The sequence below is a fragment of the Rhizobium bangladeshense genome (assembly GCF_017357245.1).
Lineage (GTDB): Bacteria > Pseudomonadota > Alphaproteobacteria > Rhizobiales > Rhizobiaceae > Rhizobium > Rhizobium bangladeshense.
Map to the genome: position 1 here is coordinate 509,589 of NZ_CP071613.1, position 57,671 is coordinate 567,259.

Here is a 57,671-nt window from a genome sequence, read left to right on the forward strand (position 1 = left end):
AGCGACTTCACGAACCATCTGGGCGCCCATGTTTTCGAACTTGTCTTCGAGTTCGATTTCCTTGGCGACCGAAACGCCGTCCTTGGTGATGCGCGGCGCACCGAAGGACTTGTCGATCACGACGTTTCGGCCTTTCGGGCCGAGCGTCACCTTCACGGCATTCGCCAGGATATCGACGCCGCGCAGCATTTTGTCGCGGGCTTCGACGTTGAATTTGACTTCTTTAGCAGCCATGTCCTCACTCCTTCATCGGCAGCTAGCGCATGTCGCCAAAAGTCCGGCAGCATTTTGCGATAACGACATGCGTAAAACAAAGATTGCAACGCTTCAGCGTTGACTGGCGTCCTGATGCCTCAGGCGGCCTGCTTCTGCTCGCCCTGGGCTTCGATGATACCCATCACATCGCTTTCCTTCATGATCAGCAGGTCCTCGCCGTTGATCTTGATCTCCGTGCCGGACCACTTGCCGAACAGGATGCGGTCGCCGACCTTGACGTCGAGCGCCTGGATCTGGCCGGCATCGTTGCGTGCGCCGGGACCGACGGCGATGACCTCGCCCTCCTGCGGCTTTTCCTTGGCGGTGTCGGGAATGATGATGCCGCCCTTGGTCTTTTCCTCGGAATCGACGCGGCGGACGAGAATGCGGTCATGAAGCGGTCGGAACGACATGTCTTCCTCCATAGACAAACAATGACTTTGTCAGCCCTGGCCGGACCGGATTGACGAGGTCCGGATGGTGTGCAAAGTCGCGCGCCTTGCGCGAATGATCTGGTTCAAGAGTTTTTCGATTTCAAGAGGAACAGGAGAAAAATTAGCACTCTCGGCCGGCGACTGCTAGCACCCCTCCCGGGAACTGAAGGCCCGCTCCTGCGTTCGACATGATGACGATGGTCGTCCCCTCGTCTCGAAGGCGAGTTCAAACTGCACCAGGCTTGAATCAGGATGTCGGCGTTCCTAGCTCTCAGGCGATCGAGGCTCGATGAGCTCGATCACCGTCCCACGTCTTTAGGAGTGAGTGACATGGAAGAGAAGACCAATATAATCAAGGACCTCAGTATCGAGGAACGCGAGGAAATTTTCGTCGACATTGCTCGCACGCTGGAGGATACGGCGCGCGAGGCTCTTGTCGAAGGCAACACGCATTTTGCTGTACTGTCCAACAACATGGCCGAAGCGATCCGCGTCAACGCCGACGAACTCGCCCGGGACGATCCCGAAAATGCCGAACGCGTGTTGCTCCAGGCAACGGCGATGATCTCGCAGTTCGAGGCGGTACACCCCTATCGCATGGTCAGCATGGCCGTGCACTGATCGCGGTAGGCCGGTTCGACCCGATTGGATGCTCAAATCAGTCGCCAGCACGCGGAACTCTCGCGGCTGGCGGTGGTTATTGGGCCACAGCATCGAAAGGTGATCCATGACCACTTCCAAGACCAACATGCCACCCGAGAGCGGAACCGACGACGCGCGCTCCTTCGATACGCAGGGTGCCGAGGCCGATCGCCAGGCGGCATCGGAAGCCGCCCAACGTACTGCGCGTTCGGCGTTGGATCGCGATAGCGGCACCGAGACCCCAAGCCTGAAGCTCGCGAGGGAGTATCTGAGTCTCGGCGGCCGGCGCCGGTCCAAGATCGACGACAATATCACCACTGTTCGTCAATGGGATGAGGATCCCCCGGCGGCCGAACGCTTTTGGCAAGAGCGGGTGGAGACGCTTCCAAAAGACGAGCGCAAGCAGGTGGAGGATTTTCTGCCCACAATTAATACGCCTTGAAAGACGGAAGCTGCGCTGAACGCTGTCGGGAGCTGCAGCCTGGGATGCGATCGCTTGGCCAGAGCCAAACCCAGGCCGCAAGGTCAGGCCGGAACTGGAGAAGATCATGGCCATAGACAAACACGAGCAGATACGGCGGCGCGCCTATGAAATCTGGGAAGCCGAAGGCCGCCCGGAAGGTTCGGACTTGCGTCATTGGATGCAAGCCTGCGATGAGCTGGCTGGCGAGGACGAACATGAGACGCTGCAAGACCTGCTCGATCAGGACGACAGAGATGATGCGGCCTTGCTTCAGGGGGCAGGGGAGAGCGGTGATCTCGATCCGCCGCGAGGCGGGCTTGGCCAGGTTGCCGGAGAGACGATCCCTGACATCGAAATAACAACCGGGGAGAAGCCCTCCCGCCGAAAAATCAGGAAGACCGAAGGTCCGTAACGCGATGCAGCATCTCGACCATGCGATGCAAGTCGCCATAGAGGCGCATGAAGGGCAGGTTGACAAGACCGGCCGACCATTCTTCGAGCACTGCCAGCGCGTTGCACTTCTGGTGTCGGGCGACGAGGTGCGAACGGTCGCCTACCTTCACGACGTCGCCGAAAAAGGCAGTGGCTGGACGCTCGATAGGCTGAGAGAGGAAGGCTTCCCGCCGGCGATCATCTCCGCGGTGGATGCCTTGACGCGGCGGCCCGAGGAGCATGATGACGAATTCGTCAGACGCGCCGCATCGAACCCCCTGGCCCTGCCGGTCAAACAGGCCGACCTAGAAGACAATCTCCGACAAGCCGAACAGGCCGGCAAGAACACCGAAAAATATCAGCGCGGTCTGGATCTCCTGCACGACATCCTGAACGAACGCTAGATCTTTCGGGCGACGTCGGCGAAAATCGCGAGGAATGTCCCTGCCGCGCGTCCTGTTGCGTCACCTAATATTTTTCCGCATCGCCCGCAACCATTCTTCAACCATAGAACGTGGAATAGCCGAGGCCGACCTGAGGTGAGGGGCGTGTTAACCGGCACGACCTATAGTCGCGTCCATGTGGACCAACGGGGGAACGGTCGTGTCCGGCGAACTGCACACAATCTTTGCAATGCGTAGCACGTTGGCAGGCTTGCATGGCATCGGCGACGATCTTGAGCGACATGGCATCGTGCTGCGCGCACACGCCGATCGAGATGAGTTTCACGAATGCTCCGCCAAGCGACCGCTGCCGGAGCTTCTTCTGGTGGACGCCATGTCGCCGGCGGGCCGTGGTCTCGAAGACTGCCGGCGTTTCAAGGCAAATCCGGTAACGCGTGATATTCCGGTAATCGTCCTCGTCTCGCCGGAAGACGAAGAAAGCCGGATCGGAGGGTTTGCCGCCGGGGCGGTCGATTGCGTTTCCAATCTTGTCTCCGCCGCGGAGCTCGTCGCTCGCATTAAGCGACATATCGAGCTCGGCGCAATTCACACGCGCCTGCAGCGGCGAAACGAGCAACTGGACACGGCGCTTGCCAGTATGGGGCAGGGGGTCTGCCTGTTTGACGAGGGCGGCCGGCTGCTCCTTTCAAACAATCGCTATGCCGAAGTCTACGGACTCGATCCATCCGTTATCCATCCGGGACAGTCGCTGGAAGACATACTGAACCTGAGACAGGCGGTCGGCGCCGTTCCCGCCACCTCAACCTCGGAATATCTCGCCTGGGCCGAAGCGACCAATATGGGCGATACGCCTCAGGATTGGATCAAGGAACTCAAGTCGGGCCAGATCATCCGCGGCTATCATCAGCGCACGACGGACGGCGGCTGGGTATCGACCCATGAGGATATCACGCAGGCCTGGCAGGCTGAAAAGGCGCTTGCCAAGGCGCATGCCCAGGCAGAACGCGCCGAACAGGAGGCGCGGGCGGCGCATGCACGTCTTCTGGCGGCTTTGGAAGTCGTCCCGGAAGGCCTCGTATTGTTCGACGAGGAAGACCGTTTCGTCCTGTGGAACAAGAGATACGAACAGCTTTACGCCGAAAGCGGCGATATGCTCGTGAAAGGCATGCGCTTCGAAGACCGCCTGCGTGCCGGCCTCGAGCGCGGCCAATATCCGGAAGCGGTGGGGCGCGAAGAGGAATGGCTGGCCGAAAGGCTGGCCCATCATGCCAAGCCCAGCAGCAAACACGAGCAGCGCCTGCCCGGAAACCGGTGGATACGGATCGAAGAACGCCAGATCTCCGAAGGAGGGGGCAGCGTCGGCATACGTGTCGACATCACCGATCTCAAAATGCAGGAGGCGTCGTTCAGGCTGCTGTTCGAAGGCAACCCGATGCCGATGTGGGTTTACGATCGTGAAACGTTGAGATTTCTCCACGTAAATCAGGCCGCTATCGACCACTACGGTTACCGTCTCGAGCAATTCCTGACGATGCGACTATCGGACATCCAGGCGCCGCAGCAATCCAACCCGCCGCAGGTCGTCATGTTCGATGCCGAAGATCCCCCCTCGACTCGCTCCTTCCGGCACTTGAAGAGAGATGGCACGGCCATCGAGGTCACCGTTTATTCCACCTGCCTGAACTACAGGGGCAAGGCGGCATCGCTGATGGCTGTCGTCGACATCACCGAGGCCAAGCGCGCCGAAAAGGCATTGCTGCAGCACCGCGACACGCTCGAAGAGATGGTGCGCTCCCGCACGGTCGAACTGGCGCGACAGACGGAAGAACTCGAACGGATGCTCGAACAAGAAAAGCAGATCAACGAGTTGCAGCGGCAGTTCGTCTCGATGGCATCGCATGAATTCCGCACCCCGCTTGCGGTGATTGACGGCGCGGCGCAACGGCTCATTCGGCGCAAGGAGGCTGCCACGCCGGAGTTTCTTTGCGAAAAAGCCGACCAGATCCGCAGCTCGGTTTCGCGTATGCTCGAACTGATGGAAAGTATTCTTGCTGCCGGGCGATTGGATCATGGCCGGATCACCATCGTTCACAAGCCGTGCTCGATTGCTGAAATCATTGGAACCTGCAGCGCGCGTCAAGAAAGCATCCGGCGGTCTCATCGCTTTTTGCTCGATGTAGATCGCCTCCCTTCGACCATTTATGGCGACCATCCCGCTCTCGACCAGGTCTTCAGCAACCTCTTTTCGAATGCCGTGAAATACGCGCCAGACTCTCCGAACGTCCACGTCACAGGATGGCAGGAGGGAGAAAGCGTTTGCATCACCGTTCGCGATGAAGGCATCGGCATCGACGCCGATGATCTCCCGAAGATGTTCCAGCGTTATTTTCGCGCCAGAAGCTCTACGGGCATCGCCGGCACCGGCATCGGCCTCAACCTCGTCAAGCAGATCGTCGAGCTTCACGGCGGAACGATAGAGGTGGCGAGCAGCCGAGGGAACGGGACGACGTTTACGCTACGGCTTCCGATCGGCGCGGGGATACCAGACCAGGTGCGTGTCGCCGCCCGATAGCTGGCAGCGGCAGTCTCCCGAGGGCCTTCGCTGTTGGTCCATCGTTGAGGGCGCCCGTCACTGGGAAATGGGAGGTGAGAATGACCGATCGGCAACCGTTCGATTTTAAGGCCTAGATGCATGACGTTGAGACGAGGCCATGTTTTATCTGTGGCTTGATCGATAATATCCCGTTTGTTTTCATCATCGAAGACGATGAGACGATGCTTTGAAGCTACAGTTGCAGGGCGAATGCCGGCACCCGAACGCCCTCCTCGCGGAAGTGCCGCTCCACTTCATCAAGATCCGGGCAGGCCGGCGGCTTCTCCAGCGCCTGTGCCCAATTCTCGTGAAGAGGCAGTGCCATCGCCGCGGTGACTAGCACGGTGGTTCCGGGCCTGATGTCGCCGCGCAGCTGCGGCAGCAGGGTCTTGGCATGGATGAGGTTGGTGTTCGGGATCGGACTCATTGCGTGACCGGTTCTCCGATGGAGCGAGAGATCGACGATGGCGCTGACGTCTGTCTGGCCGTACCAGATGGCACGGCCTTGCGCATGCTCCGATCGGTCGGCGTTGAAGTCGGCGCGCTCGATCGCAAACCCGCCCTCGATGGTGCTCAGCGTACGTGGTGTCGCAATGCGGTGGATGCGGATGTGCCAGGGATTTGCGGGAAGCAGCCAGGTTTCGATGATGACGTCGTTCCACGGGCGCCAGCCGGAATAGAGCCGGTCGCCTGCGATCGGCGCCTCTTCCATGGTTTCGCGCATACGGAAATGCACCCCGTCATCAGAGAGCCCGAGCATGCCGTCGAAGCTTGCGGCCGAAAAATTCCGGTCGTCGGCTTCGATGTTGAAGGCGTAGCGGGTGGAATAGACGAATTTTGAATATTTCTCGTTTGCGCCGCGCATCTTGTCGTGCTGCTGGCCGGAAGAGAGCACGTCCACATTTCCCGGCGTGTGCATGGCGACCATGCCGGCCGGCTTCAACGCTATCGGCGCGGGGAATTCCGGCTGCGGTGCCTCTTCGGCGGTCCAGAACGGATGATCCTGGCGAAGGGCGAGCGGCAGGAAGAATTTCAGCGCCCAATAGGGCGAGCCTGGCGAGTTGTAGCTCTCGCTCATCAGCAGGTTCGGATAGCCGTAGCCGATCGAGAGCACGCCGTCGCGGTCGGCGATCGGCATAGCCGACCACCAGCGGATATGGCGCATATAATAGCCCTTGATCTCCGCCCAAGGCAGCGCTTCCACCCCGGCGAAGGCGAGCGCGCCCCAGAAGCCGCCGGCGGCGAAACGGTAGGTCTGGCTGCGGCCGAAGGCGAGAGCGGCGCCATCAGGGCCGAACCAGTGGCGGATATCCCTCGCGAAGATCCCGGCGCGGTCGCTGAACCGCTCCTTTCGCGCCTCGTCGCCGCGCGCCAGTACCGTGTAGATCAGGAGTCTCAGCCGGCTTCATGACGTACAGGTGCTGGAGATAATCAAAATTAATCGCTATGATCATGGATGATTAATCTTGGGAGTTTTCGATGGAGACCAAAGTTCTCACCGCTCATGTTCCGCTGCCGCTTGCGCAGAAGGTCGATCAACTCGCAATGCGGCTCGAGCGTTCGCGCGGCTGGATCATCAAGCAGGCCCTGACTGCATGGATTGATCAGGAAGAGGAGCGCCGGCGTTTGACACTTGAGGCGCTGGCCGACGTGGATGGCGGCAACATTGTCGATCATCAGTCTGTTCAAGCGTGGGCAGACAGTCTTGATAGTGACGAGCCGATTTCGTTGCCCCGGTGATGGAAGTCAAATGGACGCGCAAAGCGGTCTCGGACATTGCCCGCCTATATGACTTTCTCTCCCCTGTCGACCGGCGGGCTGCGGCCCGTACCGTGCAGGCGCTGACGGCCGCGCCTGCTCGTTTGATGGAGCAGCCGCGTCTCGGCGAGCGGCTCGAGGAGTTCGATCCCCGTGAGGTTCGCCGAATTCTCGTCGGCCGTTATGAGCTGCGCTACGAAATCCAGCAGTCGACAATCTATGTATTGCGGCTTTGGCATACGCGTGAGGATCGGTAGAGTTCCTCACAGCCGTCTGGTCGACTCCCCGCGCACGAATCTTGGTGTCAGGATGAAATCCTGTGGCGGCTCGGCGGCGGCCTCCGGGCTTGCGATCCTTGCCAGCAGTCGCTGCGCCGCCAGCTCCCCGAGCTTCTGCGCATCCTGCACGACCATGGTAATGCGCGGCGTGATGACGTTGCTCCAGGGCACGTCGTCGACCATTGCCAGCGATACGTCGTCGGGACAGCGGAAGCCCATCTCCTGCATGACCTGGAGGGTTGCCAGCCCCATCATGTTGTTGGCGCCGATGATGGCGGTCGGCCGGTCGCGGCGGGTGAGCAAGCGCATCGCCTGCGTATGGCCGCCGGTCCTGGTATAGCCGCCCTCGACGACAAGCGAAGGGTCGACCTCCACGTCGGCGCCGTCCATCGTATCGATGAAACCTTTCAGGCGTTCGTCGGCGGTGTGCAGGCCGCTTGGACCCGAGATGAAGGCGATACGCCGATGGCCGAGTTGCAGCAGGTGCTCGGTCAGGATGGTTGTGGTCAGCGGATTGTCGGAACCAATGAAATCGCGCTCGGCACCCTCGACCTTCTGGTCAAACATGACGATCGGCGTCTTGAAGTCGCGCAGGAAGGTGGCGTATTCGTCGCCGCGCCCGTTTGCCGCCAAGGCGATGCCGGCAATCTTCTGCGCCTGCAGCCGTTCCAGCAGCGCCCGTTCGAGATCGGCTCTGCCGGAGGAGTCGGCGATCAGCACGAAATAACCGTGGTCGAGCGCCTGGTGTTCGATCTCGCGGCGGATGTCGCCGAAGAACATGTTGCCGAGATTGGCCGAGACGAAGCCGATGATCGAACTGCGCCCGCGCGCCAGCGTCTGGGCCACCGGATCGATCCGGTAGCCGGTCGATTGTATCGCCTGCTGGATGCGGTCGAGCGTCTCGGCGCCGACCCGCTTCGGGCTATTGAGCGCGAGCGAGACGGTCGAGATCGAAACTCCCGCAAGCCGCGCGACATCGCGTATGGTGGTCATGTCTGTCGAACCGGTTCTAAAGTTTTCTTTTGTCACGTTTTATTGGTCCGTGCAACATGGGTCGCTAGATTGCCGAGTTATGGCGCACTTATCTTGGGGGTTTTGCAATTCGCGAATTTCGGCTTGACAGATATGGGATCAAGGAAGATGTTCAGTCACCGAACCGGTTCGATATGAGGTGGAACCGGAAAACAGGGAGGAGAAACCTGTGATGAGTTCGGAGCACCTGCCGGAAAATCCAGTATCGGGAGCGGGCAAGCACGCCTGGTTCAGCCATGATCGCCTCGGCATGTTCATTCATTGGGGTCTCTATGCCCTTGGAGCCCGACATGAGTGGTTGAAGAACCGCGAAGAGCTGACCGACGACCATTACCAGCGCTATTTCGACAATTTCGATCCCGATCTCTACGATCCCAAGGAGTGGGCGCGCCGGGCCCGTCTCGCCGGCATGAAGTATGTCGTGGTGACGACCAAGCATCACGAAGGCTTCTGCCTTTGGGACAGCAAGGTCACCGATTACAAGGCGCCGAACACGCCCTGCGGCAGGGACCTGCTGACGCCGCTGGTCGAGGCCTTCCGCGCAGAGGGGCTGAAGGTCGGCTTCTATTATTCGCTGCTCGACTGGCACCATCCGGATTTCCCGATCGACGTGCACCACCCCTTGCGCAACCATCCCGACGCCAAGGCGCTGAATGCCGGCCGCAACATTGCCAACTACGCCGCCTATATGCGCGAACAGGTGCGCGAGCTTCTGACCGGTTTCGGCCGCATCGACATCATCTGGTTCGATTTCAGCTATCCCCAGCGCGAGTATCGCGGCCTGCCCGGCAAGGGTCGCGCCGATTGGGAAAGCGAGCGCCTGCTTGAGCTGGTGCGTGAACTGCAGCCCGACATCATCGTCAACAACCGCCTCGATCTGCCCCCCGGCAAGCTGCCCGACGTCACGACGCCGGAGCAATATACGCCGCGAGTGGCGCCCGCGATCGCGAGCCAGGGTGTGCTTTGGGAAGCCTGCCATACCTTCAGCGGCTCCTGGGGCTATCACCGCGACGAAGACAGCTGGAAGAGCCCGGAGCAGATCATCCAGCTGCTGATCGATTCCGTGGCGCTCGGCGGCAACCTCCTGATGAATGTGGGCCCGACCGGCCGCGGCACCTTCGACGCACGCGCCACCGCTGCGCTCGAAGTCTACCGCAACTGGATGGCCCTCAACGCACGCTCCATCTACGGGGCCGGTCCATCCGAGCTTCCGGCACCGGCCGGCTGCCGCTACACCCAGCGCGGCAACCGCCTCTATCTGCATGTCTGCAACTGGCCCTACCGCCACATCCATATCGAGGGCATCGCCGACAGGATCGCCTATGCGCAGTTCCTGCACGATGCCAGCGAAGTGCGCTGGCTCAGCCAGACGAAGGAAGTGGATTCCAATATCGGCGTGATGGTGCCGGAAGGCATGATCACGCTCGAACTGCCGGTCCGGCGACCTGACGTTACCGTCCCGGTGATCGAGATCGTCCTCAAGGCGTGACTCGGTCGCATTCGCGTGTTCATTGCGTCATGGAGGGAGGAGAAACCCATGAAGGTTCTGAAGAAAACGCTTTTGCTTGCCGCAGTCGGCGGCAGCCTCTTTGCCACATCCGCATCGGCCGAACAGATCAACCTGACCTGGCAGATGTGGACCGGTTCCGATGCCGACACCAAGGGCTGGCAGCACCTGGCCGACATGGTGACCGCCAAATACCCCGATATCAAGGTGACGCTGACGACGACGGGCTGGGTCGATTACTGGACACGACTGCCGGTGCTGGCGGCGTCAGGGCAGCTCGCCGATATCGTCTCCATGCAGTCGCTACGCATGCCGAACTTCTATTCACTGCTCGAACCGCTGAACGACCGGATCGAGGCGGATAAATTCGACATCGGCGCCTTTACGCCATCGATCATCGGCGGCATGTCGGTTGACAAACAGCTTTACGGCCTGCCCTATGATGTCGGTCCCTGGGTCGTCTATTATAACCAGGATGCGCTCGAGGCCGCAGGCATTCCGCTGCCGAAACCGGGCTGGACGCTCGCAGAATTTACCGACGCCGCCAAGAAGCTGACGAAGGACGGCAAGTACGGATTCGGCATCACACCGCAGAACTATTCGGTCCTGGCGTCGGCCTGGGGCGACAAATATGTCAATGATGCCGGAGAGCTGGATCTTGCCAATCCCAGCGCCATGGGCGCTGCCGACAGGGTTATCGGCTTTGCCGCCAAGGATAAGATCGCGCCGCTGGTGCCGTCGAGCGCCGATGTCGGCACATTCATCCAGGGCCGGTTCAATTCGGGCAACGTCGCCATGTATGTCGACGGACCCTGGTCGATCATCGGCATGAAGGACAAGGCCAAGTTCAAGATCGGCCTCACCACCCTGCCGCGCGACGATGCCAAGGAGCTCGCTGCGGTCACGGCCGGTTCCGGTTTCGGCATCGCCACGACAAGCAAGAACAAGGACGCTGCCTGGAAGGCGATCCAGGTGCTGACCAGTCCCGAAGCACTGCAGTATCTCGCCGAACAGGGCCGTGCACTCCCGGCGCGCACGGCTTCGCAATCCTCCTGGTACAAGGTGGCGGCCAAGGACATTACCAATGGCGGCGAGGCGCTCGATTATTCGCTGGCGCATTCGGTGCCCTATGTGATCACCAACAACTGGGCGGCGGTGGAAAACCTGTTCAACCAGTATTTCCCGCCGGCCTTCGGCGGCAGCGCCGACGCCAAGCAGACGATGGAATCCATCCAGAGCCTCGCGCAGCAATAGAGTGCCTGCGCGTCCGCAGGGCGCGCTCGCTCTCGACGCGGCAGAAGTTGCCGCGCATGGAGGAAGAGATGTCGGAAAGCGCCGTTGCCGAAATCACCATGCAGCCCGATCAGCCGCGGCGCTTCCTGATGCCGGAGACGCAAACGGCGATGCTGTTCCTGCTGCCGAGCTTCCTCGGCTTTATGGTCTTCATGGCTCTGCCGATCCTGGCCTCGCTGGCGCTCTCCTTCACCAATTGGCAGCTGCTCTCGACGCCGTCCTTCGTCGGTTTCCAAAATTATATCAAACTCTTCACCGTCGACCCTGCCTTCTACACCATACTGGGCAACACGCTGTTCTTCGCCGTCGAGTACCTTGCGCTCAACATCGTCGTCTCGCTGACGCTCGCGGTCTGGATTTCGAGCCTCAAGCGCGGCAAGGCGATTTTCCGGGTGATCTTCTTCCTGCCGACCTTTACTCCGACGATTGCAGCCTCCGTGGTGTGGCTGCTGATCTTCACTCCCGACGGTCTCGCCGACAGCATCATCCACTCCCTCGGTCTCGGCCTGCCGAATTTCCTGCTGAGCTCGACCTGGGCCATGCAGGCGGTCGTGCTCGTCACACTCTGGGCGAATGTCGGCTATAATGTCGTAATGTTTAACGCCGCGCTCGACCTCGTGCCGAAGCATTATCTCGAAGCGGCGATGATCGACGGCGCTGGTCCCTGGCGGCGCTTCTGGCGCATCCGCCTGCCGCTCATCTCGCCGACCATTTTCTTCGCCACCGTCATGACCGCCATCACCTCGCTGCAGGTCTTCGACGAGATCTTCGCGATGACGCGGGGCGGCCCGGGCTCGGCGACGGCCACTCTGGGTTTCGCAATCTATCAGAAGGGCTTCACCAATTTTCAGATGGGCTATGCCTCCGCACTCGCCTGGGTGATGTTCGTCATGATCATGGCGCTTACCATCCTACAGTTCCACATGCAGCGCAAATGGGTCCATTATGACGACTGAACCGACTTCGCAGCATCCCTATTCCCTGGCGCAGAACCGCCATCGCCTGTTGCGACGCATCGGTGCCTTCTTCAATTACGCCGCACTTTCGCTGATCGCGCTGCTTTTCCTCTTTCCCTTCTTCTGGATGGTGTCGAATGCGGTGCGTTCCAACACGGAGGTGCTGGCCGTGCCGGTCCGCATCCTCCCCGAGGAATATCATTGGGAAACCTTCGTCGAAGCTCTGGTTGCCCTGCCGTTCGGAACATTCCTGTTGAATTCCTTCATCGTCGCCTGCGGCGTGACCGCGATCGTGATCGCGGTATCCTGCCTTTCCGCCTATGCCTTCGCCCGGCTGAAGTTTCCCGGCCGCGAGGGGCTGCTGCTTACCTTTCTCAGCACGCTGATGATCCCGCAGGTGATGCTGGTCATCCCGCTCTTTCTTCTGGTTAGCAAGCTCGGCTGGATCAACACCTATCACGGCATGATTCTCCCCGTCGCCTTCTCTTCCTTCGGGACCTTTCTGTTGCGGCAGTTCATCCTAGGCATCCCAAAGGATCTCGACGAGGCGGCGATGATGGACGGGGCCTCGCGCCTGCGCATCCTGATCAGAATCATCATTCCGCTTGCCATGCCCGCGATCGGCCTCCTTTCGCTCTTTACCTTCATCGCCCAGTGGAAGAGCTTCCTGTGGCCGCTGATCGCTACCAGCGGTCTTGATAAGGCCACGCTGCCGCTCGGGCTCACCTTGTTCCAGACCCAGCAGGGCACCGCCTGGAATTACATCATGGCAGGCGCCACCATCTCCATGGTCCCGGGCGTCATCCTGGCCATCGTGCTGCAGAGGGTGATCTATAAAGGCATCACTGTCAGCTCCGGCTTCGGCGGACGATAGCGGCGATTAAACAAAAGCTTGAGCTGTTCGTCCCGAGTTTCCGCGGCGCGGCTCAAGTCCAGTCGACCGGTGCTGAAGAAGGGGCGGCATTATGAAAAGATCATATCCACTGCCGATACTTCTAGCTCCCGCGCGAAAAGTAAAATTTAACCAAAGTTTGAAATAAAGCGGTTCTATCCGAAGCGCAGGGGAATTCATGAAAACGGCCACGCTTGCATCCATCGCCTTGGCGATGTCGGTCTCTGTTGCCAATGCCCAGACGATCGGCGTTTCGATGTCCGATCTAGACAAATTCAGGACGGCGCTTCTGAACGGTGTCGTCACCCATGGGCAGACGGTCTCCGGCCTCAAGTTGGTTATCGAGAACGCAAAGGGCGACAGCGAGCTTCAGAAAAAGCAGGTTCAGAAGCTCATCGTCGACAAGGTCGACGCCATCATCCTGGCCGTTTCCGATGGCGATCTCGGGCCGCAGATGACCAAGATGGCGGCGGATGCCGGCATTCCGCTTGTCTATATCAACAATGTTCCCTCGAACCTCCTGGATCTGCCGGAAAATCAGGTCGTGGTCGCCTCCAATGAAAAGGAATCCGGAACACTGGAGACGAAGCAGGTTTGTACGCTGCTCAAGGGCAAGGGCCGGATCGTCGTGCTGATGGGCGAGCCTTTCCACGCGGCCGCCCGTGCCCGCACGCAGGATATCTCGGATGTCATCGCCACGCCCGACTGCAAGGGCCTGGAAATCGTCGAGCGGCAGGCGGCCTATTGGTCACGCGATTATGCCGATCAGCAGATGCAGGAGTGGCTTGCGGCCGGCGTCAAGTTCGATGCTATTATCGCCAACAATGACGAGATGGCGCTCGGCGCGATCCGCGCGATGAAGAAAGCCGGCATGCCGATGAAGGATGTCGTCGTCGCCGGCGTCGACGCGACCGACGATGCGCTTGCCGCGATGGTGGCTGGCGATCTCGACGTTACCGTTCTCCAGAGCGCTGTCGGACAGGGCGCCGCCGCCGTCGAGGCCGCCGTGAAGCTCGTCAAGAAGGAGAAGGTGCCGCGGGAAAACAACGTTCCCTTCGAACTCGTGACACCTGAGAACATCTCCAAATACCTGCCGAAGAGCCAGTGAGCATAAGAGGCTTATGATGTTGCATTTCTGGAATAAATTCGGCATTCGCGCGCAGATCACCTTCGGTTTCGTGCCGTTGATCCTGCTGATGAGCCTGCTTACCGTCAGCGCGATCTCAGGTATGAACGGCCTTGCCGCCATTTTCGCCTCCTACCGCGTCACGGCCGGCCAGAGCCTTGCCATATCGGACTACAGCGATCAGTTGCACGAGATCCAGATGTCGGCGGAAGCTTTCCGCTCCACCCCCACGCAGGCTGTCGTCGACAATTTCCGCGCCGGCGTGAAGGCCTTCGAGGCGGACGATCCGCGTTTCGCCGATAACAAGGATCTTTACTCCGGCCTTGCGATAATCCGCCAGGATATCGCCGCCTACGGCAAGGCCTTCGAGCAGATAGTCTCCCTGCAGGCCCGGCGGGACACGTTGATCTCAAAAGTCACCGAGTTCGGACCCTGGACCAGCATCGCGCTCAACGATGTCATGCGCAGCGCCTGGCGCCAGAACGATGTGGCCCTGCTGCACATGACCGGAGCGACGCTGGAAGCTCTAAACCGCAGCCTCTATTTCTCCGAACGCTTCGTGCATTCCGACGATTTTGCCGCCTATGATATTGCGCAGGCAGCTCTGGCTGAGGCCGTCGCGCTCAACGATGGCGCTGCCAAAGCTGCCAAGAACGAGCTGCAGAAGAAGCGCCTGATGGGTGCTGGCCAGCTCATGCAGAACTATACCGCCCGCCTAGGCGACATGAAGGAGGTGCTGCAGGCATCCGGCAATATCCGCCAGACGCAGCTCAACGTGTTGGCACCGAAGATCGCTGATGCGTTCAAGAACTTGCAGGCGACCGTGACGGGAGCGCAGAAGAAGCTGGATGGTTCCGTCGAGTCCATGGTTTCCTCCGCGACCGGCACGACGCTCGCCATTAGCGGCTTGCTGATCGTCATCGGCCTCGTGCTCTCCTATTTCGTCGGCCGGCTGATTTCCTCGGCGGTGCGTGGGATGGCGCAATCCATGGAGCAACTTGCCCGCGGCGATGACGCTATCGTCATAACAGGCGTTGAGCATCGCCATGAACTGGGCGCCATGGCGCGGTCGCTGAAGGTGTTCCAGGAAACAGGTCGCGCCAAGCTGATAGCCGAAGCCGGTGCCGAGCGCGCCCGCCTGGCGGCAGAAGAAGAGCGGCTGCGCCAGGAAGCCGAGCGGCTTTCGGACGCGCAGGTGATGGAACACGCCTTCCGCCAGATTTCGCTCGGCCTCGACGCGCTCTCGAAGGGCGATCTCTCCGTCCGCGTCGGCGAAGTCGACCAACGCTATGTCAGGATCCGCGACCACTTCAACAACTCGGTCGCAAGTCTCGAAGAGGCGATCGACTCGGTTATCCGCGCGGTCACGACCATCCGGTCCGGCCTTGCGGAAATCTCCACCGCCTCCAATGATCTCGCCCGCCGCACCGAGCAGCAGGCCGCGTCGCTGGAGGAAACCGTCGCGTCTCTCGGCGACGTGACGCGGGGCGTCAACGGAACAGCGGAGGGCGCAAGCCGCGCCCAGGCTGCCGTGGCGACGGCCCGCACCAATGCTGAAAAGGGCGGTGAGATTGTCTCCCGCGCCATCGCCGCAATGACGGAAATCCAGAACTCGTCGTCGAAGATCGGTAACATCATCAGCGTCATCGACGAGATCGCCTTCCAGACCAATCTCCTGGCGCTGAATGCCGGCGTCGAGGCGGCGCGCGCAGGCGAGGCCGGCAAGGGTTTCGCCGTCGTTGCGCAGGAAGTCCGTGAGCTTGCCCAGCGCTCGGCCAATGCGGCCAGGGAGATCAAGGAACTGATCTCCACCTCTTCGGCGCAGGTCAAGACGGGCGTCGAGCTGGTCGGCGAATCCGGTCTCTCATTGGAGCAGATCGTCGAGCAGGTTTCGGCGATGAATGCGACCGTCGCCGAAATCGCCATCGCCGCCCGCGAACAGGCAACGAGTCTCCGCGAAGTCTCGGCCGCTGGCGACCAGATGGACAAGGTGACGCAGCAGAACGCCGCGATGGTCGAAGAAACCACGGCCGCCGCCCAGAGCCTGACGCACGAAACGGAAAGCCTTGCCGAACTGCTGCGCCGCTTCAAAACGGGCAGCCGACACGCCTCGGACCAGCATCGTTACGCGATGGCTTCCTGAGCCTCCGCCGGTGCAGATACTCAATCCTTTCCGCCGAGGTAAGCTTGGCGGGAAGGTCACACCGTCATCGAAACTCGAAGGCTTCGGTGTGGTATGGGCGCGTGAGACGCTTGCCTTTCGCAGATCCGCCAATGGGCCGTCGAACTTGTCACAGGGGTCGCAGACAAGCACGGTCCCGCCGGCTCGCAGTTCGGCGCGAAGTTTTCGGGTCCAGTCGCCAAGGCCCTTCACGGTGAAGTGAAGGCGGCTCTCGCCGGGCGCGCTCGAGATGGTGAAGGGTTGCACCTCGTTCCAGCCTTTGCCTTGTATTTCATCACGAGTATTTCATCACGAAAACGGCAACGAGGCCTGCGATGGCAAGGTTGCGCTCGCTTTTCGACATGACTCGATTTCCAGCTAGGCTACACAGATCCCCGCTACGGCGACCTTCTGGAAGAGATGCGGCGAAGCAATAGCCGAAGACGGATAGGCGGAGGTCTTCGCCCTGAATTCCGGATGGACAAAGGCCGCCCGGAAATGCGCGTTGGATTCCCAGATGGCGTAATTGAGATAGGTCGGTTTTTCGCCGATCGCGCGATGCAGCTGGGTGGAGATGAAGCCGGGCTGGCGTTTCATGAAGGCTGCGTCGTCCTGCCAGACCTCAAGGAACTTCGTCTCGTCTGCCAGGTCGAGCGTGAAAAGATTGATGAGCACGACCGGGGAGGCCTCGAGCTCGATTTGCCGGTCGATCGGGAAGGTGGGGTCCATCGGACGAATATGCGGCATGACTTGCTCCGTTTTATGTGGTTCCATGATGTCAATTCGACATGAAGAACACATATAATTATGACATCATAATGTCAATATAAATGCATGGTGACACATGACCGATGCCGAGCGAAGTGCAGCAGGATCCGCATTGACCAATCTCGTGCTCGACCTCTTCAGGCTAAACAACCGAATGCTGACCTCAGGAGACAGGCTGGTCGCCGGCCTGGGGCTGACCAGCGCGCGCTGGCAGGTTCTCGGCACTGTCGGCGCATCGGAGCGCCCGCAGCCGGTGGCCTGGCTAGCCCGCGACATGGGCGCCAACCGCCAGAACGTGCAGCGCATCGTCAATGATCTGGAGAAGGAAGGGATCGTTGCCTTTGCGGCGAACCCGCATCACCGCCGGGCTCAGCTCGTCGTGCTGACGGAGAAGGGGCGGGAGACCTTCGACGCCGCCATGCGCCTCCAGGCTCCCTGGGCGAGCGGTCTCGCTGACGGTCTTGAGGTGCGCGAAATCGAAACGGCGCACCGCGTCATGAAGGCGCTTCTCCACAAGTTGGAAGGAAGCGAAGAGGTCGGGGGAGCAGACCCCACATCTGCTGGGGCAGGCTGAGTCACTGACGCGTCGTCAGTGAATTTCGGAAGTCGGGCCATGTGGGACCCCGGCAATGCTCCTGCGGACGTGGCGGACGGCGGTCCAGACGGCGAAGAGCACCAGCGGGATGGCTCCGAGAACGGCGAGTTTCACCATATGCGGATCGACACCCAGTTCGGAAATGCTTTCCAGGCAGATCTTAACCAGGCCGACGGTGTAATAGGTGATGGCGATGACGGAGAAGCCTTCGACAGCCTGCTGAATATGCACCTGGATGCGCGCCCGCTCTTCCATCGAGATCAACAGTGATGCGTTTTGATCTTCGAGCTGAACCTGCACGGTGGTCCTGAGGAGATCACCGGCCAGGCTGACGCGTTCGGCGAGTTCGTCGAGGCGGCGCTCGGCGGCACGAACCGAGCGGACGGCCGGCTGAAAGCGGCGGTCGATGAAGGTGCCGATCCTCTGGCGCTGTTCGACGCGTTCTTCGCGAAGCTCGGACAGCCTGCTCGCGACGATCTCGGCATAGGCTTTCGTCGCTCCGAAGCGATGGCGGGCGAGTGCCGAGAAATTGAGAACGTCAGACGAGAGCCTGGTCACCTCGGAAAGCAGCGCCTTGTCGACCTTTACGGCGCTCTGCATATGGCTGATCAGGAGGTCGAGGCGATGGTCGAAGGTGGAAAGCTTCGAGACTGTCTCGCGTGCCATCGGCATGGCAAGCAGCGCCATCATCCGATAGGTCTCGATCTCCAGGAAACGCCTGACCATGCGGCCGGTGCGATAAGCATTGAGATTGCGGTTGAAGAACAGGAATTCCACGAAGCCGCTGCCGCTAAGACGGAAGTTCGAATGCACTTCCGCATCGCCGCCGCCCACCCGCGAGGCGACAAAGTCGAGCTTCGGTTTTTCCAGGTGATGCCCGTCCTTCTCATCGCGCACCAGCACGCGCACGGCCGCTATGATCTTGCCGCCGATCTGGCGGCAGCAGGCCTGAAAGGCTTCCGGCGGATGGCTGCCCGGTTCAGCCGACGCCGACACGACGAAGGTCAAGGTCAGGAATTCGGTGTGCGCTTCCCATTTCAGGCGGCCGGCGCCGACACGGCCGATGCCGTGGTTGCCCTCGCGGGTCGTGGTGACATCTTCCAGTCCCGGGAGCGAAACCGGCAGCGAAGGAGGGGCATTGTCGCTGACGATGGCGATGTGCCAGACATCCGTATCGCCATCGAAGTAAAGCGACGGGCGTGCATGAAGCTCGTTGTGAAGTTCCCTTCGCAGCGGATGCTCGGAGCCGAGTAGCATGGAGAGGCACCTCGATTGACTGGACCCCCGCTGGTCGGTCGGGTTTGTAAGTTGGGCCTGATACCGGCGAGCCGCCAGCCGATAACGCGTATAGCCTCTCCCAAAGCTCATGTCACGACGCCGCGGAACCGTCCTGTCCATCAGCGCGAATCTGCCGCACCGGTTTGCTCTGAATCGGAGCGAGCCCCAGACAAGCAGGCTTCCGAAGAGCTGGGCACCGGTGAAATGGATCAGCCACGACCCGTTGCGGGGCCGTGGCTGATGCGTGCGCACATTTTGCGGGAAGGCGTGACCAGATTACTTGGCGGCAAGCGCGCCGTTGATCTTGTCGACGTCCGCGGCCATGGCCTTGAAGGTGTCTTCGAGGGAAAGCTCGCCGACGATCAGCTGGCTCATCCGCTGCACAATCAGCTGATAGATGGCCCCGGATCCCTTGAGGCGTTCCAGATCGCGGGCGGCCTGAGGCGCACTGTCGCGAGCCGCGAGGAAGACGGCCATGGCTTCCTTGGCGTTCTTGCTCTCGAGCTTGTATTGCGGATCCTTGATGTCGGCGCCGGTCAGGATGACGTAATTTTCGGCGATTTCACGCTGGATCTTTTCAGTGCCGAGAAATTCGATGAAGGCGGCCACGGCTTCCGGGTGCTTGGTGCGCTTGAAACCGACGATCGCGGTGCCGCCGGGCATAGCATAGCAGCCGGCATCGCCGCAGGGCGCGCTGATCGCCGTCCAGTCGAAGCCGTCGCCGATCTTCTTCTGGAATGGATTGACCATCCAGTTGCCGGCGAGATAGGTCACGACATTGCCGTTGACGAATTCGTCACCCATGTTCTTGTACTGGGTTCCGCCGGCCGCACCCCACATTTCCTTGGGGAAAGAGCCGTCCTTCGTCCAGTTGTAGAGATCGGTGATGTAGCGCTTGGCGGCATCGTCGGGGAACGAGAACTTGCCGTCCTTGACGTAATTCGAGCCGTAGGAGAAGGCGGCACCCGAGAAGCGGTGGCCGGAGCGGTCCATCGTGAAGGGGATCTGGGCGCCGGTCGCCTTGGCGACGCGCGCGGAAGCTTCGACGATTTCCTTCAGTGTGGCGGTCGGCTTCGGAAGCGGTTCGTTCGCCTGTTCGAAGAGCGTCTTGTTGACGAAGGGCAGGTTGAAGGTCTGCGACGCGACATAGCCGTTGATCGAGTTCGGATCGTTGACGCCGGGGAAGCGAAGCGTATTCAGGCTGTCGCCGTGCAGCTTGGCGAAGCCGTCCGGATCCTTCATGTAGGGACGCATGTCGAGATAATAGGGTGCAAGCTGCCAATCGGTGATCTTGGCAATGTCGGGACCCTCGCCGACGGCAAGTTGTACCGGCAGCTGCTTGGCGACCGCATCATAGCCGGAAGAGACGAAGTTGACCTTGACGTCGGGATGCGCCGTTTCGAATTCCTTGCTCAGGGCTTCCATCCGCTCGACGTAAGCCTGATCGTCATCGGTGAACAAGAAGGTGATCGTCTGGGTTTCGGCCCTGGCCACGCTCGACCATGCGAAAGAAGCGGTGGCCAGCGCCAGTGCGAAAGCCCCTGATAGATAGGTTTTCATTTTCATCCTCCCATGAAAACATTTTCATCAATCGCGGCCTAAGCCATCGATAAGTGAATTTCATATACTTGACATTCGTCCCGTCAAGCTATTTTCTACGCGAAATAGCGATGTTTTTGAGCAATTTGCAAAAATCACGCACCAAATAACCTAATGAAAATATTTTCATAGGATTGCGGAGGAGGCGATCTGTGAAAACGGAAAGCATCAAGCGGCCGGACGACATGGCGCCGGCATATGACGTGGGTCAGGGCCAGACGATAACGGCATGGGCGGTATCAGCGCTCATCGCGAGCTATTTTCCCGGCGAGCCGGCGCCCGCCGAAGATCGTGTGAACTATCGTTTCATCAACGGTTTCGTCGATGTCGGCGACCTGCCATGCCGCAAGGCCTTCTGGTCCACCATGGTCGGCCGCGAGCTCATCCCCGACACGTCCTGGCCGACCGAAAGCCTCTATCTTCCCGGCTCGAACCGCCGCGTCGAATTCACCGGCTTCTGGCACGTGCCCACGCATGTCAGGCGATGGCTGAAGGGCACCTTCAGGACGGAAGCGCCGCGCACGCTCAATCTCGCGCTCAAGACCTGCGGCGGCGTGCGCATATGGGTCAATGGGCAGGAGGCGGTTCGCTTCGAGCCCTTCAAGCGTAACGTCGAGAGTGCAACCGAGATAGCTTTGCGGCTCGAAGCCGGCGACAACGAGATTCTCGTCCACAGCGAAGATCTTGCCGAGCGCGACACGACCTGGTTCTTCGAGCTCGAAATGCTGGACAAGGAGCCGCTCCGCGTGCTGCTGCCGGTAGCGCTCGATCAGGACGAGGTGCGGGAGCTGGAAGCTCTTTCGCGCGGCGTGCGCCCGGCGCGCGACGTCTTCGTCAGAGAGCCGCTGGAGATCATCTTCGACACGGCGCCCGAGCGCGACCTGCCGGTGGAGCTCAAGGTGGTCGGCCATGGCCACGAGCGGCCGGTCCTCGCCGATGCGAAACTGACCCTCCACGCAGGTCAGAGCCGGCTGACGGCGCAGGATGTCTGCGGCATTGCCGACGGTTATCACGGTATCCACATGACGATCGGGTCGGGGCCGGGCTCGGTCACCCGCGTCATTGACGCCGCCTTCATGAGCAGCATCTTGCCATTGCCGGCAGCGGCGTCGCTTTCCGCCCGCAAGCGCCAGGCGTTGGAATACAGCGCCCGCTTCGGCGCCAACCGCGCCGGGCGGCTCATCGCCATGATGGAAACCGGTCATGACGACCAGGAAAGCTTCGATCGCATCGTCGACATGACGCTCGCCTCCATCGATGCGCGGGAGGATTGCTCGGATTTCATCATGGTGCCGCTGCTGTGGCTGCTCGGCGCGTACGGCGACCGGATGCCCAAGGCCACGGTTGATCGCATTCGCCATTCCGTTCTCTCCTACCGATACTGGGTTGACGAGCCGGGCAACGACGCGATGTGGTTCTGGAGCGAGAACCATGTGCTCTGCTTCCATACGAGCCAGCTGCTGGCCGGACTTTTGCTGCCCGACGAGGTCTTCTCGACCTCGGGGCGGGCGGGACGGCAGCAGGCGGAACTCGCCGCAGTGCGCCTCGGCCATTGGTTTGACAGCGTCGAAGCCCATGGTCTGGCGGAGTGGAACTCGGCTGCCTATTACCCGATCGATTTCATCGGCCTGCTGGCTCTTGAGCGCTGGGCCGATACGGCAATCGCAGCACGTGCTCGCGCGCAGATCGATCTCATTTTCCGCATGATCGCCCTGCACACGCTCGCCGGCGTGCCGGCGGGATCACAGGGCCGCGCTTATGACAAGGAACTGCGCGCCGGCCCGCTGACTGAACTTGCTCCCTTCGCCCAGGTCGCTTTCGGCACCGGCTGGCTGAACAATGGTGTCGCGGCGCTGACGATGTTCTGCGCCGGCGGCTACGAGCCGCCTGCCGATCTTGCCGAACTCGCCGCCCTTCCGCGAGGAAGGAACGTCGAGGCGCGTTACTGCCAGGGGCTCGAGAGCGGAAAACTCGTGCTCTACAAGAACGAGGCGGCGCAGCTTTCGACGGTCATCGATCACAAGACCGGCCGGAAGGGGCACCAGCAGCACGTTCTGGATATCCGGCTCGCCGGCCATCCGATGGCGAGGCTCTGGATAAATCATCCCGGCGAGGACGATCCCTGGGGCAATCAAAGGCCGTCCTACTGGGCCGGCAACGGCATCCTGCCGCGTGTCGCCCAGCATCGCGACATCGCGCTTTTGATCGAAGACGCAGGCGATGCACGGCATGCCTGGACGCACGCCTATATCGGCCGCGACGGTCTTGACGATCTCATCGTCGAAGACAAATGGCTGATCGCCCGGTCGGGCAGGGGATTTGCCGCTCTCTGGGCCTCGAACGGCCTGGAACTGATCACGGACGGCCCGACCGCCGGACGCGAGGCGCGCTCGTATGGATCGCTCTGCGGCTGGGCGGCCATCGTAGCATCCGGCAATGACGATGCTTACAAGGCCTTCATCGAGCGTCTGTGCCAGACCAGCGTTTCCTTCGATCCCAGGCTCCGCAGTCTTTCCCTGACGCCGCCGGGCGGTCAGGCGATCGATCTCTCCTACGCCGACGGTCTTTCGATTGCCGGTAAGCCCCGGCCGTTCACCCATGATCAGCCGCACCCGATCCTCACTCACGACAGCGCCGCGTCCCGGGCCGGCGCTGACGGCCCGTTCTATTCCTGACACATAGGTCTCACGCATGAACACTGAATCTGTCGATAACGCCGCGCTCCTGACGACGATCGATCGTGTGGCAACGGCTTTCAGCCGGCTCAGGGGCATAAAGGAGGGGCTCGTGACGGGCGGTTCCACGTCCGGCATCCAGTTCGACGAATGGGACTGGGAGGTCGGCGTCGGTCTTTACGGGTTCCTCAGGCGCGCGATAGCCACCAATGACCAGAAGGCGCTGCAGGAGCTTGTTGCCTGGTACAGCGCGCAGATCGAACGCGGCCTGCCGCCGCGCCAGATCAACAGCACGGCGCCGATGCTGCCGCTCGCGATTCTCGTCCAGCACGTCGACCGCCCGGATTTCCGCGCCCTCGTCGAAGACTGGGCTGAGTGGTTGGTCAAGGAACTGCCGAAGACCGAGGAAGGCGGTTTCCAGCACGTCGTCAAGGAGCGCCTCAACGACGGGGAGTTGTGGGACGACACGCTGTTCATGGCCTGCCTGTTCCTGGGCCGCGCCGGCGTGCTCTGCGAGCGCAACGAGTGGATCGATGAGGCTGTCTACCAATTCGTGATCCACACGCGCTATCTCTCCGATCCGGTCAGCGGGCTCTGGTATCACGGTTGGACCTTCAACGGCCGGCACAACTTCGCCAATGCCTTCTGGGCGCGGGGCAATGCCTGGATCACGGTCGCAATCCCCGAGCTCTTCGATCTCGTGCCCTCGCTCGGTGAGAAGGATCGGCGCTTCCTGTCCAACGTCCTCGTCAGCCAGGTGCGCTCCCTGAAGGCATATCAGCGGCCGGACGGCATGTTCACGACACTTCTGGACGATCCGTCCTCGCCGCTCGAAACCTCGGCCACGGCAGGCATCGCCTATGGCATATTGCGCGCCATCGATGCCGGCATTCTCGACGAGAGCGACAGGGCACATGCGGAGCGGGCGCTTGCGGCAGTGCTGGCGCAGATCGATGAAGAAGGCGTCGTCCATGGCGTCTCGGACGGTACGCCGATGGGACACGATCTCGATTTCTACCGGCGCATCCCGAATGTGCCGACGCCTTACGGCCAGGCACTGACCATGCTGCTTTTGACCGAAGTCGTCCTCGAGCACGGTCAACGTCAATGAACGCAACCTCGCTTGTCGCCATTGCAGCTTACGACGGCGACAATACTGACCGTGTGCAAACTGCGATCGACAGCCTTTCAGCTTCCGGTGGCGGACGGCTGGAGCTCCTCGCAGGCATCCACAACTGCCGGGGGCTCCGGCTCCGTTCCGGTGTCGAGCTGCATCTTGCCGCCGGCGCCATCCTGCGTCCCGTTCCCGACTATGCTGCCTATGTCCATACGACAGTTTCGGTCATCGCCGAAAAGTCGGACCGCGGCATGATCGTGGCGAGGGATGCGCGACGGATCAGTCTGACGGGCACGGGGCGCATCGAAGCCGGTTGCGAGAGCTTCATCATCGGAGACGACGAAAGCGTCGGAACCTTCGTTCCGGCCGAATATCGCCCCCGCGTCGTCGTCTTCGAGGGCTGCGACGAAGTCGAGATCAGCTCCATCCATATCTGCCGTTCGCCGATGTGGACACTGCACTTCGTCAATTGCACCGATGTCTCCGTCCGCAACGTGACCATTGATAATGACCGCCGCCTTCCCAACACGGACGGTATCGTGCTCGATGCGTGCCGTGGCGCCATCATCGAGGATTGCAGGATATCGACCGCCGACGACGGCGTATGTCTGAAGACGAGCGCCGGCCCCGATGGCACGGCCATCGGCCAGTGCGAGAACATTCTCGTCCGCCGATGCGCCGTCGAGAGCCTGAGCTGCGCGCTGAAGATCGGCACCGAAACGCATGGCAACGTCACCAACGTCATGTTCGAGGATTGCCGTGTCTCGTCCTCCAGCCGGGCGCTCGGGATATTTTCCCGCGACGGCGGCCGGATATCGAATGTGCGGTTTTCGAAGATTTCGGTGGAGTGCCGCGAGACGCCGGACGGATTCTGGGGGTCTGGGGAGGCGCTGACGGTCAATGTCGTCGACCGTATCGCCGAACGCCCCGCGGGCGCCATCGAGAACCTCGTCGCCGAAGACGTGACCGGCCGGATGGAAGGGGCGATCACCATCATTGCCGCCGCGACGTCAGGCATCCGGAACGTGTCGCTGGCCCGTATCGCCCTCGACCAGCAGCCCGGACAGCTTGGCACCGGGCGGACCTACGACCTACGCCCGACGAATGCCGACCTCGCGCCGATGGCCGATGGCGGCGGGCGCGCCAATGCCTGGACCCGCGGTTCGGACGGGCGGGTGATCGGCCTTGAGGACTATCCGGGAGGAATGCCGGCTGTCTATGTGGCGGGTGTCAGTGGAATCGCGATGAACGAGGTGCGGATCACGAGGCCGGCACCGCTGCCGCAAGGCTGGAACGCAATCGACGTCGTCATGGAAACGACGCCACCTGATGGGAGTGGGGCATGGCAGAACTGAAACTTTCCACCGTCAACAAGTCGTATGGCTCCGTCAAAGTCCTTCATGACGTCGAACTCGACATCAAGGACGGCGAATTCGTTGTCTTCGTCGGCCCGTCTGGGTGCGGCAAGTCGACCCTTTTGCGCGTTATCGCCGGCCTCGAGGAAGTGACTTCGGGCGGAATCGCGATCGGTGGCCGCGACGTCAGCGCGCTGTCGCCGGCCGAGCGTAAAATCGCGATGGTCTTCCAGTCCTATGCGCTCTATCCGCATATGAGCGTACGCAAGAATCTCGCATTCGGCTTGGAGAATCTGAAGTTCAAGCGCGCCGAAATCGAGGCGCGCATCGCCGAGGCCGCCAGGATGCTGGCGATCGAACCCTATCTCGACCGGCGTCCGAAGCAGCTTTCGGGCGGCCAGCGCCAGCGCGTGGCGATTGGCCGGGCGATCGTGCGCGAGCCGGACATATTCCTCTTCGACGAGCCGCTGTCGAACCTCGATGCGGCGCTGCGCGTCCAGACCCGGGCCGAGATCACCAAGCTCCACCGCGACATCAAGACGACGATGATCTATGTAACGCACGACCAGGTCGAGGCGATGACCATGGCGGACAAGATTGTCGTTTTGCGCGCCGGACGCGTCGAACAGGTCGGTGCGCCGCTGGAGCTCTTCGATCATCCGCGCAACCTCTTCGTCGCCGGCTTCCTGGGCTCGCCCCGGATGAATATCATCAAGGGTAAGGTCTCGGGCATCGGTGAAAGCGGCGTCATCGTCGATGTCGGCAATGGCGGCACGATCGTGAGCAATGTCGATCCCGCCGGCATTGCGGTCGGTCAGTCGGTTGTTGCCGGTATCCGGCCCGCACATTTCACCCGATCCAGCGAGCGGGGCCTGCCATTCCAAGTGCAATATCACGAAGGGCTCGGAACCGAGACCTATGTCTATGGCAATCTCGCCGGCCAAGACGATCAGATCATCATCCATGAAGCCGGCCATTTCGCGCCGGTTTCGGGCGAACGGATCATCATCGATGCCGACCCGGCCCGCGTCCATCTGTTCGATCCCGAAAGCGGCCTGGCCTTTGGCAGACGGTCCGGGCAGGGGAGGCGCTGACATGGCAGAGCTCACGGCCGGTATATTGCTGTCTCGGACAGGCGAAACGGCGATGAGGGTGGTCGAGGCGCCGATGAATGCGATCGAGCGTCTGTTCGGCCGCAAGCGGATGCCCTGGCTGTTCCTGGCGCCCAATCTCATCCTGTTCGGTATCTTCACGTTCCTTCCCATCGCGATCGCGGTCGGCTACGCGTTCACCGGCGGCACCAATCTCTTCGTTTCCGACCGCCCGTTCGTCGGTCTCGACAACTTCCGCACCTTGCTTTCCTGCGGCAATTATCTCCAGCCTGGAACCTGCCAGGAATCGCTGTTCTGGACGGCGGTGTGGAACACCCTTTGGTTCGTGGCCTTCAACGTCGTCGCCACATTACTGGTGGCGCTGATCACGGCGCTGATCCTCAATCGGGCGATCTTTGCACGGGGCTTCTTCCGGGCGATGTTCTTCTATCCGGTTCTGCTGTCTCCCGTCGTCATCGGCCTGATCTGGAAGTGGTTCCTCGATCGCAACGGCCTGCTGAACGCCTTCTTTCAGATGCTTGGGGTTCCCCCAGAAATATTCCTGCTTGATGTTGGCTGGTCGCGTTTTTTCGTGGTGGTGGTATCGGTCTGGTTCCATATGGGCTTTTACACGCTGATCCTGCTCGCCGGCCTCCAGGCAATCCCGAAAGATCTCTATGAGGCCGCGTCCATCGATGCCGCTTCACCGCGTCGCACGCTGTTCAGGATCACGCTTCCACTTCTTGCCCCGAACCTGCTTGTCGTGTTCATCCTTCTGATGATCAAGTCCGTGCAGATCTTCGACGAAGCCTGGGTTTTGACCAATGGCGGCGGCCCTGGCACGGCCAACAGCTTCATCGTCCAATACATCTATCAGATGGCCTTCGGCAGCGATCTGCGTCTCTTCGGCCTTGCTTCCGCCGCATCGGTTCTCATGGGGCTGGTGCTTCTGGTTCTCACCCTCATACAGCTGCGCCTCGGCAAGCGAATGGAGTCCTGAGATGAGCCCGATCAGTTTTCTCTCGCGCACACGCCGGGCCGGACGCATCGATATCACCGATATCTTGTCATGGGTCTGGCTGCTTGGCGGAACGTTCGCGGTGCTCGTTCCCGTCGTCTGGGCAGGCCTCTCCTCGCTAAAGCCGGCGGCCGAGATCACCCGCTTTCCGCCGTCGCTGCTTCCCCGGGCCGCCTTGGAACAGACCGTGCCCGGATTCGATAAGCCGCTCAGCCTTTGGAACGTAACGATTGACAGCCAGCAGCGTGAAATGGCCATGGTGCGGCGCATCGGTCTCAAGGCGCAGATGGTCGATCCTGCAAATCCGGGGCAACCGGTCGGTGTCGACGTGAAGGGGATCACGCCGGTGCAGCAGTTGACCGTTGCCACCGAGAACTACACCGATCCGCTGACGCGTTTCAACTTCCTGACCTTTCTGAAAAATTCCGTCTTCGTCACCGTTGTTGCAACGCTGCTGACGCTTATCGTCAACGCAATGGCTGCCTTTGCGCTGTCGAAATACAAATTTCGGGGCGACACGACTGTGTTCGTCATCATCATCTCGACGCTGATGATCCCGCTCGCCGTCGTCATGGTCCCGGCCTACCTCGTAATCGTCGGGGTCGGGCTCGCTGACAATCTCTGGGGTGTCATCCTGCCGACCGTCGCCTCTCCAACGGCCGTTTTCCTGCTGCGGCAATATATGCTGACCATACCGGATGAGTTGATCGAGGCGGCACGCGTCGATGCGGCGAGCGAATTCTGCATCTTCTGGCGGATCATCCTGCCGCTGACAGCACCGGCGCTGGCGGTACTGGCGATCTTTTCCGTGCTCTGGCGCTGGAATGACTTCCTCTGGCCGCTCATCGTCCTCAACAGCCGTGAGAATTTCACCCTGCAGGTCGGTCTCAACGCGTTCCAGGGAGAGTTCTCGGTGCAGTGGCACTATATCCTGGCGATGACGTTCCTCAGCCTGCTGCCGGTCACCGTCGTCTTCCTGTTCCTGCAGAAATACATCACCACTGGCATTGCCGGAACGGGAATGAAATGAACGAATCCTGGCGCGCAGCCCCAATTGGGGTCGAGATGTGGAAACCTCCCAAGCATTGAAGACTGCCTTCCCATCTCGTCGCGCCGGCTGAAGCGCACCGCACCTGGCACTGCGGTGCGCTTCAGCCCTGCTTGGATGCAAGCCACGCGGGCTTGACTGCCCGAGCCGCCATTACAAAACGGTTTCGAATAGCGGGATCAAGGCCGCGCCGATCGCGCCGGGGGCATCGATGATCTGGGCCACGGCCAGCTCCGGAACGTCGCGCAATGCGCCATGCCGAGGCAGATTGTTGAATTCGGTGCGTTCGATCAGCATTCTTGCAAGTGAATGTGGTAGCTCGCCGCCAAGCACGATCAATGCCGGGTCGAAGATCGCGCAGATTGCGTTGACTGCACGATTATGGGCCGGCGTGACACGGTCGATCCATTCCTCGATGCCATCCCAATCCGCCACATTTTCATTCTTCAAATCCTTAAGGGTCAGGCCCGCGCGCCCCTTGGCGCGAAGATGTTCGAGCAACTGGTTGAGTGCGGGACGATCGTCATAGTCCTGCCGCCCGAAGAGAACGGAGAATTCGCCGGCATTCCCGAAACTGCCGCGAAACGGCATGCCGCCGGAAACCAGACCGCCGCCATAGCCATGAAGATGGGCGATATAGGCAAAATCGGCGACGTCACGTCCGACGCCGAAGATTGCTTCCGCCAAGGCCGCAGTCCTGGCGACATTGTCCGCCCAGACTGGCAGACCAAGTCGCTCTCCAAGCAGCGGCGCCAGGTCGATCAGCGACCAATGGGCTAGCGGCAGTGGACAATTGAAAGCCGTCTCCAGCATGCGATGACCGGCGACCGCCAGGCCGACGCCGAGGATGTCACGCCGCCTGGCGCCGCGCCGGGCCAGTATCTCTCCGACCGCTGCTTCAATCCGCTCCATCTCCAGGGAAAGCGAGGAGCCGGTCTGCGGAATTTCCATATTGTCCAACGGTTCGCCGAAACCCATGAGGCAAAGGCCGATCGTGCCGACGTTGACGGAGATGCCGAGCGTCAGACACCATTCCCTTCGGAGCGTCAGCTCCGGACTGGGAGGACCGGCCCGCCGGTTTTCCGATTGGGAAAAGACGACCATTCCACGATCATGAAGCCGCCCGACAATTCTGTGCAGCGATTGCTGGGTGAGATCGAGCGGTTCCGTCAGGTTGGAGCGTTCGATTCCAGGCGATTTCCAGATCAACCGCAAGAGGTCCCGTTCGTTGCGAGACGCAACCCTTGCAGGCTGCGTATCTCGCAGAAAATGCGCGGCGACGTGGTCCAGAGGAACATACTTCATTTTTCGATCATGGTGATTTACACTATAAGTGTGAAGCAGGGGAGGGACGTTCTGCAGGGCAAGGAAATCATCCGTGGTGTTGCCGGTCCTGCTTAACGCATCAAGATTGGTCAGGCCAGTCGCGATGTCGTCTCAGGTGGCAGGGAAGAGAATCGAGCCGCATGGATTGGTTGAGAGCGGAGAAATTGGGCCGTCTTGGAGAGCCTGAGTGTTACGGCTTTGAGCCCACGCATGAAGGCACCAGCTTCGAATCGATGGTTCAAGCCTTTTCGGCGGGTTATGGCGTTTTCGACGCACAGCCTCTGAGGGACGATCGGAAATTTGCCTGGGCCGCGGATTTGAGAAGGACCGAGGCACTCACCGTGCTTCATTCGGTGTATCAGAGTTCCTGGACAATCCGAACGCTTGACGAGTCTCCGCAGCATCTCGCTTTTTTCATGCCGCACACAGGATCCTTTCGACTGTCGATAGGGAAGAGAACGGTCGAAAGCGGTGCCGGTCATCTTCTTATGGCCAACAACCACGAAGCCGGCGATCGTGTGGTCCAGGGCGGGCCGCACCGCTCGGACGCCCTCTTCCTGGATTGGAAGGTTGTGAAGCGGATGCTCGCCTCGCTGGTGGAAAAGCCCCTCTCCGCGTCGCTCGACCTCGACCCTGTCCTGGATCGCACGACGCAGTCAGGCCAGCTCATCGGCAATCTGCTCCAGACGATCGTGCAGGGCATGCGCGGCGACGGCCCGCTAATGTCTTCGCCGCTTGCGGCAGCGGCGATAAGTGAAACTCTCGCTCACCTGGTGATCCGATTTGGACGGCACCGTTTTTCCGATCAACTGGAAAAACAGAAAGTATCGCTGGTTGCGCCCTGGCACGTCCGACGGGCCATCGATTACATGCATGCCAACATTGCGGAACCCCTAACCATGACGATGGTTGCAGATGATGTCGGCGTTTCCCTTCGCGCGCTGCAAACGGGCTTCAAGGCCTTCAGGGGAACGTCGCCGGCAGGTTATCTCCGCACGATCCGGCTGCAGGCAGCCCGCGAGCAGCTGCGGGACCCGACGAACCAGCAAACCGTTCGTGAAATCTGCGCGATATGGGGTTTTGCGCACGCGGGCAGATTCTCCATCATATACCGCAACACCTTTGGAGAAAGCCCGCGAGATACACGGCTACGGGCTGAGCACTTGCGCTGATGTGAGTGTTGGAGCTTCGAGGTCCTGGCTCTGCCGGCGCTTTAGCGCGGCGGCGCGATGCTGCCGCGCAGGACCAGATGGCAGCCGAGTTCCAGGCGATGAGCCGGCCGCTGCGGATCGCTGGCGATCAACCGCTGTTCGATGAGCGCGAGCGCTGCAGCGCCGAGACGGTCGGTGGGCACGCTCACGGTGGAAAGCGGCGGACGGCTGAACTCGCCGGGAACGATGTCGTCGAAGCCGAGCACAGATATCGCGTCGGGCACGCGTATGTCGCGATCGGCGAAGGCCTTCAGGCAGCCGAGCGCCAGATTGTCGGCCGCGCAGAAGACGGCGGTGGCGCCTTTGAGCGTGGGGTCGCGATGGAGCAGCGCGTTGATGGCCGCCTCGCCATGCCGGGGCTCATATCCCTCGGCTTCGACGATCATGTCCTCCGGCACCGGAAGCTGTGCGGCGAGATAGGCATCGGAAAAACCGTCATACCGGCGCTGGATGGTCGTGCGGCCCTTCCAGGTCAGATGAAGGATTCGGCGGTGACCGAGCGCCAGAAGGTGCGCGATGCCGAGCCGGGCGCCGAAGCGGTTTTCCGGCGTCACAGTATCGACCAGCATGGCAGGATCCTCGCCGTTGACGATGACGACAGGCATATCGGCCGAGGCGAGGCTGCGAATGAGTTCGGGCTGATCGTCGTTCAGCACCACGATGCCGTCGGCGCGTTCGGCCACCGCCATCTGCCTGACCTCGCCGCCGTCGATGCGCCGGCCGGTGCTGACGTAAGGCACGATGCGAATACCGCGGCGCTCGCACTCCCTGCGAAGGCCGTTTAGGATCGTCCAGCTCACCAGGTTGAGATCGCTCTCCGGCGCGGCATCGTCGGGAATGGCGAGCAGCAGGACGCGCAGCGCGGCAATTGTCGCCTTCTTTCTGCGGCGGTCGAGGTAGCCCAGGCGTTTGGCCGAATCCAGAACCCTCTCGCGCACTTCGATCGTCAGCGGCGCGGTTCCGTTCAGCGCATGCGAGGCCGTGCTCAGCGACACATCGGCGTCGCGCGCGACATCCTTGAGATTGACTTTGCGTTCCACTTTAATTCGTCACGATTGAGGTCGTACCTTGAAAGCATCGGCTAACTTGATGTTTTCACCTAAAAACTTCATTAAATCCATCTGCATCGAGCGGTATTTTTCGTCTCCAGACGAAGTCGGGCTGCAGCACGGCCGCAAACGAGCGCTGCAGGAGCGACGAATGGAGAAAAGGCCATGCGGCCTCGACCCACGAATGATCGGAGAGCCGCTGGAATGGCAGCCTTAAAGACATCTTCGTTGCCGGAGAGGAATGGATTGAATAGTTTAGGTTGGCGTCAGAAATGGGTGCCAGAAGGAGCCGAAGCGGTTTCCAAAGCTCCATGGCGGAAAAACTCGGGCCGCGGAAGGCTCGCGATGGTCAGTTACTCAGAGCCGTTGGCGATCAGCCCGGCTTGGCGAGCAGGCCGTTGAAGAGCAGGTCGAAATAGGTCCTGAGGAAGGCCTCCTTATTGGGAATTGGGTCGCGACGATCGTCGAATATCAGCCGCAGAACCGTCCTCGTCAGGATGGGTGCAACGACCATATCGGAGAATTCCACCGGGATTTGGCGAAACTCACCTGACGCCATTCCCTCCACGATGAGAGAGTCGATCTTGGCGATAATCGGCGCGATAAATTCATCGTGGTGGCGGTCGATCAGGTCGGGGAACCGCTGTCCTTCCGCAATGACGAGCCGAACCAGCTCACGGGTCGTGCGATCTTCGGCGATCTGCTCATAGAGCAGGCTTAGAATTGACTTCAGCCTCTCCGTGGCGCTGCCGCTGAGTTCGTCGGTGATCGCCAGCAACTCCTGAAAGGGCACCGAGAAATGGTTGATCATAGCTTCGAAGAGCGTCTCCTTCGTCTCGAAATAGACGTAGACGGTGCCCTTGGTGACGCCGACCCTTTCGGCGATATCCTCGACACGTGTGCCGGCGAAGCCGCATCTAACGAACTCCTCGAAAGCGGCGTCAAGGATTTGGATGGGGCGCAACGCTTTCTGTTCCGCGCGTGTAATCTTTTTCTCTGCTGCCACTTCCGGGCCTCCCTTAACCAATCATGCCCTCGTCTCATGCGGCACAAAGTTTCATTGACTAATCCGTCAGTCAATTATATAGCAGCTGCCGTTGAGAGCAAGAGGTCAACTATGAGAACCATTCTGGTCGCCACTGCGATCATCTGCGCCGTCGGTCTGGCATCCTGCAGCGATGCGAGCGGGCCGACCGAGCCAACCCCGCGGCAGGTCGGCGTCGTCGTCGCCAAGCCTGAGCCGCTGGTTGACGGCGGTGCGCTGACCGGAGAAGTCCGCGCCCGTGTTCAGACCGATCTGTCCTTCCGCGTCAGCGGCAAGATCATCGAGCGGCTGGTGGAGGTCGGACAATCGGTGAAGGCGGGGCAAGTGCTGGCGCGCATCGATCCGGAGGAGCAGAAGGCAGATCTCGATGTGGCCGCCGCCAATCTTCAGTCCGCTGAGGCCCTGCAGACCCAGGCGCAGCTTGCCTTCGACCGGCAGCAGAGCCTGTTTCGAACCCAGGTGACGACGCGCGCCGCACTCGATCAGGCACAGGAAGCGCTGCTGACCGCCCAGGCATCGACGAAGTCGGCGCAGGCGCTTTTCGAAACCGCACAGGATACCCTGTCCTACACGGAGCTGAAGGCAGATGCCGACGGCGTGATCACCGCCCGCAATGCCGAGGTCGGGCAGGTGGCGCAGGCCGCTCAGGTCGTCTTCACCCTTGCCCATGACGGCGATCGGGATGCCGTTTTCGAGGTGGTTGAAAGTGCCTTCCTCCGCCCGATCGACGGCGACGGAACAGTTACCCTTCTATCGGACCCGACACAGAAGATCACGGCGAAGGTTCGCGAAATTTCTCCGACGATCGATTCCTCCACCGGCACTATCAGGGTCAAGATCGCGATATCAAGCGACGCGCCTATTCCTCTCGGCGCACCCGTCGTCGGACGGTTCAATTACCTCTCGCAGGACGTCATCCAACTGCCCTGGTCGGCAATGACCTCGAAGGACGGCAAGCCGGCCGTCTGGATCGTGGATCCCGCATCCTCTGCGGTTTCCGTCCGTGCGGTCGACGTCGCCGGCTATGAGACCGGCAGCTTCGTCGTCAAGTCGGGTGTGACGGCGGGAGAGATAGTCGTGACTGACGGGACCAAGTTCCTCAGGCCCGGCGAAATCGTGTCTTATGTCAAGGAAGCTTCCAAGTGACTATTGGTCCCAAGATAATCGCACTGATGATGGGTACGGCCTTGCTTTCCTCCTGCACGAAGCAGGAGGAAGGCAAGGAAGAGGCGCCCCGTCCGGTGCTGTCGATGACGGTCAAACAGACGCCCGCGACGAGCCTCAGCCTGACCGGTACGATCGAACCCACGATCGAGACAGAGCTCGGCTTCCGGATCCTCGGACGGATGATCGCGCGCAACGTCAATGTCGGCGACATCGTCAAGAAGGACGACGTCGTCGCCGCGATTGATCCACTGGCGCTGGAGCTTGCGGTGCGCAGCGCCCAGTCCGATGTGGAAAATAGCGACGCCCAGCTCAGAAACGCGGTGACCACGGAGCAGCGCCAGCGCGCGCTGGTGGAATCGCGCTCCGGCACGGAAGCTTCGCTTGAAGAAGCAGAGCAGGCGAGGCGAACGGCCGCGGCCGCCGTCGCCAAGGCGCAAGCCAACCTCGACAAGGCCAGGGAGCAACTGGGCTACGCGCAGCTGCGGGCGGAATTCGACGGAGTGGTGACGGCGACCTCGGCTGAGGTTGGCCAGGTCGTATCGGCCGGCCAGACCGTCGTGACCATCGCGCGTCCGGACAAGCGCGACGCCGTGGTCGACGTGCCCCAGGCCGCCGCTCAAAAACTGAAGAACGGCGCGCCTTTCGAAGTGACGCTGCAGCTCGACCCGACGATCCGCACCTCCGGGACCGTGCGCGAGATCGCGCCGGAGGCGGAGACCGCCACGCGCACGAGCAGGACCAAGATCGCGCTCACCAATCCGCCTGAAGCCTTCAGGCTCGGCTCGGTCATCACAGCCTCGGCAACAATCGCCGCCAATCCCGAGATAGTGTTGCCTTCCTCGGCCATCCTTGCCGGCAGCGACGGCTCGAGCGTCTGGATTGTCGATGTGCCTGCCAGGAAGGTGTCGCTGCGCCGCGTGAAGATCGACGGCGACCTCGTCGACGGCGGAAGCATCCGCGTCACGGAAGGACTCGCTCCCGGAGAGCGGGTGGTCGTGGCGGGCGTGCATAAACTTGAAGATGGCCAGCCCATCAGGATCGACCAGGAGATCAGCCAGTGAAGTCCTTCAACCTTTCCGACTGGGCGCTCGAACACCGTTCGCTCGTCTGGTACTTCATGATCGTCTTCATTCTCGCAGGCGCCTTCTCCTACCTGAACCTGGGTCGTGAGGAAGACCCGAATTTCACCATCAAGACGATGGTGATCACCGCGCAGTGGCCTGGCGCTTCCGCAGAGGAAGTGACGCGGCAGGTGACCGACAGGATCGAGAAGAAGCTCCAGGAACTGGAATCGCTCGACTACACGAGGAGCCAGACCGTCGCCGGCCAGACGACCGTTTTCGTCGAGCTGCTGCCGACGACGAAGGCGAGGGATGTCACACCGACCTGGCTGCGTATCCGCAACATGATTGCCGACATCAAGGGTGATTTCCCGAGCGGCGTCGTCGGCCCCTTCTTCAACGACCGTTTCGGCGACGTGTTCGGCAATATCTACGCCTTCACCAGCGACGGTCTGACCCAGCGGCAGCTGCGCGATCTCGTGGAAAATGCTCGTTCTGAGGTCCTGAAGGTACCGAATGTCGGCAAGGTCGACGTGATCGGCGCCCAGGACGAGGCGATTTATCTGGAGTTCTCTACGCGCCAGATTGCAGCACTTGGCATCGACCAGCAGTCGGTCGTCCAGACCCTGCAGGCCCAGAACGCTGTCACCCAGTCCGGTTTTGTCGATGCCGGGCCGGAGCGCATCGCATTGCGGGTGAGCGGACAATTCACCTCCGAAGAAAGCCTGCGATCGATCAACCTTCGCATCAACGACCGCTTCTTCCCGCTGACCGACGTCGCCACGATCAAGCGCGGCTATGTGGATCCGCCCTCGGCGCTGTTCCGGTTCAACGGCGAGCCGGCGATCGGGCTTGCCATCGGCATGAAGCAGGGTGCCAACCTCCTGGAGTTCGGCGAAGCGCTCGATGCTGAAATGAAGCAGGTCGTTGCCGATCTTCCGATCGGCGTGGATGTCCACCGTGTTTCCGACCAGCCGCACGTCGTCGATGAGGCTGTCTCCGGCTTTACCCGGGCGCTGTTCGAAGCGATCGTCATCGTGCTCGTCATCAGCTTCATCAGTCTCGGCCTTCGCGCCGGCATGGTGGTGGCGATCTCCATTCCCCTCGTGCTTGCCATCACCTTTGTGGTGATGGAATATTCCGGCATTTCGCTGCAGCGCATCTCGCTCGGCGCCCTCATTATCGCGCTCGGGCTGCTCGTTGACGATGCCATGATCGCCGTCGAGATGATGGTGGCCCGCCTGGAGGCAGGCGACGATCTGAGGAAGGCTGCCACCCACGTCTATACATCGACGGCCTTTCCGATGCTGACCGGAACGCTTGTCACTGTCGCAGGCTTCATCCCGGTCGGTCTCAACAACAGCGCCGCCGGCGAATTCACCTTCACGCTTTTCGTCGTCATCGCGGTTTCGCTGGTCGTGTCCTGGATCGTGGCTGTGCTGTTCACGCCGCTTCTCGGCGTCACTATCCTGCCGAAGACCATGAAATCCCATCACGAGAAGAAGGGGCGCTTCGCCGCCGTCTTCTCCTGGCTTCTGAAGCTCGCGATGCGCTGGCGCTGGATCACCATCGTGGCGACGGTCGGCGTCTTTGCCCTTTCGGTCGGCGGCATGGGGCTGGTGCAGCAGCAGTTCTTCCCGAACTCGGACAGGACCGAGCTCGTCATCGACTGGAACCTGCCTCACAACAGTTCCATCGCCGAGACGAACAGACAGATGGCCAAATTCGAAAAGGAGATGCTGGCCAACAACAAGGATATCGACCACTGGACGACCTATGTCGGCCAGGGCGCACCGCGTTTCATCCTGTCCTTCGACGTGCAGACACCCGACGTTTCGTTCGGACAGACGGTGATCGTTACCAAAGGACTCGACGCGCGCGACAAGGTTCGGGCAGAGCTGCAGGCCTATCTGACGAAGACCTTCCCCGGCACCGACGCTTTCGTTAAGCTTCTCGACATCGGCCCGCCGGTGGGCAAACCTGTCCAGTACCGGATCAGCGGCCCGGACATTCAGAAGGTCCGCGATATCTCACAGCAATTTGCAGGTGTCGTGGGTTCCCACCCCCTGCTTTCGAACATGGTGCTGGACTGGAACGAACCTTCCCGCGTCGTAAAGGTCGATGTCCTGCAGGACAAGGCGCGACAGCTCGGCGTCTCCTCCGAGGACATCGCAACCGCGCTTAACGGTATCGTTGAGGGTTCTACGGCGACACAGATCCGCGACGACATCTACCTCGTCAATGTCGTCGGGCGAGCCAGGGCATCCGAGCGCGATTCGATCCAGACCCTTGAGAATCTGCAGCTCTCGACCTCCGACGGCAAGGTCGTGCCTCTCTCGGCAGTCGCGAATTTCCGTTACGAGCTCGAGCAGCCGACGATCTGGCGCCGCGACCGGCAGCCCACGATCACGCTCAAGGCAGCCGTCATCGGTTCGACGCAGCCGGCGACGATTGTCGATCAACTGAAGCCGAAAGTCGGGGAGTTCCAGAAGAACCTTCCTGTCGGATACAAGATCGAAATCGGCGGCGCCGTCGAATCCAGCGCCGAGGCGCAAGGGCCGATCGCCGCCGTAGCTCCACTGATGCTGTTTACGATGGCGACGATCCTGATGATTCAGCTGCAGAGCTTCAGCCGCCTCTTCCTGGTCTTCGCGGTCGCGCCGACGGCCCTGATCGGCGTGGTCGCAGCACTCCTGCTGAGCAATGCTCCAATGGGCTTCGTCGCCATCCTCGGCGTCCTGGCGCTGATCGGCATCCTGATCCGCAACTCGGTCATTCTGGTCGTGCAGATCGAGCATCTGCGCGCCGAAGGCGTCGCGGCGTGGCAGGCGGTGATCGAGGCGACCGAACACCGCATGCGGCCGATCATGCTGACCGCGGCAGCCGCCACGCTCGCACTGATCCCGATTTCGCGCGAGATCTTCTGGGGTCCGATGGCCTACGCCATGATGGGCGGCATCGTCGTCGGAACGGCGCTCACACTGCTGTTCCTGCCTGCGCTTTACGTCGCATGGTTCAGGATTCCGAGGGACGAAGGCGTTCGGGCCGAAGCCGCCGCGGCGGAAGTTTGAGCCTGTCTTCGCGGCCATCGCCTACGGCCGCCGCGGCGGCCGCTGCAACACGGGCCGCGATAAGAAATGGGTGGGATGGCGCAGGCGATGCCATCCCACGCCGAAATGAGAATTGGCGAAAGTCTGCTCCCAAGAGCCTTTTGATTCCCGGGAAATCGATCGATGACGGAACGGCATTCTCTTGCCAAATTCGGCGCCCAGCTTGCCTCCTTTGAGAGCGGCAGGCGATCGACCGCCGGCGATGTCGGCGCCTTCATCTTTGATGCTGCAGGCGCCGCGGTCGCGAGCCCGTTTCGGCTGGCCGGACGTGTCGTCGGCGCGCAATAGGCCGGGTGCCTGTACATCTGCATCCTCACCATTGTGTACAATGTGACTAGTAAATTGTCAGATGCCCAAATGAGGAGCAGACTTTCTTCCGTGGTCGAGTCGACCTCAGGGATATGGGAGGGCATTCATGAGCATACGAAATCCATCTCCCTCGTTATACAACGAGGATCTTGCGCCCGCCGAGGAGCGCAAATGGGGTGCGTTCAGCATCTTCAACGTCTGGACCTCAGACGTCCACAGCCTCTGGGGCTACTATCTGGCGGCGAGCCTGTTTCTGCTCTGCGGTAGCTTCGTCAATTTCGTCATCGCCATCGGCATCGGCTCTCTCGTCATCTTCTTTCTCATGAGCCTGGTCGGCAATGCGGGCGTGCGTACCGGCGTGCCCTTTCCGGTGCTGGCGCGCGCCTCCTTCGGCACTTTCGGTGCCAATGTCCCGGCACTTGTCCGGGCGGTGGTCGCCTGCTTCTGGTACGGGGCGCAGACCGCCGCGGCATCCGGTGCAATCGTCGCCCTGCTGATCCGCAATGAGAGCCTGCTCGCCTTCCACCAGAATAGCCACCTGCTTGGCCATTCGACGCTGGAGGTCATCTGCTACGCCATCGTCTGGGCGCTGCAGCTGCTGATCATCCAGCGCGGCATGGAAACGGTCCGCAAATTCCAGGATTGGGCAGGTCCGGCCGTGTGGATCATGATGCTGATCCTCGCGGTCTATCTGGTCGCCAAGTCGGGCACTTTCTCTTTCGGTTCAGAAATCCCGCGTGATGTCCTGATTGAAAAGACCAAGGATGCCGGCGTGCCCGGCGAACCTGGCTCGATTGCGGCGCTTGCTGCCGTGGCCGCCACCTGGATCACCTATTTCGCCGCACTCTACCTGAACTTCTGCGATTTCTCGCGTTATGCAACGAGCGAAAAGGCGCTGCGGAAGGGCAATCTCTGGGGTCTGCCGATCAACCTCCTGGCCTTCTGCCTCGTCGCAGGCGTCACCACCACGGCCGCCTTTACGGTCTATGGAGAGGTGTTGCTGCATCCCGAACAGATCTCGGCCAAATTCGAAAGCTGGTTCCTGGCGCTGCTTGCGGCGCTGACGTTCGCGGTCGCGACGCTCGGCATCAACGTCGTGGCGAATTTCGTTTCGCCGGCCTTCGACTTCGCCAACGTCTTCCCGCGCCAAATCAATTTCAAGCGCGGCGGCTATATCGCCGCCCTGATCGCTCTCGTGCTTTATCCCTTCGCTCCGTGGGAGACAGGTGCGGCACATTTCGTCAACTTCATCGGTTCGACAATGGGGCCGATCTTCGGCATCATGATGGTGGATTATTACCTTATCAGGAAAAGTCAGCTGAACGTCGAGGCGCTCTATCACGAGAATGGCGAGTTCCGCTTCCAGAACGGATGGCACGGCAATGCCTTTATCGCATTTGCGGTCGGCGCTCTATTCTCGTCGATCCTGCCGACTTTCACCTCGATCCTGCCGGACTGGTGGGGCACCTACGGCTGGTTCTTCGGCGTCGCCATCGGTGGAGCAATCTATTTCGTGCTGAGAATGGGCGCGCGGCGCAATCCGGCCTTCGCATCCTGAAAAAACGCGGCGCCCGGCATTGCCGGGCGCCCGACTCATCGAGTTCCATAGGTAAAATCACGTTTACCAATTTTGCGGAAAGCAGCGCTTGTTTCCGGGCTTTGCAGTCCCACTGATACGGAAAAATGCCTATTGCTCACCTTGCCGCGCCGACAGGGAGTCAGACATGAAGCGACTATTTTCCACCCTTCTCGCACTGATTATTCCGGTGCAGGCAGCCCTCTCGCAAACTGCCGACGATGCACAGGCGCGCAAGGCCCGTTCTGTCGCCCAGCTTCGATCGGAAGGCGTTCCGACCATCGATCACCTGCCGACCATCGAGCCCGAGAGCACGAGCATCCGTCGAAATACCGAGGTCGTCGTCCAGCGCGCCGTCGCGCTGGCGATCGTCGCCGTGAAAGGCGAGACCGGCGACCACGCGATGGGTCAGGCCCTCATCCGGCAGTTCGGGGCGAAAGGGTTTTTTACCCCGAAGGAGCAGGCCTTCATGGACGATCCCGATCCCTCGGATCAGGACCAAACGAATTTCACCTGGCGTTACGAAGGCGTGCACGTCATGCTTTGGGCGCTCGGCATCGTGCCCGAGCTCGAGCGCCCCGACCATATCTGCGACGTCCCGTTCATTGCGAACACGCTCCGCGAGCTGGGTACGGATGGATTGATGCGCGGTGCCAAGCTGCGCTCGCAGAACGAGCTGCTCGACGCCGCCGACCTGACCTATCGCTACGATTGGGCCGTCGTGAATGCAAGGCTGAAGGGCGAAGAGCCGCCCACCGGATTGAACAAGGGTGTGGTCCATGAGCGCCATTATGCCCTCAACTGGCTGATCGGCTACATGGACCAGGACTCGGACGATATTTCCACGGACACGTGATAGCGGGTGATGCTTCTGTAACCGCTAACTGAGCCGGCAGGCGGCGGCTCGTCGCCACATGGCCGGAGGCGGATGCATGTTTTTCGAAATAGCATTATGATCGCCGCAACGCCTGACTGGCGTTGGGTGCGGATGTGCGATCCGCACGGGAATGGGGAGGATGGCGGGATTGAAACGGTTAAAGGATTTGGACAGTGTTTCCGTGCGGACCGGAAGCGCTCCGTCGTCGCCTCCGCATGAACGGCGCGGTGTCGTCGCGGCCGCTGTCTACCAGCACGGGCAGCGTATTCGCGACATCAGGATAGAAGAGGCCGGAGAATGGCGGAACCGGGAGAATGCCATCGTCTGGATCGGCCTGCACGAGCCGGATGAAGTGCTGCTGCACCAGATCCAGGCCGAGTTCAATCTTCACCCGTTGGCGATCGAGGATGCGGCGCAGCCGCACCAGCGTCCGAAGCTGGAAATTTACGGGGACGCAATGTTCGTCGTCGCCCGCACTGCCCATATGAAGGATGGGGAGATCATCTTCGGCGAAACGCACCTCTTCGTCGGTCGTGGTTATGTCGTCTCCGTGCGCCATGGAGAATCCTCCTCCTATCTTGCAGTCAGGCAGCGGTGCGAGGCCACACCCGCCGCCCTTGCTCACGGCGAGAACTATATCCTCTATTCCATCCTCGATTTCATCGTCGACAATTACATGCCCGTCATCGAGGTGGTGCAGGAGGAGGTCGAGAAGCTCGAGGATCTGGTGCTGCGCGAACTGCTGTCGAAGTCCGATATCGAACGGCTCTACCTGCTGCGGCGCAAGCTCCTGCGGCTGCGCAATGCCGTGGTGCCGCTGGTGGATGTCTGCCGCCGATACGAACACATCGATCTGCCCGGCATGGATCCGACGCTTCAGTCGCTGTTTCGCGATGTGACCGATCACGTGCGCCGGGTCCAGGAAGATATCGACGCGCTGCGCGAAGTGCTTGCCTTCGCCTTCGAGGCCAGCGTGATGATCGGCCAGACGGAACAGACGGCGATTGCCCGCAAGCTCGCCGCCTGGGCGGCAATTCTCGCCGTTCCCACCGCGATCGCCGGCATCTATGGCATGAATTTCAACGATATGCCGGAACTGAAATTCCAGTATGGCTATTTTGTCGTGCTTGGCGTCATCGCCGTCTTGTGCACGGGCCTGTTCGGCTTCTTCCGCCGGAGGAAATGGCTCTAATCAGGACAGCGCTTGCAACAACTGGTCCCGATACCTGGCGATATAGCCGATGTCGTTAAGATAGAGCCCGGCGTCTCCTGCATGGACGTCCTCCCTAAAGAATTCGTCTCCGGCTGCGGCACTCGCCAGCATGAAATCGACGAGGGCTTGAAGCCGCCTGCAGATCATCTCCGGGAGCCGGCGCCGTTCCTCTGCCGTCGCGCCGTAGGCGTTGCAGAAGATTTCCGCCCGCCGCAGCTGTTCATAAAAGCCGAATGCCACAGCCGGATTGGCGGGGTCGGAGAGCGGTGCCCAACGATAGACTGCATAGGCTAGATCCCAAAGGCGCGGTGCGGGATGGGCAGTGTCGAAATCGATGATCCCGACAGCCTCATGATCGATAGTGGCGACATTGTAGGGCGCATAGTCTCCGTGGCAGACGACCTCGCGCGGCTCCCGCGCCGGCAGCATCCATATCTGGGCCGCGTCATCCGATTCCAGAAAACCTTGAGATGCCGTGTGAAAATCGCGCAGAAGTCTCGCTGCGGAAATCAGCATGCGCTCCGACCCGACAAGGGGATCGCCGAGGTCTTCGCAGACGCGGCCGCCTACATAGCCGACGACCTCCTGGCCCTCGCCGGTGATGCGAATGGGCTCCGGCGCTGCGAGGAAGCCTTTGCTTCTGAGATGGCGCAAAAACCGGTGCGCGGTCGGGGTCCATTCGCCGGACGGCCTGATGACGTTATCGCCGTCGCGCCAGATCTGCCCGGTCCGCCCGCCCTCCAACAGTCTCACGTCATGGCCTCCGGTATTCTCTATGCGGATTTCAATTTTTCGATACGGGCGTGAACCGTGGCGCCGAGATTGGTCTCATGACAGGCCCGGTAGAACGCCAACGTGTCGGAAGGAATTCCGTCGGGAACGGCGACGAAATCTTGAAGCCTGAAACCATCCATCCCGCCGAGTTGCGGATCCGCCAGCTGGCTCTCGCTCAAGATACCGATACGATCGGCAAGGGCTTCGAAATAGGCGATGTTCTCATCCACTATCGACGGCGAAGATGTCTTGCCATGCGCAGGGATTATCAGTCTCGCATCCAGGTCACGGATCCGCGTGAGCGAGGTTTGGATCAGCCGAAGATCGTGACCACTTCTGCTCCACACTTCGGGAATAGGGCATTCCACCGCGTCGACGGCCAGGCAGATGCGAAGTTCAGGAATCCAGACGGCGATATGATCGGGCGTGTGTCCCGGCGTATGAATGAGTTCGAGCGTCAGATCGCCGCCGTTCAGCACCATAGAGCCGCAGAAGGTGATATCGGGGCCGATGAGCTCCACCTTGCGAAAGCGCGATTCCTGGTTCGCCTTGTCCTTCAGGACCTGCTGGGTGGAGGCGTCACGCAGACGGTCGAGTGCCGCGGCATGCGCGATGATCGGAGCGCGCCCTGAAATCGCAGAGTTGCCCCAGAAGTGATCCCAGTCCATATGTGAATTGACGACGAGCAGCGGACGAGCCTTGGCGCTTTCCTCAAGCAGGTCGAGCGCGATCCGGCATAATTCGGGCGTGCCGAGCGTATCGACCATGACGTTCAATCTTTCGGTCCGGACAAATACGGCATCCACCTCATCACCTGCCCGGACGATGACGATGCGCTCGTCCAGCCCCGGGTAAGAGCACAATTCCACCGCGGGGTTCATGACCGTTCGCCTCCCATTGCACGCGCAGTGACTTCATCCACTACATTAAGTCTCGTTCGGATGCCCGCCTTTTATGGCTGACCGCTTCTTGCGCACCGGCGCGAGCACACACCTAGGCCTCATTCCGGTATTGGGAACGGCGGCCGCGCAAATCAGCGGTCGATCCCGCCTCCTACCTGATCGGCATGCCTTACCCCATACAGCCGTGAATTGATCGCTTGAGTGGAACAACCTCCGTCAAAGGAAGTTTGCCTGAAAAGCAACGCGAGGCGGCGGCCGATGTTACTCTCTGCGAAGCAGGGTGCGCTCAGCACCCCACCCCGGATCTATTATGTCAACCCGCTACTTCTCCAAGGCATCGATGCATGGCGCGAGGTTTTCGACCACGCGGCCGATACCGGTTTCGGCCATGTTCTGACGGCGCCGCTCTTCGACCGGGGCGGAGAACGGAGCGTTTTTACCTTCCAGGACTTCGATCGTCTCGATCCTGCATTGCAGATCGGAAGCGCGGTCGACGATGGGATATCGCGTCTGGCCGAGGCCGCTGAGAAGAGCCGCGTCGGCCTGATGATGGACCTGATGCTCGACGGGAGAGTCGGCGACGCGCAAGCGGGCTCTCGTCCGGTCGATCCTCGGCGCTCGCCGCTCGATCCGGCGGAGCCGATGAACACGATCGGCTCCGAGCGGCAATCGCAATTGCTTGGGGAGTGGACCGAACGGCTTTGGCGGCTGTCCGAGCTCGGCCTCTCCGGCTATCGGGTGCTCGGAATCGATCGAGTCGCCGCTGAGCTTTTGAAATCGCTGATTGCGGCGGTGCGCGAGAAGGCGGAAGCCCAATTCCTCGCCTGGACGCCCGGCACCGATTTTGCTGTGAGGACAGCGATCGCGGATGCAGGTTTCGATGGATGTTTTTCATCGATGGCCTGGTGGGATCTCGACGAGAGATGGTTCGTCGAGGAGCATCGCGTCCAACAGCCGCTCGGCTGGCAGGTCGCCTTTCCCGAGCCGCCATTCGCAAAGCGGATCGCGCACGGGACCGAGAGCCGCGAAATTCTCGAGCGGCGCGCCGTCAGAGCGCTGCGCCTCGCCGCTTCGCTCGGCGGGGGCCTCATGGTTCCCATGGGTTTCGAATATGGTGCGGCTACACCGCTCGATCCGACCCACGGCGATGGCTCGGGCTTGCGGAGGCTGCGCCATGATCTCGCCTTCGACATCTCTTCCGAAATACGCGTCGCCAATGCAGAGATCGGCAAAGCCGGCCACGCGCGCGCCCCATCGCTTCGCCTGATCCGCAACGCCAATGGGCCGGTTTCGGCGCTCGTGCAATCCGAGGAGCAGGACCTTCGCAACGCATCGAATGTGCGGTTTGTCCTGATTAACAGGGATCTCAGGAGAAGCGCATCCGCGCCGATGACGGCACTTCGCGAGGCTGCCTCCGGTTATCTTCCCGCCGCCGCCGATGGCGCGGTCCTGCGCCTGCGGGCAGGGGAGACGCGGATCATCGAGGCCAAAGCGCCCGCGCCAATCGAATCCCGGCCCGCCTTCGACGTTGAGCAGGCGATCACCTCGCCGCGGCTTGCCATTGAAAACATCATGCCGCGGGTCGATGACGGACGCTTCCCCGTCAAGCGCGTGGTCGGCGAGACCGTCACCGTCGAGGCCGACATATTCGCAGACGGCCACGACCCGATCGCGGCCGTGCTGCTGTGGCGGCCGCACGATGCCATGGCCGAGTGGAGCGAGGCCGAGATGCAGCTGGTCGAGAACGACCGCTGGCGCGCCGAGTTCCTGCTGGAGCGCATCGGCCGCTACGAATTCGCGGTTGAAGCGTGGAAGAATCCGTTCGCGATCTTCCGCTACGAGCTGACCAAGAAGAACGATGCCAGGCTGGATCTGAAGCTGGAGCTTCAGGAGGGATTGACTCTCGTCCGCGCCGCGAAGGCCGAGGCGCCGGCGGCACTCGGCGCCGACTTGCAGGCGGTCATCGACAGTCTTGAAAATGCGTCGGATGCCGAGCGCACAGCAATCCTGCTCGATCCAGAAACCTCAGAGCTGATGAACAAGGCTGACAGGCGGCCTTTCCGGCTACGCTCAACGACAAGCGCCGTCGATGCCGAACGCAAGTCGGCTGCCTTCGCGAGCTGGTACCAGATTTTCCCGCGCTCGCAGAGCGGTGATCCGAACCGACATGGCACATTTGACGACGTCATCCCAAGGCTGCCGGATATCCGGGACATGGGCTTCGACGTGCTGTACTTCCCGCCGATCCATCCGATCGGGATGACCAACCGAAAGGGGCGCAACAACAGCCTGAAGGCAGCACCGGGCGATCCCGGAAGCCCCTATGCCATTGGCTCCGAGCACGGCGGCCATGACGCTATCCATCCGGAACTCGGCGATTTTGAGGATTTCGGCCGGCTGGTCGAGGAGGCGGGCCGGCATGGGCTGGAAATCGCACTCGACCTTGCGATCCAGGCCTCCCCGGATCATCCCTGGCTGACGGAACATCCCGGTTGGTTCGACTGGCGGCCCGACGGTACGATCAAATACGCCGAGAACCCGCCGAAAAAATACGAGGACATCGTCAATGTTGACTTCTATACGAAAGACGCGCTGCCCTCTCTATGGGTGGAGCTCAGGGATATCGTCCAGCTTTGGGTCGATCAGGGCGTCAAGCTGTTTCGCGTCGACAATCCGCACACCAAGCCTTTTCCGTTCTGGGAATGGCTGATCGGCGACATCAGGGCGCGCCACCCCGAGGTCGTTTTCCTATCGGAAGCCTTCACCAAACCAAAGGTCATGTACCGATTGGCGAAGATCGGCTTCTCCCAGTCCTATACGTACTTCACCTGGCGCAATACGAAGTGGGAGCTCGAGCAATATATGCGGGAGCTGACCGAGACGGCGCCGAAGGAATTCTTCCGCCCGCATTTCTTCGTCAACACGCATGACATCAATCCGGATTTCCTTCAGAACGCACCGCGCCCGGCCTTTCTGATCCGCGCTGCACTCGCCGCGACGCTTTCCGGGCTGTGGGGCGTTTATAACGGTTTCGAACTTTGCGAGGGGCGTCCCGATGCCAAGCGCAAGGAATATGCCGACAGCGAGAAATATGAGATCCGCGCCTGGGATTACGACCGGCCTGGCAACATCATTGCCGAAATCCGAATGCTGAACCGTATCCGGAACGAAAACACCGCGCTGCATTCGCATCTCGGGCTAACGCTGCTGAACGCCTGGAACGAAAACATTCTGTTCTTCGAGAAGGCGAGCCGCGCCCGCGACAATGTCCTGCTGATCGCGATCAGCCTCGATCCGCATCATTTTCAGGAAAGCAATGTCGAGCTGCCGCTGTGGAAATGGGGGCTTGGAGACGGCGGCGCGCTCGACGCCGAGGATTTGGTCACGGGGCACCGGTTCAGGTGGAACGGCAAATGGCAGAGAGTGAGTTTCAATCCTCAGATCCTGCCCTTTGCGATCTGGCGCGTTCGCGCAGCGGAGGCATGAATGGACACGATGAATCCCGATAGCGTTGATCCGCTGCTCTGGTACAAAGACGCGATCATCTACCAGCTGCACATCAAGTCGTTCTACGACGCCAATGGCGATGGTGTCGGCGATTTTGCGGGCCTGCACCAGAAGCTGGATCACGTCGCAGCGCTCGGCGTCAACGCCATCTGGCTTTTGCCTTTCTTTCCCTCGCCGCGCCGCGACGACGGTTACGACATCGCCGATTACGGCAATGTCAGCCCGGACTACGGGACCATGGAGGATTTCCGCGCCTTCGTCGAAGCCGCCCATCGACGCAATATCCGCGTCATCATCGAGCTCGTCATCAACCACACCTCCGACCAGCATCCCTGGTTCCAGCGCGCGCGCCATGCACCTGCAGGATCGCCGGAGCGGGATTTCTATGTCTGGTCGGACAGCGATCAGAAATTCCCGGAAACACGCATCATCTTCCTCGATACGGAAAAGTCGAACTGGACATGGGATGCGGTCGCCGGCGCCTATTACTGGCACCGCTTCTATTCCCACCAGCCGGATCTCAATTTCGACAGCCCACTCGTCATGGAAGAGCTGCTGAAGGTGATGCGCTTCTGGCTGGAAACCGGTATTGACGGTTTCCGCCTCGATGCGATCCCCTACCTCGTCGAACGCGAGGGAACGATCAACGAAAACCTTCCCGAGACCCATGCGATCCTCAAGCGCATCCGCGCCGCCCTCGACGCCACTCATCCTGGAGTGATGCTGCTTGCAGAGGCCAATCAATGGCCGGAGGATACGCGCGAATATTTCGGCGAAGGCGACGAATGCCACATGGCGTTCCACTTCCCGCTGATGCCGCGAATGTACATGGCGATCGCGAAGGAGGACCGCTTCCCGATCACCGACATCCTGCGCCAGACGCCTGAGATTCCCGAGAATTGCCAATGGGCGATCTTCCTGCGCAATCACGATGAGCTGACGCTTGAGATGGTGACCGACGCCGAGCGAGACTATCTCTGGGAGACCTATGCTTCCGACAAGCGCGCCCGCATCAATCTCGGCATCAGGCGGCGCCTGGCGCCGCTGATGGAGCGCGACCGCCGGCGCATCGAGCTGATGAACGCGCTTCTGCTGTCGATGCCGGGGACGCCTGTGATCTATTACGGCGACGAGATCGGCATGGGCGACAACATCTATCTCGGCGACCGGGACGGGGTGCGGACGCCGATGCAATGGTCACCCGACCGCAATGGCGGCTTTTCCCGGACGGACCCGGCGCGCCTCGTTCTGCCGCTTATCGCCGATCCGCTCTACGGTTTCGAGGCCGTCAATGTAGAAGCCCAGAGCACCGATGCTCATTCACTGCTCAACTGGACTCGAAAGATGCTGGCGCTGCGCGGCAAACATCCGGCCTTCGGGCGCGGCTCGTTGCGTTTCCTCTCGCCTGAGAACCGCAAGATCCTGGCTTATCTCAGGGAATATGACGGCGAGACGCTGATGTGCGTCGCAAACCTCTCACGACTGCCCCAGGCGGTCGAACTCGACCTCTCAGCCTTCGAGGGGCGCGTGCCGATTGAATTGACGGGCATGTCGCCCTTTCCGCCGATCGGACAATTGACGTATCTCCTGACGTTGCCGCCTTATGGCTTCTTCTGGTTTCAGCTGGAGGCGGATGCCGATCCGCCGGCATGGCGCACCGCGCCGCCGGAACAGCTTCCGGATCTCGTAACGATGGTTCTCCGCCGCGGCCTGCTCGATCTCGTCGATGAGCCGCGGCTGGGACATGCCCTCAGCAACGACATTTTGCCTGCCTATCTCGCCAGGCGGCGCTGGTTCGGAGCGAAGGATCAGCCGCTTCAGACGGCGCGGCTCGTCTCCGCCACCCCGATCCCCTATGCCGATGGCGTCGTTCTTGGCGAATTGGAAGTAGTGCTGCCCGATCACAGCGAATCCTACCAGTTGCCGTTGACGGTCGCCTGGGACGATGCACATCCCTCGGCGCTGACCCAACAGCTTGCCCTTGGGCGGGTTCGCCAGGGAAGGCGCGTCGGCTTCCTGACGGACGGGTTTGCCCTCGAGCCGATGGCCCGTGGCATCCTACGCGGGCTTGCCGACCGCTCGCGCATTACCGGGCGTACAGGTACTCTCGAATTTCTCGGCACGGAGCGGCTCGATCGTCTCCAGGTCACCGACGATATGCCGGTCCATTGGCTCTCCGCCGAACAATCCAACAGCTCGCTGATCGTCGGCGACGTCGCGATGATCAAGTTGATCAGGCATATTTTCCCGGGCGTTCATCCGGAGGTCGAGATGACGCGGTTTCTCACCCGCGCCGGCTACGACCACACCGCGCCGCTGCTCGGGGAAGTTGCGCACACCGATTCCAGCGGGCGCCGCTCGACCTTGATCATCGTCCAGGGTGCGATCCGCAATCAAGGCGACGCCTGGAACTGGATGCTGAACAATCTGCGCCGCGCCGCCGACGAACTTGTACTGAACGACCCGGCGGTCGAACCTGGCGACGACGTCTTCCAGTCGCTGATCAGCTTCGTTGCAATGGTCGGCCTCAGGCTCGGCGAATTGCATGTCGTTCTCTCGGGGGAGAATGCGGACGAGTCTTTCAGCCCGCTCGTCGCCGGAGACGGCGAGGTCGAGGCGATCAAGAAGGCGGTGGCGGGCGAAGTAGCCTATGCCATGTCGAAGCTTGCAGAACGCGAGGAAAATGCCGATCCCGCGGTCGATCTGCTTGCTGTTCCTCTTCTCGAACGCCGCTCGGAACTCGTCGAACTCGCCGCGAACCTGGCGGAGAGCGCCCGCGGCGCGCTGATGACCCGCACGCATGGCGACTTCCATCTCGGCCAGATCCTGGTCAGCGAGGGTGATGCCGTCATCATCGATTTCGAGGGTGAGCCTGCGAAGAATCTTGCCGAGCGCCGCGCAAAGACGGTTCCGCTCCGCGACGTCGCCGGGCTTCTGAGGTCGCTGAGCTATCTCGTCGCCACCGCGCAGCTCGACAATGACGCCGTTACCGAACACGAGAACGAAGTGCGTCGCGACGCCATCGCGCGTTTTGGTCGCAATGCCGAGCGGGCCTTTCTCGATGCTTACTGGCAGGCGGTCTCCGCATCGAAGGCACTCGCTATGCGGCCCGATCAACGACGGAGGCTTCTTGATGCGTTTCTTCTCGAAAAGGCGGCCTACGAGATCGCCTATGAAGCTCGCAACAGGCCGAAGTGGTTGCCGATCCCCCTCGCCGGTCTCACCGAAATCGTATCGCGCCTGGCGGGAGTGAACGCATGAATGTTGAGCGCTCGGAACTTCTCTCAGGCATCGGACAGGATGCGCTCTGGGCTCTGATCGAGGGCCGACATAGCGATCCCTTCTCGATTCTCGGCCCGCACGAAAGCGGCGGCATGACGATCGTGCGCGCCTATCTTCCGGGTGCGGAAGGGGTCGATCTCATCGAAGCGGCGAGCGGCAGGGTGGTGACGCCTTTCAGCATCGCGCACCCCTCCGGCTTGTTTGCGGCGGCCACGGGTTCGAGAACACCCTACCGCCTAAGGATCAAATGGCCTGATGGCGAGCAGATTACCGAGGATCCCTACAGCTTCGGCCTTCTGCTCGGAGAGCTCGATCTTCACCTGATATCCGAGGGTACCCACTACAGCCTGAGCCGGACGCTCGGCGCGGTGGAGATGTCGGTCGACGGAGCCGCGGGCGTCCGCTTCGCCGTTTGGGCGCCGAATGCGCGCCGCGTCTCGGTCGTGGGCGACTTCAACGCCTGGGATGGGCGACGAAACCCGATGCGGCTGAGGCAGTCGGCCGGCGTCTGGGAGCTGTTCGTTCCCCGGCTGGCGGCCGGCGAGAGATATAAGTTCGAGATTATCGATGCGCATGGGAACTGCCTGCCGCAGAAGGCCGATCCGGTGGCGAGAGCCAGCGAAGCCGCGCCATCTACTGCGTCGATCGTCGCATCTTCGACGCGCTTTCGATGGACGGATGACGATTGGATGAAGGGCCGGTCCCGACAGGAGAGACTGGAAGGGCCGATCTCCGTCTATGAGGTGCATGCCGGTTCCTGGCTGCGGGAAAATGGCGGGCGATCGCTCGACTGGGTCGAGCTCAGCCAACGGCTCGTTCCCTATGCCCGTGAGATGGGATTTACCCACATCGAACTGCTTCCTATCATGGAGCATCCCTTCGGCGGTTCCTGGGGCTATCAGCCGCTCGGCCTCTTCGCCCCGACCGGGCGCTATGGAACGCCCGAGGATTTCGCCTATTTCATCGACCGCTGCCATGGCGCCGGCATCGGCGTCATCCTCGACTGGGTGCCGGCCCATTTTCCCACAGACGTCTGGGGTCTTGCCCGCTTCGACGGCACCGCCCTCTACGAACACGAGGACCCGCGCGAAGGCTTTCACCGCGATTGGAATACGCTGATCTACAATCTCGGCCGGCGCGAGGTGAAAGGTTTCCTGATTGCCAGCGCGCTCGAATGGCTCGAACGCTATCATGTGGACGGCCTGCGCGTGGACGCTGTCGCCTCGATGCTCTACCGCGACTACAGCCGCAATGAAGGGGAATGGATCCCGAACCAATATGGGGGGCGCGAGAACCTGGAAGCGGTGGAATTCTTCAAGCACCTGAACAGCATCGTTCACGAGCGCTGCCCGCATGCGATAACGATCGCCGAGGAATCGACGGCCTGGCCCGGCGTCACCAAGCCGCCGGAAGAGGGTGGGCTTGGCTTCGACATGAAATGGAACATGGGCTGGATGCACGACAGCCTGAGCTATATCGAAAAGGATCCCGTCTACCGCAGCTATCATCACGGCACGATGACGTTCGGGATGATCTATGCCTATTCCGAACGTTTCATCCTGCCGATTTCGCACGACGAGGTGGTTTACGGAAAGGGCTCGCTACTCGGCAAGATGCCGGGCGATGAATGGCAGAAATTCGCCAATCTTCGCAGCTATCTCGCCTTCATGTGGGGCCATCCCGGCAAGAAGCTGATGTTCATGGGAGGCGAGATCGCTCAGCCCGGCGAATGGAACCATGACGCTTCGGTCAGCTGGGATGTGCTGGATCGGCCAGCGCATGCGGGAATCCAGCGGCTGGTCAAGGATCTAAACGGCTTTTACAAAAAGGAGCCGGCATTGCAGTTTGGCGATTTCCATTCCGATGGCTTCGAATGGGCGGCGGCTGACGACGCCGTCAATTCCGTTCTCGGCATGCTGCGTTATGCCCCCGATCGCTCGTCCTCGGTCCTCATGGTTTCCAATTTCACGCCGGTGCCGCGTTACGGTTACCGGATCGGCGTACCGCAAGACGGCGTCTGGATCGAGCGGATAACGACGGATGCGAGCGAATATGGTGGCTCAGGTCTCGTCAATGGTGCGGTGTCGAGCGAACCCGTACCCGCGCACGGCAGGCCGCATTCCCTCACGCTGACGTTGCCGCCGCTGGCGACGATCTTGCTCAAAGGGCCGTCGCCGTGAAAAGGTCTCGGCCCCTTGCGGTCATTCGGCGTGCGGCGCCGGATGGATGAAGGGCCACGGGCTCGCCTCCGATCCCTTTTCGACGGGAACTTCGATGAGAACGGGCTCATCGAGTGAGAGTGCTTTCTTCACTATGTCTCTCAACTCGCCAGGGCTCGTCGCCTTGAAGGATCGAATGCCGAAGCTCTCGCCAAGGGCGACGAAATCGGGATTGGTCAGATCCGAGCCGAGAGTCCGGCCCTTGTAGGTCTGCTTCTGGTCGCGCAGCACGTTGCCATAGGCTGAATTGTTGAAGACGATGGCGACGACGGCGATCCTGTGCTGGACGGCGGTGGCAAGTTCCTGGACGCCGAACATGAAGCCGCCATCACCTGAAACGGAGATCACGGCTTTATCGGGATGGGCAACTTTCACGCCCAAGGCGGTGTTGAAGCCGAAACCGAGATTGTCCTGATAACCGCATGTCACATATCGGCGAGGACCGTAGACCGGGAATGCAAAGCGGGCGGTAAAGCCCATCTGGCTGACTTCCTCGACGAAGAAGCCATCTCTCGGCAGAGCTTCGCGAATGGCATCGAGATAGGCAAGCTGCGGCTGCACCGCCGAGAAGCGAGACCGGGCCTCTTCATTGAACTCCGCAAACTCGCGCGTGCGGTCCTCGCGACTGAAGCCGGCCAGCGCATCGGCCAGAGCCTGCGTTCCATCCCTCGCGTCCGAGACAATACCGACATCCGGTTTGAGGCGGACCATCTCGGTCGGATCGATATCGATGCGGATGAACTTCAGCGCTTTGGGCAGCCACTTCCAGCGCATGAACTGCAGTTCATGCCGGCTGCCGATCCCGATCAGCACGTCGACCTTCTTCCAATATTCATAGGCGGCGACGAAGTTCAGATAGTTCGGATGGTCGTCGGCGACGATGCCCTTGCCGGAGCGATGCGATGTGACCGGCGCCTGCAGCAGTTCCGCCAGCTCGGTGATCTCGGAGCCGGCATCCGCCGCGCCACCGCCGACCATGATCATCGGATTGCTGGCGCCTGATATTAGCGCCGCCGCGGCAGCGATCTGATCGGGATTGACGGTCGGGTGAGGCGCTCGCGTTGCGCCGGGAATGTCGGTTTCCGGGCCGGATTGCCCAAACACGTCCCAAGGGGCTTCGATCGCACCCGGGCCTTGGCGGCCGGAAAGCATCTTGCCGATGACTCCCGCCATGACGGGACCGGCCTCGGACTGATGGTTTATGCGCTCCGCCGTCTTGGTGATCCCGCGCAACGTCGCAAGCTGATCCGGCAGCTCGTGCAGCTGTCCTCTGCCGCGGCCGATGAGATGCGATATGATGTTGCCTGTGATGCAGAGAACCGGCGCGTTGGCGCCGTAAGCCGTGCAGAGAGCAGCACCCGAATTGAGAACGCCCGGGCCGGGCACGACGGTAAAGGCGCCGATCCGGCCAGTGGATTTCGCATAGCCGTAGGCCATGTAGGCCGCGCCCTGTTCATGCCTGGTGTGGATGAACCGGATCTTGTCGCCGGCGTCATAAAGCGCATCGTTGAAATCATACATGTGGGCGCCGGGGATGCCGAATACCGTGTCGATCCCATGGGCAACAAGAGAACGGGTGATCGCCTGGCCGGTCGTTTCTTTCGTGCTCATTCAGGCTCCAACGGTATGTTCGATTACGACCCCCAGGCAGCCTTCTGCCCTAAGCGCTGCGACGATGGCGTCGGCGTCGGCCGGCTGCATGCCGGCTAGATTCATGCGCCCGGAATCCGCCATGTAAATGCCGTGCCTGGCTCTCAGCACGACCGCCATTTCTTTTGCCATGGAGAGGTTGGAAAACAGGCCGCGTTGCCGGCCGATGAAGGCAAGGTCGGGTGAAGCGGCGGCAAGTGCTGAACGATTGCCGTTGACGCGCTCGCACATCTCGTCGAGTTCAACGCGCCACATCGCCGTCATTTCCGGGCTTTCAAGAATACACCTGACGATGGCGGCCCCATGGTCCGGCGGCATGGACCAGTTGACGCGGGCAAGTGCCGCCACGTTGCTTTCAGCCTTTCTGACGTCATCGGCATTGCGGGCCACGACATAGAGCGCGCCGACGCGTTCGCGATAAAGACCGAAGTTCTTGTCACAGGAATAGGCGATGAGCGCCTCGTCGACGGCATTGAGGATCATTCGTGTCGGCGCGGCATCCTGTTCGAGACCGTCGCCGAGCCCCTGATAGGCAAGGTCGATGAAGGGCACCAGCCTGTGCGTAAGGAGGAGATCGGTAATTTCTCGCCACTGCTCCATGGTGAAATCGATGCCGGTCGGGTTATGGCAGCAACCGTGAAGCAGCACGACGTCGCCTTCCCCGGCGGAAGACAAGGCGGAGACGACGCTTTCGAATGTCACCTGCTGTAACGTCAGGTCAATGAATTCATATTCCTTTACGTCCAAGCGTGCCGAAGCGAAGATCGGCGCATGATTGGGCCAACTCGGAGTTCCGAGCAGAACCTTCGCCGATGGATTTGCCGCCTTAATGAGTTCCGCGCCGAGACGAAGCGCGCCGCTGCCGCCCGGCGTCTGAATGCCGGCGAGGCGTTGGGCAAATTTCGGCGATTTGCCGAAGATGATCGGCTCCAGCAGGCGCACGAACTGCAAATCGCCCTCCGGGCCGAGATATTTCTTGCTGTCCTGGGTCTCCAGGAGAAACTGCTCCGCCGCCTTGACGGCGTGCATGACGGGCGTGTGTCCCATCGCGTCTCGATAAACGCCGACGCCGAGGTCGATCTTCCCGGGACGATCGTCGGCCTGGAAGGCCTTGATGAGTGCGAGCAGGCTATCGGCCGGCCGGCTGTTCAGTTGGTCAAACACTGTCCACCTCCACTTGCATGTCTTTGACCGAGATTAACGGAACCATCGTGAGGAATTTCTGCGATGATCATCCTGTTTGTTGAGAATTGTGCAGATAATCCGCGCCTTATCGCTATAATGCGCAGAAATTCACCTTCCTGGGGCAATGATCATGCTTGACCCATTCGATATCAAATTGCTCGCCGCTCTCCAGCAAAACAGCGAGCTGACGCAAAGTGAACTCTCTCAGAAGGTCAATCTCTCGGCCACTCAATGCGCCCGCCGTTTGGAAAGGCTGCGCAATGAGAAATATATCCAGAGCGTCGTCGCCATCCTCAACCCGGTGAAACTGGGATTCACCGTCGTCGCCCATACGCTTGTCAGCCTTCGAGCGCATACAGAGGTTGGAAACGAGCGGCTCCATCGTTTCATCGAGACTGCGCCGGAGATCCTGGAATGTTACTCGCAGACGGGCGACGCCGATTTTCTGATGAAGGTCATGACGCGCGACCTCGAACATCTCAGCCAGTTTCTGGAAAGAATGATCCGTGTCACCGACAATCTCGCGTCGGTAAAGTCGAGCATCGTTCTCAGGACGATCAAAAAGACGACCGCTTTGCCGCTGCAGATTGTGACGTGAGGGCAGCTCCGGCCGCTCTCACCTGATATAGTGGATATGCGGGCGCGAATGATAGGGCGAGGCTTCGATGCGGGCCTCGACCGAAAAGACCTCGCGCAGGAGCTTCTCGCTCAGCACATCCTCAGGTGCGCCTGAGGCGACGATCCTGCCCTGCTGCATGATGATTAGCTCATCGCAAAACATGGCGGCATGGTTGAGATCGTGCAGGGCGATGATGCTGGTGATCGGCAGGCCGGAGACGAGCCGCATGAGGCCGATCTGGTGCTGGATGTCTAGATGGTTTGTGGGCTCGTCGAGGATCAGTTCCTGCGGCGACTGGGCAAGCGCCCTTGCAATATGGGTCCGCTGCTTTTCGCCGCCGGACAGGTTCTGCCAGCGCTCGTCGCGCTTTTCCACCATGCCGGCGCGCGCGAGCGCTGCTTCAACGGCTTCTTCATCAGCCGCTGTCCAGCCTGAAAACATCGAACGGTGCGGAAACCGGCCAAGCTTGACGACGTCGACAACCGTCAGATTGGCATTCGTCGTGGCGTGCTGCTCGACGAAGGCGATGCGCCGGGCGATCGAGCGACGGCCGATCTTTCCGATGTCGTTCCGATCGAGCGTGACGCGGCCGGAATGCGGCCGCCGCAATCCGGCCAGAAGGCGCAGAAGAGAGGTCTTGCCGGAGCCGTTCGGTCCGAGCAGGCCAAGCATCCTGCCCGGCTGCGCCTCCAGCGAGACGTCGTCGACAATGGTCTTCCTTCCAATTTTCCAGGTGAGATTGTCAGCCTTGATGCTCATGATGCCCGCTGGAACCGGTAGAGTATGATCGAGAAGAACGGAACGCCGACCAGCGCCGTG

General features: G+C 61.0%; 47 protein-coding genes and 1 pseudogene (2 of these 48 cut by a window edge). 32 read left to right on the forward strand and 16 right to left on the reverse strand.

Going from position 1 to position 57,671, the window contains the following annotated elements:
* Both groL and groES read right to left on the reverse strand, forming a co-directional pair.
* Positions 1–234, reverse strand: the beginning of a protein-coding gene (groL, locus tag J2J98_RS23320) for a chaperonin GroEL (RefSeq protein ID WP_207603272.1). Its footprint begins 1,395 nt before the window's first position; the window shows 234 of its 1,629 coding nt (coding positions 1–234); it begins with the start codon at positions 232–234; its stop codon lies beyond the left edge, outside the window.
* Positions 235–353: 119 nt separating this feature from the next.
* Positions 354–668, reverse strand: coding sequence for a co-chaperone GroES (gene groES, locus J2J98_RS23325; RefSeq protein WP_064709657.1), 315 nt, complete (start codon positions 666–668; stop codon positions 354–356).
* A 351-nt stretch (positions 669–1,019) separates the two neighbouring features.
* Between groES and J2J98_RS23330 the strand changes: the two genes are divergently transcribed.
* The 5 genes from J2J98_RS23330 to J2J98_RS23350 all read left to right on the forward strand — a co-directional run bounded on the left by J2J98_RS23330 (position 1,020) and on the right by J2J98_RS23350 (position 5,202).
* Positions 1,020–1,310, forward strand: coding sequence for a hypothetical protein (locus tag J2J98_RS23330; protein ID WP_011428635.1), 291 nt, complete (start codon positions 1,020–1,022; stop codon positions 1,308–1,310).
* A 106-nt stretch (positions 1,311–1,416) separates the two neighbouring features.
* Positions 1,417–1,773, forward strand: a complete 357-nt coding sequence (locus tag J2J98_RS23335) for a hypothetical protein (protein WP_207603273.1) — start codon at positions 1,417–1,419, stop codon at positions 1,771–1,773.
* Positions 1,774–1,879: 106 nt separating this feature from the next.
* Entirely contained in the window at positions 1,880–2,206 is a 327-nt protein-coding gene (locus tag J2J98_RS23340; RefSeq protein ID WP_064713213.1) for a DUF2934 domain-containing protein, read from the forward strand.
* Positions 2,207–2,210: 4 nt separating this feature from the next.
* A complete protein-coding gene (locus tag J2J98_RS23345) occupies positions 2,211–2,630 on the forward strand; it encodes an HD domain-containing protein (protein WP_138396564.1) in 420 nt (139 codons plus the stop codon).
* A 229-nt stretch (positions 2,631–2,859) separates the two neighbouring features.
* On the forward strand, positions 2,860–5,202 hold the full coding sequence (locus tag J2J98_RS23350; RefSeq protein WP_246569438.1) for a PAS-domain containing protein: 2,343 nt from the start codon (positions 2,860–2,862) through the stop codon (positions 5,200–5,202).
* A 214-nt stretch (positions 5,203–5,416) separates the two neighbouring features.
* On the opposite strand, the pseudogene J2J98_RS23355 reads toward J2J98_RS23350, so the two are convergent.
* Positions 5,417–6,613, reverse strand: a pseudogene (locus J2J98_RS23355) (DUF2264 domain-containing protein); the annotation flags it as partial.
* Positions 6,614–6,702: 89 nt separating this feature from the next.
* Between J2J98_RS23355 and J2J98_RS23360 the strand changes: the two are divergent.
* The gene (locus tag J2J98_RS23360) at positions 6,703–6,963 is read left to right on the forward strand and encodes a CopG family ribbon-helix-helix protein (protein ID WP_207603275.1); all 261 of its coding nucleotides are present in this window, start codon (positions 6,703–6,705) and stop codon (positions 6,961–6,963) included.
* Complete coding sequence (locus tag J2J98_RS23365; RefSeq protein ID WP_207603528.1) at positions 6,963–7,238, forward strand: type II toxin-antitoxin system RelE/ParE family toxin; 276 nt, start codon at positions 6,963–6,965, stop codon at positions 7,236–7,238. Before J2J98_RS23360 ends, J2J98_RS23365 begins: the two co-directional genes overlap by 1 nt.
* 6 nt (positions 7,239–7,244) lie before the next feature.
* Here the strand turns inward: J2J98_RS23365 and J2J98_RS23370 are convergent, their stop codons facing one another.
* The gene (locus tag J2J98_RS23370) at positions 7,245–8,252 is read right to left on the reverse strand and encodes a LacI family DNA-binding transcriptional regulator (RefSeq protein ID WP_207603276.1); all 1,008 of its coding nucleotides are present in this window, start codon (positions 8,250–8,252) and stop codon (positions 7,245–7,247) included.
* Between the two features lie 208 nt (positions 8,253–8,460).
* On the opposite strand from J2J98_RS23370, the gene J2J98_RS23375 reads away from it, so the two are divergent.
* From J2J98_RS23375 to J2J98_RS23400, 6 genes are all read left to right on the forward strand, one after another.
* The gene (locus J2J98_RS23375; RefSeq protein ID WP_207603277.1) at positions 8,461–9,780 is read left to right on the forward strand and encodes an alpha-L-fucosidase; all 1,320 of its coding nucleotides are present in this window, start codon (positions 8,461–8,463) and stop codon (positions 9,778–9,780) included.
* A gap of 48 nt (positions 9,781–9,828) precedes the next feature.
* Positions 9,829–11,052 (forward strand): ABC transporter substrate-binding protein, encoded by a 1,224-nt coding sequence (locus J2J98_RS23380; RefSeq protein ID WP_207603278.1) that lies wholly within the window; start codon positions 9,829–9,831, stop codon positions 11,050–11,052.
* A 68-nt stretch (positions 11,053–11,120) separates the two neighbouring features.
* Positions 11,121–12,047 carry a carbohydrate ABC transporter permease gene (locus J2J98_RS23385; RefSeq protein WP_207603279.1) on the forward strand — a complete coding sequence of 309 codons (927 nt, stop codon included), beginning with the start codon at positions 11,121–11,123 and terminating at the stop codon, positions 12,045–12,047.
* Positions 12,037–12,921 carry a carbohydrate ABC transporter permease gene (locus J2J98_RS23390; protein WP_207603280.1) on the forward strand — a complete coding sequence of 295 codons (885 nt, stop codon included), beginning with the start codon at positions 12,037–12,039 and terminating at the stop codon, positions 12,919–12,921. Before J2J98_RS23385 ends, J2J98_RS23390 begins: the two co-directional genes overlap by 11 nt.
* A gap of 196 nt (positions 12,922–13,117) precedes the next feature.
* Positions 13,118–14,047, forward strand: coding sequence for a substrate-binding domain-containing protein (locus tag J2J98_RS23395; RefSeq protein ID WP_207603281.1), 930 nt, complete (start codon positions 13,118–13,120; stop codon positions 14,045–14,047).
* A 16-nt stretch (positions 14,048–14,063) separates the two neighbouring features.
* Positions 14,064–16,208 (forward strand): methyl-accepting chemotaxis protein, encoded by a 2,145-nt coding sequence (locus J2J98_RS23400; protein WP_207603529.1) that lies wholly within the window; start codon positions 14,064–14,066, stop codon positions 16,206–16,208.
* 396 nt (positions 16,209–16,604) lie between these two features.
* Here the strand turns inward: J2J98_RS23400 and J2J98_RS23405 are convergent, their stop codons facing one another.
* Positions 16,605–16,973 carry an antibiotic biosynthesis monooxygenase family protein gene (locus tag J2J98_RS23405; RefSeq protein ID WP_064709630.1) on the reverse strand — a complete coding sequence of 123 codons (369 nt, stop codon included), beginning with the start codon at positions 16,971–16,973 and terminating at the stop codon, positions 16,605–16,607.
* 97 nt (positions 16,974–17,070) lie between these two features.
* On the opposite strand from J2J98_RS23405, the gene J2J98_RS23410 reads away from it, so the two are divergent.
* Positions 17,071–17,568, forward strand: coding sequence for a MarR family winged helix-turn-helix transcriptional regulator (locus tag J2J98_RS23410; protein ID WP_064709629.1), 498 nt, complete (start codon positions 17,071–17,073; stop codon positions 17,566–17,568).
* Between the two features lie 15 nt (positions 17,569–17,583).
* Here the strand turns inward: J2J98_RS23410 and J2J98_RS23415 are convergent, their stop codons facing one another.
* Positions 17,584–18,846 carry a DUF3422 domain-containing protein gene (locus J2J98_RS23415; RefSeq protein ID WP_207603282.1) on the reverse strand — a complete coding sequence of 421 codons (1,263 nt, stop codon included), beginning with the start codon at positions 18,844–18,846 and terminating at the stop codon, positions 17,584–17,586.
* Between the two features lie 297 nt (positions 18,847–19,143).
* Complete coding sequence (locus J2J98_RS23420; RefSeq protein ID WP_207603283.1) at positions 19,144–20,427, reverse strand: ABC transporter substrate-binding protein; 1,284 nt, start codon at positions 20,425–20,427, stop codon at positions 19,144–19,146.
* Positions 20,428–20,618: 191 nt separating this feature from the next.
* Between J2J98_RS23420 and J2J98_RS23425 the strand changes: the two genes are divergently transcribed.
* Genes J2J98_RS23425 through J2J98_RS23450 form a run of 6 tightly spaced genes read left to right on the forward strand, consistent with a single transcriptional unit; the run spans position 20,619 to position 28,752 of the window.
* Positions 20,619–23,141, forward strand: coding sequence for a hypothetical protein (locus tag J2J98_RS23425; protein WP_207603284.1), 2,523 nt, complete (start codon positions 20,619–20,621; stop codon positions 23,139–23,141).
* Positions 23,142–23,157: 16 nt separating this feature from the next.
* Positions 23,158–24,252 carry a beta-galactosidase BglB gene (gene bglB / locus J2J98_RS23430; RefSeq protein WP_207603285.1) on the forward strand — a complete coding sequence of 365 codons (1,095 nt, stop codon included), beginning with the start codon at positions 23,158–23,160 and terminating at the stop codon, positions 24,250–24,252.
* Complete coding sequence (gene pglB / locus J2J98_RS23435; protein ID WP_207603286.1) at positions 24,249–25,613, forward strand: polygalacturonase PglB; 1,365 nt, start codon at positions 24,249–24,251, stop codon at positions 25,611–25,613. Before bglB ends, pglB begins: the two co-directional genes overlap by 4 nt.
* Positions 25,601–26,707 carry an ABC transporter ATP-binding protein gene (locus J2J98_RS23440; protein ID WP_207603287.1) on the forward strand — a complete coding sequence of 369 codons (1,107 nt, stop codon included), beginning with the start codon at positions 25,601–25,603 and terminating at the stop codon, positions 26,705–26,707. Before pglB ends, J2J98_RS23440 begins: the two co-directional genes overlap by 13 nt.
* A 1-nt stretch (position 26,708) precedes the next feature.
* The gene (locus J2J98_RS23445; protein WP_207603288.1) at positions 26,709–27,704 is read left to right on the forward strand and encodes a carbohydrate ABC transporter permease; all 996 of its coding nucleotides are present in this window, start codon (positions 26,709–26,711) and stop codon (positions 27,702–27,704) included.
* A 1-nt stretch (position 27,705) separates the two neighbouring features.
* Positions 27,706–28,752: a carbohydrate ABC transporter permease gene (locus tag J2J98_RS23450; protein WP_064709621.1), complete on the forward strand. Its 1,047-nt coding sequence runs from the start codon at positions 27,706–27,708 to the stop codon at positions 28,750–28,752.
* A 171-nt stretch (positions 28,753–28,923) separates the two neighbouring features.
* On the opposite strand, the gene J2J98_RS23455 is transcribed toward J2J98_RS23450, so the two are convergent.
* Entirely contained in the window at positions 28,924–30,075 is a 1,152-nt protein-coding gene (locus J2J98_RS23455; RefSeq protein ID WP_064713136.1) for an ROK family transcriptional regulator, read from the reverse strand.
* Positions 30,076–30,236: 161 nt separating this feature from the next.
* On the opposite strand from J2J98_RS23455, the gene J2J98_RS23460 reads away from it, so the two are divergent.
* On the forward strand, positions 30,237–31,268 hold the full coding sequence (locus J2J98_RS23460; protein WP_207603289.1) for an AraC family transcriptional regulator: 1,032 nt from the start codon (positions 30,237–30,239) through the stop codon (positions 31,266–31,268).
* A gap of 41 nt (positions 31,269–31,309) precedes the next feature.
* On the opposite strand, the gene J2J98_RS23465 is transcribed toward J2J98_RS23460, so the two are convergent.
* Positions 31,310–32,347 (reverse strand): LacI family DNA-binding transcriptional regulator, encoded by a 1,038-nt coding sequence (locus J2J98_RS23465; RefSeq protein WP_064713138.1) that lies wholly within the window; start codon positions 32,345–32,347, stop codon positions 31,310–31,312.
* Positions 32,348–32,729: 382 nt separating this feature from the next.
* Positions 32,730–33,362 carry a TetR/AcrR family transcriptional regulator gene (locus tag J2J98_RS23470; protein WP_064713139.1) on the reverse strand — a complete coding sequence of 211 codons (633 nt, stop codon included), beginning with the start codon at positions 33,360–33,362 and terminating at the stop codon, positions 32,730–32,732.
* A gap of 111 nt (positions 33,363–33,473) precedes the next feature.
* On the opposite strand from J2J98_RS23470, the gene J2J98_RS23475 reads away from it, so the two are divergent.
* The 7 genes from J2J98_RS23475 (at position 33,474) to J2J98_RS23505 (ending at position 42,693) form a co-directional block, all read left to right on the forward strand.
* Positions 33,474–34,547, forward strand: a complete 1,074-nt coding sequence (locus J2J98_RS23475; protein WP_207603290.1) for an efflux RND transporter periplasmic adaptor subunit — start codon at positions 33,474–33,476, stop codon at positions 34,545–34,547.
* Positions 34,544–35,629, forward strand: a complete 1,086-nt coding sequence (locus J2J98_RS23480) for an efflux RND transporter periplasmic adaptor subunit (protein ID WP_207603291.1) — start codon at positions 34,544–34,546, stop codon at positions 35,627–35,629. The genes J2J98_RS23475 and J2J98_RS23480 overlap by 4 nt, the downstream gene beginning before the upstream one ends.
* Positions 35,626–38,700 carry an efflux RND transporter permease subunit gene (locus J2J98_RS23485; RefSeq protein WP_207603292.1) on the forward strand — a complete coding sequence of 1,025 codons (3,075 nt, stop codon included), beginning with the start codon at positions 35,626–35,628 and terminating at the stop codon, positions 38,698–38,700. Before J2J98_RS23480 ends, J2J98_RS23485 begins: the two co-directional genes overlap by 4 nt.
* Before the next feature lie 162 nt (positions 38,701–38,862).
* On the forward strand, positions 38,863–39,027 hold the full coding sequence (locus J2J98_RS23490; RefSeq protein ID WP_207603532.1) for a hypothetical protein: 165 nt from the start codon (positions 38,863–38,865) through the stop codon (positions 39,025–39,027).
* A gap of 127 nt (positions 39,028–39,154) precedes the next feature.
* The gene (locus J2J98_RS23495; RefSeq protein WP_064709613.1) at positions 39,155–40,606 is read left to right on the forward strand and encodes an NCS1 family nucleobase:cation symporter-1; all 1,452 of its coding nucleotides are present in this window, start codon (positions 39,155–39,157) and stop codon (positions 40,604–40,606) included.
* Positions 40,607–40,772: 166 nt separating this feature from the next.
* Positions 40,773–41,480 carry a DUF4272 domain-containing protein gene (locus tag J2J98_RS23500; protein ID WP_207603293.1) on the forward strand — a complete coding sequence of 236 codons (708 nt, stop codon included), beginning with the start codon at positions 40,773–40,775 and terminating at the stop codon, positions 41,478–41,480.
* 169 nt (positions 41,481–41,649) lie between these two features.
* Positions 41,650–42,693: a magnesium and cobalt transport protein CorA gene (locus J2J98_RS23505; RefSeq protein ID WP_207603294.1), complete on the forward strand. Its 1,044-nt coding sequence runs from the start codon at positions 41,650–41,652 to the stop codon at positions 42,691–42,693.
* On the opposite strand, the gene J2J98_RS23510 is transcribed toward J2J98_RS23505, so the two are convergent.
* Positions 42,694–43,467 (reverse strand): phosphotransferase enzyme family protein, encoded by a 774-nt coding sequence (locus J2J98_RS23510; protein ID WP_207603295.1) that lies wholly within the window; start codon positions 43,465–43,467, stop codon positions 42,694–42,696.
* A gap of 20 nt (positions 43,468–43,487) precedes the next feature.
* The gene (locus tag J2J98_RS23515; protein ID WP_207603296.1) at positions 43,488–44,369 is read right to left on the reverse strand and encodes an MBL fold metallo-hydrolase; all 882 of its coding nucleotides are present in this window, start codon (positions 44,367–44,369) and stop codon (positions 43,488–43,490) included.
* 279 nt (positions 44,370–44,648) lie between these two features.
* Here J2J98_RS23515 and J2J98_RS23520 point away from each other — a divergent pair, with 279 nt between their 5' ends.
* The 3 genes from J2J98_RS23520 to glgB are packed head-to-tail and all read left to right on the forward strand — an operon-like array spanning position 44,649 to position 53,359.
* Positions 44,649–47,876, forward strand: a complete 3,228-nt coding sequence (locus J2J98_RS23520; RefSeq protein WP_207603297.1) for an alpha-1,4-glucan--maltose-1-phosphate maltosyltransferase — start codon at positions 44,649–44,651, stop codon at positions 47,874–47,876.
* Positions 47,877–51,158 carry a maltose alpha-D-glucosyltransferase gene (gene treS / locus J2J98_RS23525; RefSeq protein WP_207603298.1) on the forward strand — a complete coding sequence of 1,094 codons (3,282 nt, stop codon included), beginning with the start codon at positions 47,877–47,879 and terminating at the stop codon, positions 51,156–51,158.
* The gene (gene glgB / locus J2J98_RS23530; protein WP_207603299.1) at positions 51,155–53,359 is read left to right on the forward strand and encodes a 1,4-alpha-glucan branching protein GlgB; all 2,205 of its coding nucleotides are present in this window, start codon (positions 51,155–51,157) and stop codon (positions 53,357–53,359) included. The genes treS and glgB overlap by 4 nt, the downstream gene beginning before the upstream one ends.
* 21 nt (positions 53,360–53,380) lie before the next feature.
* On the opposite strand, the gene J2J98_RS23535 is transcribed toward glgB, so the two are convergent.
* Positions 53,381–55,009 carry a thiamine pyrophosphate-dependent enzyme gene (locus J2J98_RS23535; RefSeq protein ID WP_207603300.1) on the reverse strand — a complete coding sequence of 543 codons (1,629 nt, stop codon included), beginning with the start codon at positions 55,007–55,009 and terminating at the stop codon, positions 53,381–53,383.
* Positions 55,010–56,212: an amino acid aminotransferase gene (locus J2J98_RS23540; RefSeq protein ID WP_207603301.1), complete on the reverse strand. Its 1,203-nt coding sequence runs from the start codon at positions 56,210–56,212 to the stop codon at positions 55,010–55,012.
* 151 nt (positions 56,213–56,363) lie between these two features.
* Between J2J98_RS23540 and J2J98_RS23545 the strand changes: the two genes are divergently transcribed.
* Complete coding sequence (locus J2J98_RS23545) at positions 56,364–56,831, forward strand: Lrp/AsnC family transcriptional regulator (protein WP_064709729.1); 468 nt, start codon at positions 56,364–56,366, stop codon at positions 56,829–56,831.
* A gap of 18 nt (positions 56,832–56,849) precedes the next feature.
* Here the strand turns inward: J2J98_RS23545 and J2J98_RS23550 are convergent, their stop codons facing one another.
* Together J2J98_RS23550 and J2J98_RS23555 are read right to left on the reverse strand one after the other, a co-directional pair.
* On the reverse strand, positions 56,850–57,611 hold the full coding sequence (locus J2J98_RS23550) for an ABC transporter ATP-binding protein (protein ID WP_207603302.1): 762 nt from the start codon (positions 57,609–57,611) through the stop codon (positions 56,850–56,852).
* On the reverse strand, positions 57,608–57,671 hold the 3' end of the coding sequence (locus tag J2J98_RS23555) for a FecCD family ABC transporter permease (protein WP_207603303.1). It continues 977 nt past the right edge of the window; the window shows 64 of its 1,041 coding nt (coding positions 978–1,041); the start codon falls outside the window, past its right edge — the gene reads right to left on this strand; it ends in the stop codon at positions 57,608–57,610. The genes J2J98_RS23550 and J2J98_RS23555 overlap by 4 nt, the downstream gene beginning before the upstream one ends.

Coding starts and splice junctions, on each gene's coding strand:
- J2J98_RS23455 (WP_064713136.1), bottom strand. CDS start 30,075: ATGAAGTATGTTCCTCTGGACCACGTCGCCGCGCATTTTCTGCGAGAT.
- glgB (WP_207603299.1), top strand. CDS start 51,155: ATGAATGTTGAGCGCTCGGAACTTCTCTCAGGCATCGGACAGGATGCG.
- J2J98_RS23395 (WP_207603281.1), top strand. CDS start 13,118: ATGAAAACGGCCACGCTTGCATCCATCGCCTTGGCGATGTCGGTCTCT.
- J2J98_RS23350 (WP_246569438.1), top strand. CDS start 2,860: ATGCGTAGCACGTTGGCAGGCTTGCATGGCATCGGCGACGATCTTGAG.
- J2J98_RS23335 (WP_207603273.1), top strand. CDS start 1,417: ATGACCACTTCCAAGACCAACATGCCACCCGAGAGCGGAACCGACGAC.
- J2J98_RS23390 (WP_207603280.1), top strand. CDS start 12,037: ATGACGACTGAACCGACTTCGCAGCATCCCTATTCCCTGGCGCAGAAC.
- J2J98_RS23410 (WP_064709629.1), top strand. CDS start 17,071: ATGACCGATGCCGAGCGAAGTGCAGCAGGATCCGCATTGACCAATCTC.
- J2J98_RS23490 (WP_207603532.1), top strand. CDS start 38,863: ATGACGGAACGGCATTCTCTTGCCAAATTCGGCGCCCAGCTTGCCTCC.
- J2J98_RS23460 (WP_207603289.1), top strand. CDS start 30,237: ATGGATTGGTTGAGAGCGGAGAAATTGGGCCGTCTTGGAGAGCCTGAG.
- J2J98_RS23550 (WP_207603302.1), bottom strand. CDS start 57,611: ATGAGCATCAAGGCTGACAATCTCACCTGGAAAATTGGAAGGAAGACC.
- J2J98_RS23340 (WP_064713213.1), top strand. CDS start 1,880: ATGGCCATAGACAAACACGAGCAGATACGGCGGCGCGCCTATGAAATC.
- J2J98_RS23535 (WP_207603300.1), bottom strand. CDS start 55,009: ATGAGCACGAAAGAAACGACCGGCCAGGCGATCACCCGTTCTCTTGTT.
- J2J98_RS23520 (WP_207603297.1), top strand. CDS start 44,649: ATGTTACTCTCTGCGAAGCAGGGTGCGCTCAGCACCCCACCCCGGATC.
- J2J98_RS23450 (WP_064709621.1), top strand. CDS start 27,706: ATGAGCCCGATCAGTTTTCTCTCGCGCACACGCCGGGCCGGACGCATC.
- J2J98_RS23500 (WP_207603293.1), top strand. CDS start 40,773: ATGAAGCGACTATTTTCCACCCTTCTCGCACTGATTATTCCGGTGCAG.
- J2J98_RS23405 (WP_064709630.1), bottom strand. CDS start 16,973: ATGCCGCATATTCGTCCGATGGACCCCACCTTCCCGATCGACCGGCAA.
- J2J98_RS23345 (WP_138396564.1), top strand. CDS start 2,211: ATGCAGCATCTCGACCATGCGATGCAAGTCGCCATAGAGGCGCATGAA.
- J2J98_RS23495 (WP_064709613.1), top strand. CDS start 39,155: ATGAGCATACGAAATCCATCTCCCTCGTTATACAACGAGGATCTTGCG.
- treS (WP_207603298.1), top strand. CDS start 47,877: ATGGACACGATGAATCCCGATAGCGTTGATCCGCTGCTCTGGTACAAA.
- J2J98_RS23445 (WP_207603288.1), top strand. CDS start 26,709: ATGGCAGAGCTCACGGCCGGTATATTGCTGTCTCGGACAGGCGAAACG.
- J2J98_RS23400 (WP_207603529.1), top strand. CDS start 14,064: ATGTTGCATTTCTGGAATAAATTCGGCATTCGCGCGCAGATCACCTTC.
- J2J98_RS23360 (WP_207603275.1), top strand. CDS start 6,703: ATGGAGACCAAAGTTCTCACCGCTCATGTTCCGCTGCCGCTTGCGCAG.
- bglB (WP_207603285.1), top strand. CDS start 23,158: ATGAACACTGAATCTGTCGATAACGCCGCGCTCCTGACGACGATCGAT.
- groES (WP_064709657.1), bottom strand. CDS start 668: ATGTCGTTCCGACCGCTTCATGACCGCATTCTCGTCCGCCGCGTCGAT.
- J2J98_RS23515 (WP_207603296.1), bottom strand. CDS start 44,369: ATGAACCCCGCGGTGGAATTGTGCTCTTACCCGGGGCTGGACGAGCGC.
- J2J98_RS23330 (WP_011428635.1), top strand. CDS start 1,020: ATGGAAGAGAAGACCAATATAATCAAGGACCTCAGTATCGAGGAACGC.
- J2J98_RS23475 (WP_207603290.1), top strand. CDS start 33,474: ATGAGAACCATTCTGGTCGCCACTGCGATCATCTGCGCCGTCGGTCTG.
- J2J98_RS23545 (WP_064709729.1), top strand. CDS start 56,364: ATGCTTGACCCATTCGATATCAAATTGCTCGCCGCTCTCCAGCAAAAC.
- J2J98_RS23380 (WP_207603278.1), top strand. CDS start 9,829: ATGAAGGTTCTGAAGAAAACGCTTTTGCTTGCCGCAGTCGGCGGCAGC.
- J2J98_RS23365 (WP_207603528.1), top strand. CDS start 6,963: ATGGAAGTCAAATGGACGCGCAAAGCGGTCTCGGACATTGCCCGCCTA.
- J2J98_RS23440 (WP_207603287.1), top strand. CDS start 25,601: ATGGCAGAACTGAAACTTTCCACCGTCAACAAGTCGTATGGCTCCGTC.
- J2J98_RS23420 (WP_207603283.1), bottom strand. CDS start 20,427: ATGAAAACCTATCTATCAGGGGCTTTCGCACTGGCGCTGGCCACCGCT.
- J2J98_RS23415 (WP_207603282.1), bottom strand. CDS start 18,846: ATGCTACTCGGCTCCGAGCATCCGCTGCGAAGGGAACTTCACAACGAG.
- J2J98_RS23385 (WP_207603279.1), top strand. CDS start 11,121: ATGTCGGAAAGCGCCGTTGCCGAAATCACCATGCAGCCCGATCAGCCG.
- J2J98_RS23370 (WP_207603276.1), bottom strand. CDS start 8,252: ATGACCACCATACGCGATGTCGCGCGGCTTGCGGGAGTTTCGATCTCG.
- pglB (WP_207603286.1), top strand. CDS start 24,249: ATGAACGCAACCTCGCTTGTCGCCATTGCAGCTTACGACGGCGACAAT.